A 57671-nucleotide genomic window follows, 5' to 3' on the forward strand; every position below is an offset into this window, starting at 1 on the left:
ACTCCTAGGTCGGTCTCCGTCCATTACCTTTCACACCCCTTTGGTTTTAAATTACCCGAGCCCCCTGAAGGACAAGGTCTCCAACCCACTTATTATACCGTGGAAGCTATCGGGCATCAAGGGATTCCCCGCCACAGCATATGCATTTGTTTTTGGCCCGTGCGGCTGCACTCGGCATGAAAAAATTGTTTGCTCCGGCCGCTTTATTTTTCTTGACTCCAGGCCGATAAACCATAATAATGAAGACAATTGAATAACAACTCTTTTATCAAGAGTAGGTCGAGGGACAAGCCCGATGACACCCGGCAACCGGCAACCTTTGAATTCAAGGGGCGCACGGTGCTAATTCTTGCAGGAACGGCAAACGTTTCTGACAGATGAGAGAGGCATGCGAAACGATCAGTTACCAACGGCCTTTCTCTATACGGAGAAGGTCTTTTTTATTCTTTTTGGTCAACAGATAATAACAGATAATCACAAGGAGGGGCCGAACGTGCCGATTAAAATTCCGGATCACTTGCCGGCAAAAGAAATACTGAATCAGGAAAACATCTTCGTGATGGACGAAACGAGGGCGTACCACCAGGATATCCGCCCGCTCAAAATTGCGGTGCTGAACCTGATGCCAACCAAAGAAACGACCGAAACCCAGCTGCTCCGGCTGATCGGCAACACGCCCCTTCAGGTCGAAGCCGTTCTGGTTCAGCCCAAAACGCATCAGTCCAAAAATACGTCCGCCGAGCACCTCAAAGCGTTTTACAAAACGTTTGAAGACATTCGGCACCAGCAGTTCGACGGCATGATCATTACCGGTGCTCCGGTCGAAACGCTGCCCTTCGAGGAAGTGAACTACTGGGACGAGCTGACTGAAATCATGAGCTGGGCAAAGGAACGCGTCACCTCGACCATGTATATTTGTTGGGCGGCGCAGGCAGGCTTGTACCATCACTATGGCGTTCCGAAGTACCCGGTCCCGGAAAAAATCTTCGGCGTGTACCCGCACACGGTGGAAAAACGCAACGTCAAGCTGCTTCGGGGCTTCGACGATCTGTTTTACGTTCCGCAGTCGCGGCATACCGAAGTCCGGCGGGAAGATATCCTGCAGGTGCCGCAGCTGGAGATACTCTCCTCCTCGGAGGAGGCCGGCGTCTATCTGGTCGCCTCGCGGGACGGCCGCCAGGTCTTCGTAACCGGCCATTCGGAATACGATCCGCTGACGCTGAAATGGGAATACGACCGGGATGTCCAGCGCGGGCTCGACATTGCCATTCCGAAAAACTATTACCCCGGCGACGACCCGACCCGCGAGCCGCTGACCCTTTGGAGGGGCCACGCCAACCTGCTGTTCTGCAACTGGCTGAACTACTACGTTTACCAGGAAACGCCGTACGACTGGAGCATCTAACCCATAGCCGAGAGGAGACCCCACATGAAAATCGAAAGCCGCTTGGCCCAGATCGGTTCCGTCCAGGAGCCGGTAACGGGAGCAATCAATTTCCCCATTTACCACTCCACCGCTTTTCGCCATCCCCGTCTCGGGGAAAGCACCGGCTTCGATTACATCCGCACCAAAAGCCCGACCCGCTCCGTTCTGGAAGAGGCCGCGGCGGAGCTGGAGAGGGGAGACGCCGGATTTGCCTGCAGCTCGGGCATGGCGGCGCTGCAAACGGTCTTCGCCTTGTTTCAGCAGGGCGATCACCTGCTGGTTTCCCTCGATCTCTACGGCGGAACCTTCCGGCTGCTGGAGCAGATCATGACGCGCTTCGGCGTGACTTCCTCCTATGTGGATACCAACGATCTGGACGCGCTGGAGGCGCACCGCAAGCCGAACACGCGAGGAGTTCTGATCGAAACGCCGACCAACCCGCTCATGATGGTCACCGATCTGGAAAAAGTAAATGCGTGGGCGAAACGGCACGGGCTGATCACGATTGTGGACAATACCCTGCTCACACCGTTTTTTCAACGGCCGCTGGAACTGGGGTGCGACATCGTCGTGCACAGCGCGACCAAGTACCTTGGCGGCCACAACGACGTGCTGGCCGGACTGATCGTGACCCGGGGCAAAGAGCTGTCGGAGCGCATCGCCTTTTTGCACAATTCAATCGGAGCCGTGCTGGGTCCGCAGGATTGTTGGCTGCTGATGCGCGGAATGAAGACGCTCGCCCTGCGAATGGAGCGCCATCAGGACAATGCGCTCGCCGTCGCCCGCTTCTTAAGCGGTCATCCCGCCGTCGACCAGGTATTCCACCCGGGCCTGTCCGAGCACCCGGGCTATGAGATTCAGCGTAAACAGGCGTCGGGCAATACCGGGATCTTTTCGTTCAAGGTGAAAAAGGCCGCTTATGTGGAGCCCATCCTGCGCCATATCAAGCTGATCGCTTTTGCCGAGAGCCTGGGCGGCGTGGAGTCGCTGATGACGTATCCGGCGGTGCAGACGCATGCCGACATTCCGGAGGAAATCCGCCGCCAGGTGGGCGTGGACGACCGGCTGTTAAGATTCTCGGTCGGCATTGAGCACGCGGACGATCTGATCGCCGATCTGGACGGGGCGCTGGAAGCGGCAAGGCAGGAAAAGGGGGAGTAAAACGGAGATGACAAAGCCGTACGATTTTGACAAGGTGATCGACCGGCGCGGGACCGCGTCTTACAAATGGGATCAATCGGAGGTTTTGTTCGGCCGGGAGGATATCATGCCGCTATGGGTAGCGGATATGGATTTTGAGCCGCCCCGGGAAGTCGTTCAGGCGGTAAAGGAACGGGCCGATCTCGGCATGTACGGCTATACGGTGCGGCCGGAGTCCTACTATGAAGCCATTATCGGCTGGCTTTCCCGCCGGCATGGCTGGCAGGTGCAAAAGGACTGGATCACGTCCAGTCCCGGCGTCGTTCCGGCGCTGAGCGTATCCGTGCTTGCCCTGACGGAGCCGGGAGACCGGATCATTTTGCAGTCTCCCGTCTACTATCCCTTCTATGATGTGATCCGCTCGAACGGGCGGGAGATCGTAGACAACCCGCTTCTCGTGAAGGAGGGCCGGTTCGAGATCGATTTCGACCTGCTGGAGCGGCAGGCGGCGGACGGAGCCCGGATGCTGCTGCTCTGCACGCCGCACAACCCGGGCGGCCGGGTCTGGACCCGCGGCGAGCTGGAGCGGATCGCGGACATCTGCGTCCGTCACAACGTGCTGGTGATCGCCGATGAAATCCACCACGACCTCGTGTACCCGGGGCACAAGCACATCCCGTTCGCCTCGCTTTCGGAGGCGGCTGCGGGCCTCACGGTTACCTGCATCGCCCCGAGCAAAACGTTCAACCTGGCCGGCCTTCAGGCGGCCGTCGCGATTATCCCGAATCCGCAGCTCCGCGCCAAATACAACCGGCTGCTGCGGACGCTGTCGATTCACATGGAAAGCTTTTTCGGCCTGACCTCCGTGGAAAGCAGCTACAACCACGGCGACGACTGGCTGGATCAGCTGATGGTTTATCTGGAGGGCAACCGGGACGCGCTGATCGCCTACCTGAAGGAGCACCTGCCCGAGGCCGTGCCGATGAAGCCCGAAGCCACCTATCTGGTGTGGGTGGACTGCCGGGCGATTTCGGAATCGCCGCAGGTACTGAAAGACCTGATGTTCCAAAAAGCCGGCGTCGCTTTCAGCGAAGGCTCCGTTTTCGGCCAGCAGGGCGCCGGGTTCCTGCGGATCAACATCGCCTGCCCGCGCGCGTTCCTGATGGAAGCGCTGGAGCGGTTTGTCCGCGCCGTCAAGGAAACAGACGCCGGGTAACCGGCGGAGGTCCGCGGGATGAGGAGCGGAGCGGCTTGTCCTTGTCCGCTTCGCGTCGTCACACGCTTCACCGTCTGCAAGCCGCCGCCTCCATGCGGCGGCTTTTTGCTTCGGTCGACTCGACGGCCCCGCATATGCTACCATAATAGAAAATATGGAAAGCCGGTAGAGCAAGCCGCCCGGCTGCAAGGAGGACATAGAGCATTGCGCACGATCGACGCCATTTTGGAGAAAGCGCTTGCCGGAGGCAGGCTGAACACCGAGGAGGGCGTGGCTCTTTTCGAATCCGATGAAATCGAGAAAATGGGCGCCGCCGCCGACCGGATCATGCGCAAATGGCATCCGGAGCCGGTCGCGACCTTCGTAATCGGCCGCAACATCAATTATACGAACATTTGCGATACCTACTGCCGGTTTTGCGCGTTCTACCGGCCGCCGGGCTCCAAGGAAGGTTATGTGCTGCCCGACGAAACGATTTTCCGCAAAATCCAGGAAACCCTCGACGTTGGCGGAACGGAAATTTTAATGCAGGGCGGGACCAACCCCGAGCTTCCCTTTTCCTACTACACCGACCTGCTGCGGGAGATCAAACGGCGGTTCCCGGGCATTACCATGCACTCCTTTTCGCCGGCGGAAATCATGAAGATGCAGGAAGTATCGAACGGGCTGTCCCTGGAGGAAGTGGTGCGCGAGCTGCACTGCGCCGGTCTTGATTCGCTTCCCGGCGGCGGCGCGGAAATTCTCGACGACCGGACGCGGAGCAAGATCAGCCGCAAAAAGGGCTCGTGGAAAGACTGGATGAACGTGATGGAAACGGCGCATCGCGTCGGCATGACGACAACCGGCACCATGGTCATCGGCTTTGGGGAGTCGTTCGAGGAGCGTGCGCTTCATTTGGAGCGCATCCGCGACGCCCAGGACCGGACGAAGGCGGCGGGACTGCCGAGCCGCGGCTTCCTGGCCTTCATACCGTGGACCTTCCAGCCGGACAACACGAACATGAGCAAAACGGAGAAAGCGACGCCTGAGGAATACCTGAAGACGCTGGCGGTCAGCCGCCTTTTTCTGGACAACATCCCGAACTTCCAGGCGTCCTGGGTTACGATGGGCCCCGAAATCGGCAAACTTACGCTTTCTTACGGGTGCAACGACTTCGGAAGCACCATGATCGAGGAAAACGTCGTTTCCGCGGCGGGAACGACGCACAAGGTCAACATCGGCCAAACGCTGGAGCTGATTCGTCAGGCGGGCAAAACGCCCGCGCAGCGGGATACCCAGTACCGCATTCTGCGCACCTTCGACGGAGAAACGGCTGTGGACAAGGACTTTATCATGCAAAATTAGTGCCAAATACTTGATTGTATATCCCCTTTCGGCCCGCCATATACTCTAACTGTACCGATATGGCACGGAACGGCGAGGGGGGGAAGCACACGATGGACCACTACACCATCGCAATGATGAACACTTCCGGAACGAAAGCGGCAAAGCTGCGGGAGAAGCTGGACCGGCAATTGTCCGGTCTGTCCTGCGGCGTCAAGCTGGAAGAAAAGGTATATGCGCGCCACCAGGTCATTCGCTGTCTGAACCCCGGACAGGAAAAATGGAGCGCGGCCGAGCGCAAAAAGCTCCGGCGCGAGGTGAGCCGGGCCATTGCCTGGTATATTCTGGAGGACGAAGAGGAAACCGTTCTCCGCGGCATTTTCACCCGCTGCTATTCGTATTCCGCCGAAGCCGATCTCGACAAGCTGCTCTCGTTTACCCGCCAGACGCCGGAAGAGCCGGAAACGCCGGCAAAGGAAAAAGTCCATGCGATCCGCCGCTTTCGCGGCATGGCGGAGGAAATCGAAGCCTGTTTGCAGAGCGAAAGCATGGTGAACCTGGACGGCCTGCTCGCCTTCCGGTTGTCCGGCTACCGCCGGGATATGAAGCGGACCGCCGATTATGCGGTGGACGAGTTTTTGATGGATAAGCAGTATCAGGAGTTTATCGCCCTGCTGAAATATTTTGTTTATATCCAGAAGTCCAAAACCGCCTCCGTGCATCTGCTGCACAAAGAGGGGACGGAATTTTTGCTCCTGGACGAAAAGCTGGACCCGATTGATCCGGCTTCGGCGGACGGCGGCGAAATGACGATGGAAACGCTGGAGAAGGAACTGAATTTCGAGGATCTTATTGTCAGCACGCTCATAACGGTCGCGCCGGCGCGGATTTATATCCACACCCGGAGCCCCGAGCTGCCGGTCCTGCAAACGATCCGGCAGATTTTCGAGGAGCGCGTGCTATTTTGCGACTGCACGATGTGCCAGCTTTTTGGCGAGAAACGGCTGCAGGATCACATATTGACCTGAAGCCGCCGCCGCCCCGAAGTAGCGCCCCGCTTGACTGGCGGCGGCGTTTTTTCTTATAATATGGGAGAAATCTGCATGAACCAGCCGAAGCGATGACCAAAGACATGAATTCGTCCGGATGCGGCCCAGCGAGAGGAGAACGGTGCAAGCTCCTTCCGAGAAACGGCGGATTTACCCCTTTGCAGCTGCGATAAGGAACTTTCGGGCCAAACGGCCGGAAACAGTATTTACCGCCGGGTCATTCCCGATATCGAATGCCGAAGGACCGGATTCCGCTTGTAGGGCGCCGGTCGAATAAGGGTGGAACCACGAGCTTAAAACGCACTCGTCCCTTGGGACCGTGCGTTTTTTATTTTTCCTTTTTTGAACCTGGGAGGAGAGTTTACATGTTGATCAAAGCGACATTGCCGGACGGATCGGTGCGCGAATACGAAGCGGGCGTTACGCTTGACCGCATCGCCGAATCGATCAGCCCGGGCCTGAAGAAAAACGCCGTCGCCGCCAAAGTGAACGGCAAAACGGCCGATCTGCCGACGGAGCTGCAGGAAGACGCGGCGGTAGAAATCCTGACGCTGGACAGCCAAGAGGGCTTGGAAATTATGCGGCACAGCACCGCTCACCTGCTGGCGCAGGCGATCAAGCGCATTTACGGAGCGGGCAAGGTTCACCTGGGCGTGGGACCCGTTATTGAAGACGGGTTTTATTACGACATCGACCTCGATACTCCGATTTCCTCCGAGGATCTCGGAGCCATTGAAAAGGAAATGGAAAAGATCGTCAAGGAAAACCTGCCGATCACCCGGCGCGAGGTGACGCGGGAGCAGGCAATCCGCATTTTCGATCAGCTGGGCGATCCGCTCAAGCTGGAGCTGATCAACGATTTGCCGGAGGATTCAATCATCAGCATTTACGATCAGGGCGAATTCTTCGATCTGTGCCGGGGGCCGCACGTGCCGTCCACGGGCCGGATCAAGGCGTTCAAGCTGCTGAGCGTGGCCGGAGCTTACTGGCGCGGCGACGCCAAGAACAAAATGCTCCAGCGCATTTACGGCACCGCCTTCGTCAAAAAAGCGGAGCTGGACGAATACCTGTTCCTGCTGGAGGAAGCCAAGAAGCGCGACCACCGGAAGCTGGGCAAAGAGCTCAAAATCTTTACCTTCTCCAAGGAAGTCGGCCAGGGGCTGCCGATTTGGCTGCCAGCCGGCGCCAAGCTGCGCCGGACGATGGAGCGTTACATTGTCGACCTGGAAGAGCGGCTGGGCTACGACCACGTTTACACGCCGGTGCTGGCAAACGTTGAGTTGTACAAGACCTCGGGCCACTGGGAGCACTACCAGGAGGACATGTTCCCGCCGATGCAGCTTGACAATGAAGAGCTGGTGCTCCGCCCGATGAACTGCCCGCACCACATGATGGTGTACAAGAGCGACATGCGCAGCTACCGCGACCTGCCGCTGCGCGTAGCCGAGCTGGGCACGATGCACCGTTATGAAATGTCGGGCGCCTTGACCGGTCTGCACCGCGTCCGCGCGATGACGCTGAACGACGCCCATATTTTCTGCCGGCCGGATCAGATCAAGGAAGAGTTCGCCCGCGTCGTCAACCTGATCAAGCGCGTGTACGAGGACTTTGGCATTACGGATTACCGGTTCCGTCTTTCCTACCGGGACCCCAACGACACCGAAAAGTATTTCCCCAACGACGAGATGTGGGAAATGTCGCAGCGCATGCTGAAGGAAGTCGTCGAGGAGCTCGGACTCCCTTATTACGAAGCGGAAGGCGAAGCGGCATTCTACGGCCCGAAGCTGGACGTGCAGATCCGCACGGCGCTGAAGAAGGAAGAGACCTTGTCGACCGCGCAGCTCGACTTCCTGCTGCCGGAGCGCTTCGAGCTGGAGTATGTCGGCGACGACGGCCAGAAGCACCGCCCGGTTGTCATTCACCGGGGGATAATCAGCACGGCCGAGCGCATGACCGCGTTCCTGCTGGAGAACTTCGCCGGCGCGCTGCCGACCTGGCTGGCTCCGGTTCAGGCGCGCGTCATTCCGGTAACGACGGCGGTGGAAGGGTACGTCAAGGAAGTGACCGAGAAGCTGCTCGACGCCGGCATCCGCGCCGAATACGACGGGCGCAACGAAAAGCTCGGCTATAAAATCCGCGAAGCCCAGATGGAAAAAATCCCGTATATGCTCGTCGTCGGGGAAAAAGAAGCCGCCGAAAGCAGCTTCTCCGTCCGCAAACGGGGCGAAGGGGACCTGGGCGCCAAGAGCGTGGACGAAACCGTCGCGCTTATCCTGGCGGACATTGAGCGCAAAGGAAGAAGTACGCAAGCGAAGGATGCTTAGGAATAAGCCTTTTTAAAAAAGACTTTTTGAGAAGGCCCGGACGCCGTTTTCCGGGCCTTTTTGCGTCCGGCTGCATAAAACGGCGGAAAACCCGCATGCTAGGGAGGAAGGAAATCCGAACAGACGCCGATCATTCGTTTGGCGAAAGGGTGAAGATCAGCGATGATAGCCGGATTTACAAAACCGGTACGGCGGGCGGCCGCCATCGGCTTTCTTGTCGCGGGGCTGGCTGCCGCTGCGGGGCTGGAGGAGACGGGAGCGGCGGAATCGGCGAGGAACCGCAAGCCGGACGCCGCCGCAGCCGTCAAGTCTACCGGTTCCGCCCCCGCTGCGGGGTCCGTCCGGGAAAAGTCCGGCCCGGCCGCAAAGCCTGCCGCGGCCGTTACGGAGAGCAAGACCGGCGCGGCGTTTGCTTTTCTGGAGCCGCGCCATTTCGAGGCGGTTGAAGTTATGGCGACCGGGTATTACGCCGGCCCCGAGTCCACCGGCAAACGTCCCGGCCACCCGGAATACGGCCTTACCTTTTCGGGGGTCAAGGTACGGAAGGGACTGTTCTCGACCGTGGCGGCGGACCCGCGGGTTTTTCCGATCGGAACCATTTTGTATATTCCGGGTTACGGTTTCGGCGTTGTCGCCGACACGGGCAGCGCCATCAAAGGCAAAAAAATCGACCTTTATTTCGAAACGAAGCAGCAGGTATACGAGCTTTGGGGCAAGAAAAAGGTGCGGGTGTCCGTTCTCCGGCGAGGAGAGGGAACCGTGACCGAAGCAATGCTTGACGCTTTGAATGAGGGCGCGGTTACGGGGCAGGCAGAATAGGAACACGGGAAACCGGGGGATGGCCTCCGGTTTTTTTGCGTGCCCGTCCTTTTTTTGGGGTAAAAAACACTATAATGATAAGAGCCGATGCCATGCGGCCGCCCTGCGGCTCAGGAGCTGAATTTGCAGCTTTGACGGGGCATTTTGAACAATTTAGCTATTCTTTAGCTTCGTTTAAGGTTCGGTTAAGCTAGAATGGTGATAATGGTTTTGTAGAGGTTCCCAATACAATGAACGAAAGAACTCATAGACATCTTCAAGGAGGAACGATTGGTATGGAAGACAACAGACGCGATTACGGAGAAAACGGTATGAACGGCATGAACCGCGAAGCCGGCGAAGAGAAGGAACGTTCCGGTGCTTGGGAAAAGCGGGAAGAAAGCGAATCCTACTATTATTCGTACGGGCCTTATAAGTCCCCGTCCGCAGGAGCCGGCCGGATGGAGGAGGAAGCGCGTGAAAGCGTCGAAGTGACGCCGCCCAAACCGGTACGGCCGCTGGAGCCGCCGGTTGTGCCGGCCCGGACCCAGCCGGCGGCCGGACAGTGGACGGCCGGCAAACCGCCCAAGCGCTCGCGGGTTCGCGGAACGTTCGCCACCATTCTGGCGACGGCGGTTGTGGTCGGCGGCCTGATGTTCGGCGCCGACCGGTACAACCTGTTTACGCCGGAGCAGCAGGCGGCGACGGCGAATACATCTGCCGCAGCCACGACAACAACGGCGCCGAAGGAAAGCGGCCAGAACGTCGCGCTGGACGTTGCCCGGCCGGACAACATTTCCACGATCGTGCAGAACTCCAGCCCGGCGGTCGTCAAGATCGAAACCTTTGTGACCCCGCAGCAGTCGCAGCGGAGCCAGTCCTCGCTGTTCGACGACCCGTTCTTCCGCCAATTCTTCGGCGACGATTACCAGGGCGGCACCCAGCAGCAGCCGCAAAGCAGCGAGCCGGAGCCGGCCGGCATGGGCTCGGGCTTCATTTTCGAGAAATCCGGCTACATCCTGACGAACGAGCACGTAGTCGCCGACTCGGACGAGATCAAGGTCTACATCGAAGGGCATGACGAGCCGTATACGGCGGAGCTGCTCGGCAACAGCGAGGAGCTGGACCTGGCGGTCCTGAAGATCGAGGGCGATTCCGATTTTCCGACGCTTCCGCTCGCGGCCAATCTCGACAACCTGAACGTCGGCGACTGGGTGGTTGCCATCGGGAACCCGTACGGCATGGACCATACCGTAACCGTCGGCGTGCTGAGCGCCAAAGAACGCTCCATCCAGATCCAGGACGGAAGCACGGTCCGCAATTATTCGCATCTGCTGCAAACGGACGCTTCCATTAATCCCGGCAACTCCGGCGGTCCGCTGCTGAATCTGAACGGGGAAGTCATCGGCATCAACACGGCCGTTAACTCGCAGGCGCAGGGCATCGGCTACGTCGTCCCGATCACGACGATTAACGAAGTGGTCGACAAGCTGAAAAACAATGTGGAAATTCCGAAGGAGCCGGTACCGTTTGTCGGCGTCACGCTTGGGGCCATCGACGAGCAGCTGAAGCAGGACCTCGGCCTCTCCAGCACTGAAGGCGCCGTCGTCAGCGAAGTGGCGGTCCGCACTCCGGCCTTCAAGGCGGGCGTCAAGGTCTATGACGTGATCACCGGCGTAGACGGAAAGGCGGTCAAGAGCAGCGAAGCGCTGGTGACCCGGATCCAGGAATACAAAGTCGGCGACAAAGTGACCCTGAACATTATCCGCGACGGCAAGAAAATGGATATTCCAGTGACAATCGGAGACCGAAACACCTATCAGCAGAGCCAGAGCACGAACGAGTAATCCCTGGCGCACGGCTTCGGCTGACATCAAGGGGCAGACCGGCGGACCCGTCCGCGGTCTGCCCTTTTCGTGAGGCGAACGCCTTCCGAATTTGGTACAATAGAAGGTAAAGTGAGGGATCGGAATGCGGGAACAAATCCTGGTCATCGACGACGACGAAAAAATTACCTCCATGCTGCGGCGCGGTCTCGCTTTCGAAGGGTATTCCGTGACAACGGCGAACGACGGGCTGGAGGGCTTGAAGCGGGTTATGGAAACCGATCCGCAGTTAATCATCCTGGACGTGATGATGCCCAAAGTGGACGGCTGGGAGGTTTGCCGGCGCATCCGCGAGAGCGGCAGCGCCACTCCAGTCCTTATGCTGACAGCCAAAGACGAGGTGTCCGACCGGGTCAAGGGCCTGGATATGGGAGCCGACGATTATTTGATCAAACCGTTCGCCCTGGAGGAGCTGCTGGCCCGGGTGCGCGTGCTGCTGCGCCGCCGCAGCGATACGCCGGCGCCGAAGGGCAACAAGCTGGAATATGCCGACCTGCTGCTCGATCCGGACGCCCGGGAGGTGTTCCGGGGCGGCTTCCGCGTGGAGCTGACGACGAAGGAGTTTGATCTTTTGCAGCTTTTTATGCAGAACCCCAACCGGGTGCTGTCCCGGGATCTGATCATGGAGAAAATCTGGGGCTTCGATTACAGCGGGGAATCCAACGTGCTGGAGGTCTACATCGCCCTTCTCCGGCAGAAGACGGAGGAGCACGGCCACAAGCGGATCATTCAGACCGTCCGGGGCGCCGGTTATGTGTTGAGGGGAGACGTCTAGCATGACCATCCGCATGCGGCTGACGCTTTGGTATACTTCCTTGCTTGCGGCGCTTCTCTTTTTGTTCGGCGTTTCCCTGTACACCTTTCTTTCCATTACCTTGTACGACAATCAGGACAAGCAGATGGCCCAGCTTGCGGAGGAGGTCAACAGCGGCGTCCGCTGGACCTGGTATCCGCTGACCAACACCTTCGAGCCGACGCCGCTGCCGCAGGTTTCGCCGGTGTACGCGCTTTATTTTATTCAGGTTATCAGCCAGGATGAAACGGTTTCGCCTGTCGGCAACATGCAGGGCCTCCTCCTGCCGAGGACGGAGGGCATGCTGCGGGAAACGTCGCGTGGCAGCATTTATATCCAAAACGTGACGATCGGGTCCACCGCCATTCGGATGTACAACCGGCCCGTCTTTCAGAAAATCGGGCAAAATCAGCAGCCGGTCTTTGCCGGCGTGATCCAGATCGCCGTGCGCGTGGACGATACGCTGCTGCTTTTGCGCCGGGTCGCGCAGGTGCTGATTATTTTCGCCTTGTTCGTCATCGCCGCCGCGGCGACGACCGGCTGGTATCTGGCGCGCAAGGCGCTCCAGCCGATCGAGCAGGTGACGCGGGAGGCCGCTCTCGTGCAGGGCGGCAACGACCTTGGCCGGCGTATCGATTACGACGGCCCGCCGGACGAAATCGGCCAGCTGACCAGCACGATCAACGGCATGCTGGCCCGGATCGAGTTCATCTACCGCGAGCTGGAGGAATCCAACCGGATGCAGCGGCGGTTCGTTTCCGACGCCTCTCACGAGCTGCGCACTCCCCTGACGACCATCCGGGGGAATGTCGAGCTGCTCGAAAAGGTATGGCACAGCCGGGACGGGGCGGACAGCCCGATCAGCGAAGAGGAGAAGCGGACGTTTTCGCTGGAGGCGATCGAGGATATCGCCGGGGAAGCCAGCCGGATGAGCCATCTGGTCAACGATTTGCTGGCGCTTGCGCGTGCCGATGCCGGGATTACCATGCACAAGGAGCAGACCGATTTTCACGCGCTTGTCGAGGATGTTTGCCGCAAGGCCACGCATCTTCCCCGCGCAGCCGAATGGAAAGTGGGCGACCTGTCGGTGCTCGCCGGCTCCTACGTGTATGGGAACGCGGATTACTTGCGGCAGATGCTGTTCATCTTTATCGAGAACGCGTTCAAATACACGCCGAAAGGCGAGGTAGTGCTCGAAGGCATGCAGACGCCCGGCCAGGTCGGCATTGCGATCCGCGACACGGGCATCGGCATGGCGAGGGAGCAGGTGCCGCATATTTTTGAGCGCTTCTACCGGGCGGACGAATCGCGCGGCAAGACCTCCGGTACGGGGCTTGGCCTGTCCATCGCCAAATGGATCATCGACGAGCACGAAGGCTCCATCGAGGTGACGACGCGGCTGGGCGAAGGGAGCGAGTTCCGCATCTGGCTTCCGGCCACGGAGGTCGTGAAGGAGGAAGCGGAGCCGGAGCATTTGTAGACCGCCGGCCCAGCCGTTATACTGAAGAGGCCGGAAAAGCTTGCAATAATACGGCAGGGGAGAGTGCGACCAACGTGGAAGTTGTGAAAATATCGCCGCGCGGTTACTGCTACGGGGTGGTGGACGCCATGGCGCTGGCCATGAGCGCCGCCCGCAACCTGGATTTGCCGCGCCCGATTCATATATTGGGCATGATTGTGCATAATGCGCACGTCACCGAGTTTTTCGAGGAAGAGGGCATTATTACGCTCGACGGCGCGAACCGGCTGGAGATTCTGGAGGGGATCGACAAGGGCACCGTGATTTTCACGGCGCACGGCGTCTCCCCCGAGGTGCGCCGGCGGGCTGCGGAGAAGGGGCTTACGGTGGTGGACGCGACCTGCCCGGATGTTACCCGGACCCATGACCTGATCCGCGACAAGACGGCGGAAGGCTACGAAATCATTTACATCGGCAAGAAGGGGCATCCCGAGCCGGAAGGCGCCGCCGGCATCGCGCCCGGCCGCGTGCATCTGATCGAAAAGCCGGAGGAGATCGATCTTTTGGCGGTGGAGGCGGAGCGCATCGTCATCACCAACCAGACCACCATGAGCCAATGGGACATCAAGGACATCATGAACCGGCTGCTGGCGCGTTATCCGCATGCGGAAATCCACAATGAAATCTGCCTCGCTACCCAGCTGCGGCAGGAGGCGGTGGCGGAGCAGGCGAAGGAAGCGGATCTGGTGCTGGTGGTAGGCGACCCCCGAAGCAACAACTCCAACCGACTGGCCCAGGTGTCCGAAGAAATCTCGGGCGTCCGCGCTTACCGGATTGCGGACATCACCGAGTTAAACCGGGACTGGCTGGCGCCGGCGCGCAAGGTGGCGGTCACCTCGGGGGCGTCGACCCCGACGCCGATCACCAAAGAAGTGATCGCCTATTTGGAAAAATACGATCCGCAAGACCAATCGACATGGGAAATCGTCCGAACCATTAACAAGAAAAAGCTGATTCCGGCTCCGAAGGCCAAAGCTTAAGGCCGGGTCATGCAGCGTTCGGGAATTTTGAATAGGGAAGCTCCGCCGAGGCGGGCTTCTTTTTTTTGCGCTTCACCGGCGCGATAAATGCCATTGACAAAATGGGCGGCTGCCTGTTATGATCACTTTAACGATTAAAAGCGTATAAGCGTTGAAGCGGGAAAATATCGAACCATTAATCCAGTAAACGGGGGAACCGAAATGATCGTCATTACGTCCAATCAAGTGCCGGAGGACCGCATCGCCGAAATCGTGCGTTTCATCGAGAAGCATGACGCAAGGGTGCATTTGTCGCGGGGGGAAGACCATACCGTCATCGGCATCATCGGCAAAATCGACCCGTCGATGGCTGAGCAGCTCCGCCAAATGAACGGGGTCCAGCAGGTCGTCAAAATTTCGAAGTCGTATAAGCTCGCCAGCCGGGATTTTCACCCGCAGGACACGGTCATCGACATCAAGGGAGTGCGCATCGGGGGAGCGGACTTGGTGGTGATGGGCGGCCCCTGCGCGGTGGAATCGCCCCGGCAGATCGACGAGATCGCCCGCCTGGTGAAGCAGGCCGGCGGACAGGTGCTGCGCGGCGGCGCGTTCAAGCCGCGCACCGGCCCCTACAGCTTCCAGGGCGTAGGCGTCGAGGGGCTGGAGATGATGGCGGAAGCGGGCCGGAAGCACGGGCTGCTGACGATTACCGAGGTAATGACACCCGAGTACGTGGACGTATGCGCCAAATACGCCGATATTCTTCAGATCGGCACGCGGAACATGCAAAACTTCGATCTTCTGCGCAAGCTCGGCACCATCCAAACGCCGGTGCTGCTCAAACGCGGCTTCAGCGCCACCTACGACGAGCTGCTGAACGCGGCCGAATATATTCTTGCGGGCGGCAATCCCAATGTCATGCTTTGCGAGCGGGGCATCCGCACGTTTGAAACCTATACCCGCAACACGCTTGATCTGGCCGCAATCCCGGTTTTGCAGCAGCTCAGCCACCTGCCGGTCATTTCCGATCCGAGCCACGGCACCGGACGCCGGGAGCTGGTCGAGCCGATGGCGAAGGCTTCGGTTGCGGCCGGCGCCAACGGATTGATTATCGAGATGCATACCGACCCGGACAACTCGATGACCGGCGACGGGGTTCAGTCGCTGTTCCCGGATCAGTTCGCCGCGCTGCTGTCCGATCTGGAGAAGCTCGCTCCGCTGGTGGGCAAGCGGTTTGAAACGCAAAAACAGCCGGTGCCGGCAGGGTCTTGGGCGCTTTAAGAAACAGGCTAATCAAACCTTTTTATAACCGGGCAAGCGAAGGGCGTTCATCGCCTTCGCTTGTTGGCGTTATGTCTGCGGGTTTCTTCAAAAACCCGCACCGCTGCAAGGAAAATACCGGTTTATTCTTGAACGCCAGGTGTCATCATACCTTACATAGTCGTAAAAAATAGCTGACATAAGTATTGACGGCATAAATCGATGGATTTATAATTATCGCAAGATTGAGCAAGAAACTTGAACAATAGTCGCTATAGAGACGATGAATGTTCGGAATTTGGGAGGTTATAAGATGTCGGCAGCTAAAGTATTGGAGCTAGTCAAGGAGAAGAACATTGAATGGATCGACTTCCGTTTCGTTGATCTGTCCGGTAAAGCACACCACGTCACTCTGCCCGCCGCGGAAGTTGACGAAGACACGTTCAAGAACGGGGTGGCGTTCGACGGTTCCTCGATCCCGGGCTTCCGGGGCATCGAAGAGTCCGACATGGTCATGATGCCGGATACCGAATCCACGTTTGTGGACCCCTTCACCGCTCATCCGACTCTGAATATCATGTGCAACATCTTCACGCCGGACGGCGAGCGCTATGACCGCGACCCGCGCAGCATCGCACAGAAGGCGGAGGAGTACCTGCAAAAGTCCGGAATCGGCACCACCGCCAACTTTGCTCCCGAATCGGAATTCTTCATTTTCGACGACGTTCGTTTCGAAACCGGAATGAACAAGAGCTTTTTCGAGGTTGATTCCGAAGAAGCGCTTTGGAACACCGGACGCAAGGAAGAGAACGGAAACCTGGGCTTCAAAATCAAGCAAAAAGGCGGCTATGTCCCGGTTGCTCCGACGGATACCCAGCAGGACATCCGCAGCGAAATGTGCCGGCTTCTGATCGAATCGGGCCTGCGCATCGAGCGCCATCACCACGAAGTGGCGACGGCCGGCCAAGCGGAAATCAACTTCCGTTTCGACACGCTGACCAAAACTGCCGACAACCTCCTGAAATACAAATACATCGTGCAAAACACGGCAAGACAATGGGGCAAAATCGCCACCTTCATGCCGAAACCGCTCTTTGGCGACAACGGCAGCGGGATGCACGTTCACCAAAGTATCTTCAACGGCGACACGCCGCTGTTCTATGAAGAAGGCGCTTATGCCAACCTGAGCGAAACCGCCCTTTACTACATCGGCGGCATCCTGCACCACGCTCCGGCGCTGATCGCCTTGACGAACCCGAGCACCAACTCGTTCAAGCGTCTGGTTCCCGGCTACGAAGCTCCGGTTAACCTGGTCTTCTCCAAAGGCAACCGTTCCGCAGCCGTCCGGATTCCGGTCGCTGCCGTAACGCCGAAAGGCTGCCGGATCGAATTCCGGACCCCGGATACCACGTCCAACCCGTACCTGGCGTTCTCCGCCATGCTGCTGGCCGGTCTGGACGGCATCAAGAACAAGATCGACCCACGCGCCAAGGGCTACGGTCCGCTCGACAAGAACATCTACGAGCTGCCGGAAGAAGAGCTCAAGCAAATCCGCAGCGTGCCGGGCTCCCTGGACGAAGCGCTCGACAATCTCGAGAAGGACCACAAGTTCCTGACCGAAGGCGGCGTGTTCTCCGAGGATTTCATCGCCAACTACATCGAGTTCAAACGCGCAGAAGCGAAAGCCGTTGCCATCCGCATTCATCCGTACGAATACAACCTGTACTTCGACGTATAAGAACTTATCTCCTTATCATGCAAGAGGGTATCCCAAAAGGCGACTTTTGGGATACCCTCAGTAGTTATAACGCCAAACACGGGCTCCGGCTCGATCCTGAGCTTCACAGCCCACGCTAACCTTCTTCGCTTGCGAAGTTTTTTCTGGCCTCGTTAGCCTTCGCAAACCTTGTAACGCTCGGAGTTAACCGGCTAAATAACCCGAGCTTGTTTCTGAGTGAAGCATATCATGAATTTCCCCATCGGAAGAAATAAAATACTTTTTTTCGTTAACCTCGACAATTCGCACGACGTTAAACATTGAAGTTAGTTCACGACACGCCGTCCAAAAAAGCCCATCGGTTTCACGAATTATATCATTTGTTATTCCTAATTTACTTTCCAATAATCTTTTTAAATCTTCTTTTGTAGGAGGTAATGGCAAAACATCCGCATAGATAATCCCAGTTAATGAATTAAGAATTGTTCCCGATTCACTGGAAATGTATGCTGCCCACGCCCTTGAATTATTTATTTTTATTGGTGCAATGTAATATTCAGAATCAGAATTCAAAAATCGAACGGTAATAGGTTTTGACGTTACGCTATCTTCCTCAATGGGCTCAGCGAGTCCTAACCCATAGGTCTGAATATCTTCTAAGATGATGTTAATAACATCACCTCGCGAAATTATACCCCCACCACCTACGGGAGTATGTTTTATCTTAATGTTGTTTACCAGATCTCCGCTACCTTCTCCAACAACTACATATTTTCCCTTCCACAATTGATCATTACTTACGTTACTTCGAGTAAAATATTTATTTAGGAACCATTCATTTATAGGTTTAAATTCAATACTGGAAGTACCTCTGCCAGGATCAGCTACCCATATTCCTGAAATTTCTCCGTTTTCTTTATCCTCACCGGGAAAAAAAGCTTGAATACCTGCAACGGTCACCCAATGGGCTCCTCCCCAAACCAAAATTGTCGGAGCGTGTTGGTAATACGCAATGTTCCTTGCAATTTTACTTAGGGCATTGGTGATATCATCAAAACTGAGGTCGTTGACCTGAAATTTTGATGAAATGACATCGATCGAATTTAAATAAACTCCAACAGCTTCTGGATCGGTATACCAAACTTCAGTTGATTGCGGGGCAAGTAAAGGACGACAGGCAGTCCAAATCTCTGCCTGCGCCCGTTCTACACCATAAGCTGCTAAGATCATTTGAATACAAGCTGGCGCACAATATTTCCTCGGATCTTCTTGTGTAACGCGCTTAATGTTAAGCATTATTGGTGTGGCTGTCATTAAAAGCCCTCTTTTACTAAATGGTTAAAAAAATTAGGCGCCAGTGCCGCAAATAAAGCATTCTTTTCCGCCACCAAGGGGCGCAGCATCCTTGTTTTCAATCACACGTTTTAGATTAACTATTGCTAACTGGTCGTCTGTTAAGTCTGAGGATTTAAGAGTTTCCCATTTTATAGCTTCTTTAAATAAATCATTCAAAGTTACCGAGGCAGTATCTAAGCTAATTCGTTCTGACATTTTTATCACCTTTCTGTCAATTGATTTTTTTTGTATATTCTCCAGTCAGTAATCTGTGTTTCTCAATTGCATGCAACAACCTTATATTTTCCAACGGCTTGTCTTTAAATGTTGGCAGGTGTTGGAGTATTCGTAAAACCGCAGTTTCCTGATACGCTTGATAAAAATCACTTTGTTGTAACCTCCCGTAGGGTGAATTCATCATATCCGCTACACAAATATCTCCGACTACACCTCTATACCAAGGTACTGTTGCACCATGGCTTGATAAAGCATTCCATTCATGTTCAATTTGGAAATTCCTTTTTTTGTTTGTTAGAACATTAACGTCTGTTTTGTGGTCCCCATAGCTGAGTTCTTTACTCTCAGAAAATGTATAACAAGCGGTCAGTTCTCCAGACGGGAATACGGTAGTAAGATGTGATGCTGTACATGCATGCGTATAAGGTCGAGCAATTTCTTTCACAATCGCATAAATAAATCTATAGAGGTTATTGTCATACATCCAACTGCCGGGGTCTTCCCAATTAACGAAGTTATTACGAATAGTCCGCATAATTTCGTCGACCGCATTTACTACTTGTCTCTTTACTTCACTGATTGTTAAAGGACTATTGTTACTATTCCCAACGGCATCTCCAAGAGCTTCAACGAATTGTACTTTTACTAAAGGGCTAATTGTGTTTAAGTATCTTATTGTATCTAAATACGAAAATTTATTTTGTAAATGCCTTTCATCGAATACTGCTACAGCAGCAAAAGGAAAGTCTTGTTCGCGTAATGTGTTGCAATACAACATCACAGCCTCGAAACTACCGGTTCCGTCCTTACGAATACGCACTGCATTGTGAATTTTAGCAGGTCCATCAATGCTGACGGAAACACTTACTCTAAACTTTTTCCACAATCCAACTTGTTCTTTGGCGTTCGTTGTACCGTTTGTAGCAAGTGCGAAATGTACATTTTTCCCAAGGATTTTCGTTACGTGATTACATACGTCTTCGATTAGATCCATACGTAGAGTAGGTTCTCCTCCAAAAAACTTAATGAAATCGATGTTAGGCTCCATTTCAAAAAGTGAATCAATCCTGGATAAAACTTCACTTGATTTCATGTTTCTAATTGGTAATCCAAAAGTCCCCTGCTTTGCAAGGCAGTAATTACATCCGAGATTACAATTTTGGGTTATCACTAATGCAATTCCAGGGGTATGCTTTCTTTGTAGGGAGTCTATTCCCCGTGTTGCCACTTCATTATTGAAATCTGCCTCTACTCCAGGAACCTCAGATACATCAGTAAGTATGTATACGTCATCTTCAACTTTCTTTAATGACGTTTCATTTTGATTAAGACGATACATACGACTAAGCAATGGGACAAACGCGAATGGTTTGCCGGCAATATCCGTTGATATTAGAAGTTGGCGATTGTGATTCACCGTACAAGCTTCCCTTCTCATACACTAATTACCTCTGTTTTTGTTCATGTTTATTAATGCCCTATAGGTCTGGCAAATATACACACCATATTACTGGTTGAATCATACAATCCTTGTCTATTTAAACGAATGCTTAAGCATGTACTTCAGGTGATAACTTGGGACTGTATTAGAATTTTTGAATCCTATAGTTAACGTATGGGCCCGTCTTTCTTTGCAAAAAAAACGCGGTCCGAAGACCGCAAAGGGATAGGAGGAGAAAAAAAGGTCGGGAAGAAGGCGGCGGCTACAGCAAAGACCCGAGCCGAAACCGCCGTTTGCCGGACCGTTCCTGCGGATTCGGGGCGCTCGCAGCCGTTTTGGTCTGCAGCTCGGTGAATACCTGCGAGAGCGAGTCCAGGCTGCAGGCCAGCTCGCTGACGGAGCGGCGGAGCTCCTCGATTTCCCTGCGGTGCTCCAGCACCTGGAGGTGAACGACGTCTCCCGCCTTGCGGGACAGCTTGCGCTCCATTTCGTTCAGCCGCTGCTTAATGTCGTCCCACGGGACGGCGGCGGGCACGGCGGAAAAGGCTGCGGCGGCCGGCGAGCCGAGACGGGGAGAAGGGGGTGCGGCCGGCTCCTCAAACAGCTCCGCCTCATGAACGGTAGTCCTTCCGTTCTCTGCGCACAGCGAAGCTTCTGTTACGCGAGGCAAATCATCCGTCATGTAAGCAGGCTTTGCGACCCCGGTGCCAATACCAGCGGAAAAAGGAGAGCTGTCGGCGGAGGTACGGACCGGCAGTGCCCCGCCTGTCAAAAGGCCGGTCCGCTCCGGAGGAACGGGCGCGGCGCCGGCTGCGAAGGGGCGGGCATGCTCACCGGAAACGGGCTCGGCACCGGAGGGGAAAAGGCCGGCCTGGTCAGTGGCACTTGATGGGTCTCCCGCCGTCTCCTTGACCGCTTCTGCCTCGCGGGAGGCTGGGCCTCCGGTCACGGCGCGCTGCGCGGCGTCCGGCATCTCCCGGAACGTCTTCAGCTCGCCGACCTGCTCGGGGGTAAAGACGTAATGGCCGGAGGCGTCCTTTTCAAACCGGTCGGGATGGGCCGAGGCGAGGCGTTTGATCGTGGTGACGCTGACGCCCAGCACCTTTGCCGCTTCTCTGCTTTTTAAATAATTCATTGGGATCACCCGCTTTGCATTTGGTTTGCTTTTTAACTTCTATTCCAAATATGGGTTATCCTGCAAGGGTGACAAAGGTAGTCAGCGTTCGTCAAACAAAGTGGTTATTTTTCAATTTCATCGGTTTGCCGCCTCTCGGAACTCATTTCTGAGCCAGAGCAAACCGCTCCACAAGCTCGTACATCGGCGCTTGTCCAAGCCGGGTCCGGTATAGCACCGCTTCATCAGCCTCCCATTCGGCAGGAAGCTGCCACCGGTCAGCGCGTTCCTTTTCGAGGATCGGACGCGGATCGAAGGTCCCTCTGTACTGCCGGGCGAGCGTCACATGCGGCCGGTAGGGCCGCTTTTCCGTCGGATAGCCGAGCGGGGCCGTCGCTTCCTCCACCTTGCGCTGCAGCCCGGCGAGCGAGCCGGTGTCGCCCGCTACGTCCGTCCAGAGAATCCGGGGCGCATCCGCAGCCCCGAAGCTCCCGAGCCCTTGAAGGGCGAGGCCAAAGGGAGCGCAGCCGGAGACGGCCTCCTGCAGGCGCCGGGCGACCGCTAGCGTATCCGCTTCGGGAACCGAACCGAAAAATTTTAGCGTGATGTGATAATCCTCCGGGTGGGTCCACTTGCGAAAGGCCAGCCCGGAGGTGCGGAGCGCCTCGCAGCGTTCGTGCACCGCATGTTTGAGCTCCGCCGGAACCGGGATGGCGGCAAACAGATGGGGGGCCGAAGCATTCATAACATTTTCCTCCTCGATAAATTTTTTTATATCCTTGTCCGGGGAGATTCGGCTATAATCAATAGAAACCAATTAAAGCGTGAAAGCCCCAAAGGGTTTGGCGCGGATGGCGAAAGGTGAGGAGAAAATGAGCAAGCGGGCGTACAATTTCAATGCGGGACCGGCAGCGCTTCCGTTGGAGGTTCTGCAGAAGGCCCAGGAAGAACTGGTCGACTATCAGGGGATCGGAATGTCCATCATGGAAGTATCCCACCGCAGCAAGGAATACGAGCAAGTGAATACGGAAACCCAGGACCTGCTGAAGGAGCTGCTGTCCATCCCGGACGGCTACAAAGTATTATTCCTTCAAGGCGGAGCCAGCACTCAGTTTTCCATGGTGCCGATGAATCTGCTTTCCGCCGGCAAAGTGGGCGCCTACGTACATACCGGCAGCTGGGCGGAAAAAGCCATCAAGGAAGCCCAATTGATCGGGGAAACGGCAATCGCCGCCCAGTCCAAGGAAGGGCTGCTGAACATCCCGGATCTTTCCGAAATCAACATTCCCGACAACGCCGCTTACCTTCATATTACCTCCAACGAAACGATTGCCGGAACCCAGTATGCCGAATTTCCGGATACCGGGGATGTGCCCCTCGTGGCCGACATGTCGAGCGACATTCTCAGCCATGCGTTTGACGTATCGAAGTTTTCGCTTCTCTATGCCGGCGCGCAAAAGAACCTCGGGCCTTCCGGGGTAACGGTCGTCATCATTAAAGAAGAGCTGGCGGAGGCGTCACCCAAAAGCTTGCCCACCATGCTCCGTTACAGCACCCATGTGAAAAATGATTCATTGTACAACACCCCGCCGGTTTTTGGCGTCTATATGGTCGGGCTGGTGCTGAAATGGATCAAGGGGCTCGGCGGGCTGGCGGCGGTCGAGAAGCTGAACCGGGAGAAAACCGATCTCATCTACAACACGATCGATAACAGCGGCGGGTTCTATCAGGCCTTGGCCGAAAAGAAGAGCCGTTCCATCATGAACATTACCTGGAAGCTGACCGATGAAGAGCTGGAGAAGCAGTTTATCAAGGAATTCCAGGCGGCCGGGTTCATCGGCCTCAAAGGCCACCGCAGCGTCGGCCATTTGCGCGCCTCCACCTACAACGCCGTGCCCTATGAAGCCTGCAAGGCGCTTGCGGATTTCATGGCCGATTTCCAGAAACGCAACGGGTAAAAAGGATCATCCTTTAGCGGAAAAAGCGGGATGGCAACCGGCATGGCCGGCTGCTCATGCGCGCCTTCCGGGCGCAAAAAAAACCGCCGCTTCGTTCCCGGAGCCTGCTTCTCGCAAGAGAGCGGCCCGGAAACGGCGGCGTTTTTTTATGGGGTCGCTTCCAATTGGGCGATCATAAACAGGAGCGCTTCTTCTTCGTCTTTGCCTTTTGTCCGGATGGTGAGCGGGGTTCCCGCGTGCAGCGGGTTCACCATCATCCCGAAGATGCTCTTCGCATCGATGCTGACGCGGTCCTCGTCCAGCAGCAGCTGGATGTCGGAGTGAAACGCGCCCGCAAGCCGGGACATCTCGCGCATGTCAGCCGAGGTAAACGCTTTGCCTGTCCGTAGCTCGTGTACTCTCATGATTATTGCACTCCACCGCATAAAAGATTTCATGCTGATTGTAGCATGCGGGGAGGGGCCAATGAAAGATGCTGCTCACGCGGCGGCAAAAGAGCCGGGCGGCCGGACACCGCATCGCGAGCTTACTTGGCCCGGGAAGACAGAACGGAAACCGCATCGCGAGCTTACTTGGCCCGGGAAGACAGACCGGCAGCCTGCTCGGAAAGCTTGTAGCCGACGTTGCGGACCGTTACGATGTAATCGGGCTGGCGTGGGTTGTTTTCGATTTTGTCCCGGAGATGGCTGATGTGCACGTCCACAATGCGCGTGTCGCCCAGATAATGATAGTCCCAAACGCCGTGGAGCAGCTGCTGGCGGGACAGCACTTTGCCCCGGTGGCGGCACAGGAACAGCAGCAGCTCGAATTCTTTGGGCGTCAGATCCACGAGCCGTCCGCCGATGCTGGCTTCACGGCTTGCCGGAGAGACACGCAAAGCGCCGATTTCAATGGCTTCCGATACGGAAATCGAGCCGGGCAGCGCATCCGTGCGGCGCAGGATGGCCTGGATGCGGGAGATCAGCTCCTGCGGGCTGAAGGGCTTGGTCATGTAATCGTCGGCCCCGTTGTCGAGCCCGGCGATTTTCTCGCTCAGATCCTGGAGGGCGGTGAGCATAATGACCGGTACCATGTTATTGACGCTGCGCAGCCGGCGGCACACCTGGATGCCCGACAGCTTCGGAAGCATGAGATCAAGCACGATGAGATCCGGACGGAATTCCGGCAGCGCTTCAAACACCGCCTCTCCGTCATGAACGCAGCGGACGTCGTAACCGGCCAATTTCAGGTTAAAGTCGAGAAGCATGGCGATCGCCGGCTCATCGTCCACCACCAAAATTTTCTTTTTGTTCACGGGTGCATCTCCTCTCCGGATTCTGTTTCCATTATGATGGGCGCAGGTAATCGGAAGATTAACGAAAAATAAACGCCGTGTTAAATTTGTTACTTTGTGAGAATCATGTATAATAGAAAAGATGAGAGGTGTACCCAAATGGCTTTTCACATTGTCTTGGTGGAGCCTGAAATTCCCGCAAATACGGGGAATATCTCCCGGACCTGCGCGGCGACGGGGACGTTTCTTCATTTGGTGCGGCCTCTGGGCTTTTCCACCGATGACAAAGTCCTGAAGCGCGCCGGACTGGATTATTGGCCGTCCGTCAAGCTGGAGTATCATGATTCATTTGAGGAAGTCGAACGCAAGTACCCGGAAGGACGCTTCTTTTTCGCCACCACCAAGGCGGACAAGACGTACACCGATTTTTCATTCCGGGATGGGGATTTTTTTGTGTTCGGCAAAGAAACGCAGGGGTTGCCCCCTGCCATTCTGGCGGCCCACCGGGACCGCTGCATCCGTCTTCCGATGGGAGAAGGGATCCGTTCGCTGAATTTGTCCAATTCGGCGGCAATCGTCTTGTACGAAGGCCTCCGGCAAACCGGATTCGCCGGTTTGCGGTGAACGGTGCGGCAGCGCGCCTAGCGGCGCGGGTGCGGCCAACCAACTAACATGGAAAGAGTGAGGGGAAAGGTATGAAACCGGCTGGAATTGTTCGGAAAGTGGATCAACTGGGCAGAATCGTGTTGCCCAAATCGCTGCGCAAACGGTATCAAATGAATGAAGGGGACCCTATCGAGATTTTGGTCCAGGGCGACCAGATCCTGCTCGAGCGCTACCGTCCGCGGTGCGTCTTCTGCGGCTCGATGGAAGAGGTGTCCGAATACAAGGAGCGCCACATTTGCGGAGAATGCAAGCGGGATATCAACCGTTTGAAAAAAGAATAGAGCCACCCGAAAATGGGGCGTATCGGGCCGGACAAACCGGCGGCGGACGCCTCTTTTTTGTTTGGCTGCGGAAATGGCCAAAAAGAAACCGCAAACCGGTTCCGATGTGATAGAATGTGGGCGTACCGACTGACCTATTCGAACCTCAAGAAGGAGTGCGCTTCCACAACATGCAAATGATCCGTCACATCCGGCAGAGGCTGGGGACGCGGGGCGGCTCGATTCCCCCTGAACGCAGGCTTTCAAAAGACGCCGTGGCGTCGCTGCTGATTCATTTTCTTTTCCAGTTTGGCGCTTCCATGTCCGGTGTGTTCCTGAACCTTTACTTGTGGCGGCTGACGGAGGACCTGACGTTAAACGGCCTATACAACATCCTGAACTTCTCCGTTTCCCCGTTCGCTTTTGCGCTTGGCGGCTGGATCGCCAAGAAGAAGGACCCGCTTGTCGTTTACCGGGCGGGCATCGCATTGACGGCAGCTTTTTATATGGTGGTGCTGCTGGTTCAGGAAGGCCTGGTTCATTCCTACATGTGGTTTGCCGTGTTTGCCGGCATCGGCGGCGGCTTTTATTGGGTTGGCTATATCGTGCTGATGTATGACGTGTCCACCGAGAAAAACCGGATCCGGTACGTGGCGTTCAACACCGTGTTTTTTACGGCGGCCGGCTTGCTCGGTCCCGCGCTGGCAGGCTTTGTTATCGCAAGAAGCGAGCAGCTGGCGGGGTATCTGATGGTGTTTGCCGCGTCGTTCGTCCTGCTCCTCGGGGCTGCGCTCGGAAGCCTCAAAATCAAGGCGGTCCAGTCAAGAAGCAAGCGCTACTTTCTGCATTTCGGCCCGCTGCTGATGCTGCGCGACCGGGAATGGCTGCGTGCTCTGGCGGGCTATTTCGCGATGGGGCTTTTTCAGGGAATCATGCTCTTCCTGCCGAACATCCTGCTGTTTCGGGCGCTTCCGCGCGAGGACCTCGTCGGGTATCTGGGCGCCATGTTTTCCGCCGTTTCCATCATCATGGCGATGGCGCTGTCCAAATTCGCGCGCGAGGAAAAGCGGACCCTCTACCTGGCCGTCGCGGCGGCCGGCTACCTCGGCGGCGCTTTGCTCCTGCAGATCGAGTACGCCCTTGTGACGGTCATCGGCTTTCTGGTGATGAACGCGCTGTTTAACCCGCTGCAGGGCAACACGATGACCTCCTACTATTTTGGGGTCACGTCGCGGCTTCCGCTCAAAGGCCAGCTCCGCATTGAAGCGGTCGTGTTTCGCGAGAGCTTTTTGAACGCGGGACGCGTCCTGTCCATCACCTCCCTGATTCTGTTCAGCGGGGACATGGATACCGGCCGGCTGACCCTCGTGCTGCTGCTTGCGGCGTCGACCCAGCTTGCTTTGATCTGGCTGCCGAAGAAGCATTCCGCCTCCTAGCAGGGGCGGCTCTCGTTTCGCTCGCCCTCTCCTCCCTTCCATCCTTAGGCTGCGCTTCAACCGGGAACGCAGTGGTTAAGGGTATAGAAACCTGAAAAGGAGGGCGCAACCGTGTATGACTGCATTATCGTCGGCGGCGGCATCGCCGGTCTTCAAGCGGCGGTCCAGCTCGGCCGGTATTCCGTTCATGACGTTCTGGTTATCGACGCGGGCAAAGGCCGTTCGTCGCTCTGCCGGAATTACCATAACCTGCTCGGCTTTCCGGACGGCGTTTCCGGGGCCGAGCTTCGCCGGGCCGGCCGGCTGCATGCGGAGCGTTACGGCATCCGTTTTGCGGAGGACGAAGTGGTGGAAGCGGCGAAGGAAATGAAGGGGCATGGATTTGAATTTACGCTTACCGGGGCTTCGGGCCGGGTCTATGAGGCCCGTACGCTTTTGCTGGCCACCGGGCTGTCCGACCGTTTTCCCGAGCTGCCCAATCTGGTCTCCTGCATGGGCCAGTCGGTTTACGTTTGCCCCGACTGCGACGGCTACGAGATTCAAAACCGCAGAACCTTCGTGCTCGGGTCGGGCGAGGCGGGCGCACGGATGGCGCTGCTGCTCTCGGAGCGGACTACCGATCTCGTCTACATCAATCATGAGCGGAAGGAAGTGCCCTCCGGTCTGCGTGAGCGGCTGGACGGACTTTCGATCGAATACGTGGAGGAAGAAGCCGTCTGCCTGCATACGGACGGAGACGGCACTGTTCACGGCGTGGAACTGGCGGACGGGCGGATGGTGGAAGCCGAGCGCGGGTTTCTGGCGTTCGGCGGCAACGAGGTGGAATCCGAGCTTGCCCGCCAGCTGGGCGTGGAGCGGCTGGAAAACAAACATATCGCAGCCGACCCCCGGTCCAAGATGACCAACGTTGCCGGCGTTTGGGTAGCGGGCGATCTCGGGGCGCACGCCGAACAGGCCGCGATCGCCATGGGCGAAGGCGTCCAGGCGGCCATCTGGATTCACAAGATTCTGAACGGCTTCCGGCACGGGATGTAGGCCGCCTCCCCGCTGCTCTCAAAACGAGACGATCCTCAAGTCGTTTTTGGCTTGCGGGTTATCCTCGTTTTTTTGTTCGTTTTTTTGCCGATGCCTGTAGCCAAAGTGACGGCTTGCCCGGGCGTCACGCTTGCGGCGGAAATCGTCTCCAGCGGCCCGCGCCGGTCCAGAATGGCGGCGAGCGTTTCCCCATAGTCCGCGAGCGCCTGCCGGCCTGCCGGCGTCAGCTCGTAAACGCCTCGCGACTGGCGGCGGAACCACAGGTAATAGTTGTGCTGCAGCATGGCGGTCACTTTGTCGTTGCCCGTCTTCTCCCGCAGCAGCTTGGTCGAAAGCGGTCCCTCCAGGCTCAGGCAGTGGGCGCAGAGCAGCGCCTTTTCCCGGTACGAGGTCATCAGCTTGACCTTGCTGCTGCCGCCGATGTTGTAGTCCCCGCTCCGTTCGCGGAACTCGCGCACGAGCCGGACGGTGTGCCGCTGGCGGCGCGGTTGCTCGTAAGGCCCCGGATCGCACAGTGCCTCCACGACCGGCGGCTTTGTTTTGTAGAACCGCACGACCAAAAGCCCGAGCCCGAGCATCCGGCACAGCCGCTGCAGCTCGCTCCAGCGCAGCCCGTAAGGCGCTTTGCCCTTGCGGTTTTGCTCGACCGCGAGGTACACCCGGCCGGAGCGCCGAAGCCGCTCGATCCCCTGCACCAGCAAGGGCAGGTTAAACGTCTTTTTCAGCTCGACCAGCACCGGCTCTTCCTCTCCGCGCACGGCGACCAGGTCGCAGCGCAGAACTTCCCCTTTTACTTCGTATCCCAACCGTTCGAAAAACGCTTTAACCGGCGCATACAGCTCGGTTTCGCTTTGAATCGGCATTCCCCACGACTCCTTGCAAATGGCCTTTTTACTAGAGCCATTATAGCATATCCGCGCGGAAATTCGCGTACAAGCGTTCGCTTGCCTCACGTCCCGAACCACGGCCCGGGCGGAACCTCCGATTCTTTTTACTCTATTCTATGAAGCCTTGTAAAGAAACATTCCAGCAAGTAGGCAAATTTCGGGCAACTTCAATTCTTCGTCCGCATACTTATTAATACGGTGCATTTTGCGATGCAGGGAGAGGAGGCCACCCGATTATGGATATCTTTGAACGGATAGCGGCTCACCGGGAAGAAAACGAGCGGTTGACATGGAAAGGGACGTTTGCGGAGTACATCGGCAAAGTTCGGGAGCAGCCGGAGCTGGCGATGAGCGCCCACACCCGCGTATACCGGATGATCGCTTCCGAAGGCGTGGAGAACGTAAACGGCCAGCTCAAATATAAATTTTTCGAGAACGAAATTTACGGGCTGGACCGGCCGCTCGAAAAGCTGGTGGAGGAATACTTCCATTCGGCGGCCCGGCGGCTGGACGTACGCAAGCGGATCCTGCTGCTGATGGGACCGGTCAGCGGAGGCAAATCGACGCTGGTTACGATGCTGAAACGGGGGCTGGAGCGGTTTTCGCGGACCGACGAAGGCGCGGTATACGCGATCGAAGGCTGCCCGATGCACGAGGACCCGCTGCATTTGATTCCGCTGGAGCTGCGGCCGGATATCGAAAAGGAGCTCGGCGTGCGCATCGAGGGAACGCTTTGCCCGCACTGCCAGCTCAGGCTGAGAACCGAATTCGACGGCCGGATCGAGAACGTGCCGGTCGAACGGGTGCTGATCTCGGAAACGGCCCGCGTCGGCATCGGGACCTTTAGTCCGTCCGACCCGAAATCCCAGGACATCGCCGATCTCACCGGGAGCATCGACTTTTCCACCATTACGGAGTTCGGCTCGGAATCCGACCCCCGCGCCTACCGGTTCGACGGGGAATTAAACAAGGCGAACCGCGGGATGATGGAATTCCAGGAAATGCTGAAATGCGACGAGAAATTTTTGTGGAACCTCCTCTCGCTGACGCAGGAAGGCAACTTCAAGGCCGGGCGTTTCGCCCTCATCTCGGCGGATGAGCTGATCGTCGCCCATACCAACGAAACGGAGTACCGGTCGTTCATCGCGAACAAGAAAAACGAGGCGCTCCAGTCGCGGATGATCGTTATTTCCATTCCGTACAACCTGAAGGTGTCCGAGGAAGAGAAGATATACACGAAGCTGATTGGCCAGAGCGACATGAACCACATTCATATCGCTCCGCACGCCCTCAAGACGGCGGCGATTTTTTCGATCCTGACCCGGCTGAAGGACTCGCGCAAGCAGGGAATGGACCCGGTGAAAAAAATGCGGATGTACGACGGAGAGACCATCGAGGGCTTTAAGGAAGCCGACCTGAAGGAGATGCAAAACGAGTACCTTGACGAAGGCATGAACGGCATCGATCCCCGGTACGTCATCAACCGGATATCCAGCGCCCTCATCAAACCCGATGTGCACTGCGTGAACGCCCTGGATGTGCTCCGCGCGCTGAAGGACGGCCTCGACCAGCATCCTTCGATTACCAAGGATGAGCGCGAGCGTTACCTGAATTTCATTTCAACCGCTCGCAAGGAGTTCGACGAATTGGCCAAAAAGGAAGTGCAGAAGGCGTTCGTCTATTCGTTCGAGGAATCCGCCAAAACGCTGTTTGAGAACTACCTGGACAACATTGAGGCCTACTGCAACTGGGGCAAAATCAAGGACCCGCTGACGGGCGAGGCCGTCGATCCCGACGAGCGGCTGATGCGTTCCATCGAAGAACAGATCGGGGTATCCGAAAACGCCAAAAAAGCGTTCCGTGAGGAAATCCTCATCCGGATGTCGTCTTATTCCCGCAAAGGCAAAAAGTTCGATTACAGCTCGCACGAACGCCTGCGCGAGGCGGTGGAGAAAAAGCTGTTCGCCGACCTCAAGGATGTCGTCAAAATCACGACATCGACCAAGACGCCGGACGAACGGCAGCTGAAGCGGATCAACGAGGTAACCGCGCGGCTGATCGAGGGGCACGGCTACTGCCCCGTTTGCGCCAACGAGCTGCTTCGCTATGTGGGCAGCCTGCTGAACCGGTAAGCTTACCGGGGGTTAACAGAAAGTTATGCGCCATTCCTGGCCGTTCAGCAGACCTCGCCCGCATGTCTTCAGGCGGCAAAAAAACAACCGGACCGGAAACGTTTTTCATTCCCGGGTCCGGTTGTTTTTTTGTAAGGGGAGACCATTTGGTTACGACGGAATCACGAATTTGTAGCCGGCGCCCCATATGGTTTTGATGTAGCGGTGCTCGGGGTCGAGCTTCGAGCGGATGTTTTTGAGATGCACCGTGACGGTGCTGACTTCGCCCAGGTCGTCCATGCCCCAGATCGCGTTGTAAATCTGTTCCCGGCTCAATACGCGGTTGCGGTTTTCCATCAGGTAAGCGAGAATCTGGAATTCCTTGGTGGACAGATCGATTCGGCTTCCGTTTTTGTTCACTTCGTACGTTTCCCGGTTGATCGCAAGCTCCCCGCATTGCAGGATCAAGCCGCGTTCCGGCGTTCGGGCCGACCGGCGCTCTTCGCGCCGGATATGAGATTTGATTCGGACCACCAGCTCGTCCACATGAAAAGGCTTTGTAATGTAATCATCCGCGCCCAGCTCCAGGCCGACGATCTTGTCCATCGACCGGTCTTTGGCGCTCAGGAACAGGATCGGAACGGCTACTTGATTGCGAATTTTGCTGATGATGGACAGGCCGTTCTCATCTGGCAGGACGATATCCAACAGGACAATCGACAGATCGGGCTCTTCATTCAAGACGCGAAGCGCGTCGGTACCGCTTGCAACGGTGATAACGCGCATGCCTTCCCTTTCCAGCACGTTCTTCAGCAACAAAAGAATATCGGGATCGTCGTCTACGATCAATGCGGTATGTCCCTGCATAATGCTTCCCCCGGAAATTTGTGTCTGGACAAATTATACCATACTCAATTTATAAATCTTCATTTTTGTTTCATTTCGATTACATAAAGATTATGGAAAATGAAAAACGAAAAACAGCCGAAATAATTCGAAAGGGGCATTTACATGAACTGGAAAGGGGACCTAGAGCGCATGCTGGAGGACAAAAGACGGCATGACCAGTACCTTCCGATCGGAATCGGGGAGGACTTAATTGCCATTGCCATCGGTTATGTTCACGAAATCGTCCGTTCTCCGGAAATTCCGGTACCGGATAACGGGGATCGTCCCTCTTACAAGTTTTGCGGAAAAATGATTCCGGTTCTCCGCATGCGCGAGCTCTTCCGGCTGCCGCGGCAGGAAGCGGCCGACCGGTCCCAGCTGCTCCTGCTGAAGCTGGGAGAGCATAAGGCGGCCCTTCTGGTCGACCGTGTTTTTCCCGTCGTGGCGTTTACGGATTTGTACCCTCCGCGCTATAACGAGGACCGGCAGGCCTTTTCCGACATCGGGTTCTGCGAATGGGGACAAGTGTCGGTGCTGCGGCCGGAATGGGTTGCGGACCGGTACAAAACGCTGGCGAATGAGGCCGGAATGGCGGATAATTGAGGGAGCATGTGCAAGGGGGGAGCGGATTGTTGACCATTCTTGTAGCGGAGGACGCGGCGGATAACCGGATGCTTCTGCAATTCTATTTAAAAGACTACCCTTGCCGGACCGACTTTTGCATGGATGGAGCGGAAGCGGTAAGCAAGTTTTCCGAACAAGCCTATGATCTGATTCTGATGGACATGCAGATGCCGGTGATGGACGGCTACGAGGCGGCTCGCGAAATCCGCCGGCTGGAGCTTCAGAACGGCTGGACTCGGGTGCCGGTGATCGCGTTGACCGCTTATACAGGAGAGGAACAGCGTAAAAAATGTCTGGACGCAGGCTGCGACGACTGTCTGCCGAAGCCGATTGGCAGGGAAATGCTGAGGACGGCGCTGGACCGGTACGGTCTGGGCGCTCCGCTATCGCCGTCCGGCGGGGCGGACGCCGCCGGCGAATTGGCGGACGGATACCGGGAACGCAACCGGGCGGAGCTGCTGCTGTTTCGCGAATGGACCGCCGGAGAAGGCTGGGCGCGGGCCGAGCGGCTCGGCCACCGGCTGAAGGGAAGCGGGGCCGCTTACGGGATGCCGGAGGCCGGCCGGCTCGGAGAAGCGCTTGAGCAGGCCGCCAGGAATGGGGATGAGAAAGCGGTTAAACGCCTGCTGGCGGAGCTCGCCGCGGTGTTCGCCTAAAGCGCCTCCGCCGAACCGCCGCGGCATTTCATCCAGGCTTCGGCCCGCTGCCGGGAGAGCTCATAGCTTTCCTGTATCTCCGAAACTGCGGAAGCGGCAAGCGTTTCCTTCGCATCCAGCAGCCGCTCCGTTTCGGCGAGCAGCCGGGCGGTGCCGGCAAAGCCGAAATTGCCGCAGCTTCCTTTCCAATCATGGCAGAGCCGGCGCATGCCGGTCCAATCCGCAATGGCCGCCCGGTCCAGCAGCCCGGCGAGCCTTTGATCGCTTTGCTCGAGGAAGCTGCGGAGCAGCTCGCACACGGCGGCAGCGTCGCCGCCATGGAGCCACGATTCCCAGAGCCGCACATCAACCGGGTCGTTTTCCGAAAACTCCTCCCCGGTTTGCGGACGGGCGGTCCTGGGCTCGGACAGGCTGAGCCAGCGCTTCAGCGTTTCCTGCAGGGCGGGGAGCATAACCGGTTTGCTGATATAATCGTCCATCCCGGCTGCGAGACACTTGTCCTGGTCTTCCTTGAGCGCATTGGCGGTCAATGCGATGATGACCGGCTGACGGCAAAGGGACAAGCCGCGTATCCGCCGGGTCGCCTCCAGGCCGTCCATCACAGGCATCTGCACGTCCATCAAAACCAGATCGTAGCTTTCACGAGCCACCGCGAGACACGCTTCTTCGCCATTCTCCGCTGCGGACGCGCTCAGGCCGCTTTGGGCGAGAAAGCGCTGCATCAGCCTCAAATTCGCTTTGTTGTCTTCCACAATCAAGATTCGTTTGCTTTCGTTCATTAGCGTTCGTCCTCCCCGACGCAAGACAGGATCGCTTCTATTATAACGTAACGCCGGCTTTGGGAAAGGGGGGCCCGGAGTACGGCCCGTAATGAGGAACCTAATATGACAGATTTGGATATCACGATGGCGGAGCTGTCCGGCCTTCGGATGCCGATGCTGCGGCTTCGCTTTGAAGAGATCGCGCTTGCCGGATTAATGGAAGAGTGCCTGCGCGCCGTCGAGCCCCTGGCCGAGGAGAAGAAGCTGACCGTCCGCCATTGCATGCCCGCCGACTGGCAGCGTACTTGCATTTGGGCGGACCCGCATTATTTGAAGCTGGTTCTATTGAATTTGCTTACCAATGCCGTTATCTTTAATAAAAGATATGGGAGCATCGGCGTGAAGTATGCCGTCACCCGCAACCGGCTGCTTTTGCATATTACGGACACCGGAACGGGCATGCCCCGCGAAAAGCTGAAGCGTCTCTTTACGGGCCTGGACGAGAAGGGGGACCGGGACAGACGAGCGGAACGGCGAACCGACGCCTCACCCCGAACGGACCCGAACCGCCTGTGCTGCAGCATGCGGCTTTTGGAAAGCATGGGGGGCGGCATTACCGCTCACAGCGTCCTGAACGTGGGAACCCGGTTTACCATTCGTTTTATTTGCTGAAGACGGCCTTCAAACTCACTGAACCGGGATGTGGAACCCTGCATGACGATTCTTGACGGCAACAATCTGGTCGCGCTTCTGATCGATATGTGCATTTGCATCACGGTGCTGGTTCTTTTTGTGGTCTACAACCAGCGGCTGTTCGATTTTCAAGCCAATCGTCCGTTGCTGAAAGCCGGTGTCGGCGTTTTGATCGGGATACTGGCCGTATGCATAGTGCTGGCTTCCTTCCGGATTTCCGCGAACATCGAAATGGACATGCGGTTTCTCTGCCTGATGATGGCGGGGGTTATAGGAGGAGCGCCCGGTATTTTGGCTGCGGCCGGAACAGCTGCGGTTGGCCGGGCGTTGTTTTTCGATTATGGACCGCTGGTCAACACGCTGGACTTTGTGGTTACGCTGGCGCTGGGCGTCTTGTGCGCTTATTTGCTGCACCGCGCCAAGGGAAATCCGCTTCGCCAGTGGATCATCCTCAATGTGATCGGCGGGGTGGTCACGTCTTCCTTGATGGCCCTTGCCTACTTCGACGGCGGGATTTCCTTAACCATCCTTCTTTTGGTCCTGCTCATTATCGTGATTGCCACCGTCTATTCCTGCCTGCTGATCCGTCATCTCCTTGCGGCCAGGCTCCTTTATGACCGGCTGGTCGATACCTCCCATCAGTACAGGACGGTCATCAACAACTTGCGGGAGGTATTGTTTCAGACGGACAAAGCCGGCAACTGGCGGTTCCTGAATCCGGCCTGGACGAGGATCACCGGCTATTATCCGGAGGAAAGCCTGGGGATGGATTTTATCGACTTTATTCATCCCGAAGACAAGCGGATGGTCATGGCGGCGATCCTTCCGTTTTTGGAGCATAAGGACTCGATCCGCTTTGAAGCCCGGATTGTCACCCGGCAGGGCGACACGCGCTGGGTGGAGGTCTATGCGAAGGCGATGCTCGACGAACGCGGAGAAATCAGCGGAGCCACCGGGACAATCAACGACGTTACGGAACGCAAGCTGCTTCATGAGTCGCTATTGGAGGAAAAACGGAAGGCTCTCGCCGCGAGCAGCGCCAAATCGGAGTTTCTCTCGGTCATGAGCCATGAACTGAGAACCCCGATGAATGCGATTCTCGGGTATGCGCAGCTGATAAAAACGGAGCTGGACCAGAAGCCCGGGCTGGAGCAGATGGCGGAAGACTCGGAGGAAATCATCCAGGCCGGCAACCACTTGCTGGCGCTGATTAACGAAGTGCTGGACCTGTCGCGGATCGAGTCGGGCCGGCTTATGCTGGCTCTGGAGCCGATCAAGCCGGTGGACATTTTGACGGAGTGCTTCGCGGCCATGCAGCCGCTGATCCGGCAGCGGGGCCTTACCGTAAGGTGCCGGATCGGGGATTACAAGGATTTGAGGGTTCAGGCCGATCCGCTTCGACTGAGGCAGGTGCTCTTTAACCTGGTTTCCAATTCGGTAAAATACAACGTGCCCGAAGGAACGATAACCGTTACCGGGGAACGCGCCGCCGCGGACCGCTTCCGGATTACGGTGGCCGATACCGGGATCGGGATTCCGCCCGATCAGCTGGAGCGGATTTTCGAATCCTTTTACCGGTTGGCGCAAAACGCCCACGTGGAAGGCAGCGGGATCGGGCTAACGGTGACGAAGCAGCTGGTAGAGCTGATGGGCGGAACCATCGGGGTGGAAAGCGAGCAGGGGAAAGGCAGCCGGTTTTTTATCGAGCTTTTGATTGCGGAAGACAGGACGGCCTGATTTTATTTTATAGAAAACCATGAAGAACCGGTTCTCCCTGCCCGAGAGCCGGTTCTTTTACTTCTTCATGAAGATGACAGGCCGTGTCATTAAGTTGACAAATATTATAAAAAGACTTTATGATATCGGTATTATGAAGTTAACAAACCTGACATGTATCGGCGGTGTTCAAGGAAATGACAAGCAAACGGGAGAGGATCGTATGGATGTCATGGTGGTGGGCGCGGGGTATATCGGAAAGCTTCACGTCCAGGCCTGGGAAGCCCGCGGCGACCGGGTAACGGCGGTCGTCGATCCGCATCTTTCCGCGCCGGAGCGGGAAGCCTTTCGCGCCCGGGCCGTTGAGGTTTTCGGGACAATCGACGAGGCCTGCCAAGCGTTACCGGGCCTGAAGGCGGTCAGCGTTTGCACGTATCCGGGGCAGCACGCCGAGGCGCTAGCCATGGCGCTCAAACGAAAACTGCCGGTATTGATGGAACGGCCGGTCTGCGTCAGCCGGGAAGATTACGAAACCATGCTCGCCCAAACGGCGGCCGTCCGCGGGAAGGTCATGGTCGGCCTGGCGCAGCGATTTTTTCCCGAGGTCAAACAGGCGGCGGCCTGGGTGCGGGAAGGGCGGATCGGCCGGCCGGTGGCCGTTTCCGACACGCTTATTCTGAGTGGAAAAGGTCTTGCGCCCTGGTACAAAGGGCTTTCCGCTTCGGGAGCCGGCGTGCTGATCGGCAATGGAGTCAACCTGCTGGACCGGATGCAGTTTGTGCTCGGCAGCGGGCTGGCAAAGCTGGACCACTACCGGCTGGTGGACAATGGCGGCGGCCTGGACCGGGCGGCTTATCTGTCCGGCAAGATGGAATCGGACGCGTCGTTTTCCCTTCAGCTGGAATGGAACGAAACCGCGCCCAAACAGGAGATGGTCATCTACGGAACGGACGGCCGCATCGAGCTGCGCACCTGGGATTGTGCCGTCTTGCATACGAGCGACGGCTCGAGCCGGACGTTTCATTCCCATGCGACCGGCACGACGATGGAAGAGCGGATTCTGCAGGGGCTGTGCCTGGAAATCGAAGCTTTTGCCAAAGGACTGGCGTCCGCATTTCCGCCGGGGCTTACCCTTCGGGAGCATCGCCGGACGATGGAAGTGATCTGGCAGTGCTACGGCTCCCGGCTGGACCGGGCGAAGCCGAGAGCCCGCGAGGCTTGAACTGCGGTCGGTCGACTAATTGCATCGGACGATCGTCAACGAAAAAGGAACCTCTCGCCCGGCCGGAGCCGGCTGCGGGAGGTTTCTCTTGTTGTTCCGTCGGCGGGGCGGCTATACGCCGGAATAAGCTTGAAACCCGCCGTCTACCGGAACCGTAATGCCGGTGACAAAGCCGGACATCGAATCGTCCAGCAGCCAGTTGACCGTGCCCAGCAGATCCTCCGGTTTGCCGAAGCGGCGCATCGGGGTGTGGGCGATAATTTTTTGCGAGCGTTCGCTTGGCGAGCCGTCTTCGCGCAGCAGCAGGGTGCGGTTTTGGTCCGTCAGGAAAAAGCCCGGTGCAATCGCGTTCACCCGGATGCCCGCTTCCGCCAGATGCACGGCCAGCCATTCCGTCAGGTTGTTGATGCCCGCTTTGGCCGCGCTGTAGGCCGGTACCTTGGTCATCGGAGAGAAGGCGCTCATGGAGGAGACGTTGAGCACGGCGGCTCCTTCGCGGCCCAGCATTTGCCGCGCGAACGCCTGCGTCGGGACCAGCGTTCCGGTGAGGTTCAGGTCGGAGACGTGCCGAAACCCGGCCAGGCTCAGGTCGAAGAAGGTGCGCACCCCCGGCTGGTCCAGGTCCTCCGGCCGGAAGCCTTCGTTTGTGGTGTTCGCGTCCGGGTGGTTGCCTCCGGCTCCGTTGATCAGCCGGTCGCAGCCGCCGTAGCGGGCCGCCACCTCCGCCGCTGCTTCCCGGACGCTTTCCGCATCGGTTACGTCGCAGGGCAGCGCGATGGCCTCGCCGCCGCTCTCGCGGATCGCCTCGGCCACCTTCCGGCCTTTTTCTTCCGTCCGGTTTAATACCGCGATCCGGCAGCCCTGCCGGGCAAGCTCCATGGCCATGGCGCTGCACAGCACGCCGGCTCCTCCCGTGATGACGAGGGTTTTGCCTCGGAGCGACGGATGGAGGGAATAGCCGTTTCTCATGACGGCAATCCTTCTTTCTCCAGCCGGGCTCCGGCATATTCCGCGCCGCGCCGGTCCCGCTGCCGGTACGCATCCCAAAGTCCCCACAGGTACATGATGCCGAGCGCCCGGTCGTACAAGCCGTAGCCGGGACGGCATACTTCGTCCCAGATGTGCCGGCCGTGGTCCGGCCGGCAAAAGCCTTCGTAGCCGCTCTCGTAATAAGCCTCGACGATTCCGGCGATGTCCACCGTTCCGTCCTGCGTACGGTGCGAGGTTTCGATAAAATCCCCATTGTCGTATACCTTCACATTGCGGATATGGGCGAACGGAATGCGGCCGATGTGCTCGCGGATAATTGCGGCGATGTCGTTCGCCGGGTTGGCCCCGAGCGAACCGCTGCAAAGCGTAAGACCGTTATAAGGGCTGTCGTACAGGCCGAGAAACCGCCGGATGTTGGACGCGTTTGTGATGATGCGCGGCAGACCGAACACGGGCCAGGGCGGATCGTCCGGATGAATGGCCATGCGGATGCCGTGCTCGGCCGCGACCGGAATGACCTCGTTTAAGAAATACCGGAGGTTTTCCCACAGCCGCTCCTCGTCGACACTGCGGTAGGCTTCAAAAAGAAGCGCGAGGTGCTGGAGCCGCTCGGGCTCCCAGCCGGGCATCGTCAGCGTGGAATCCCGGTTAATGCGGCCGACCAGCTCGAACGGATCGATGTCCCGGATCTTCGCATTTTCGTAAAACAGCGCCGTTGATCCGTCCTCCATCCGCCGGAACAGGTCGGTGCGCAGCCAGTCAAAGACGGGCATGAAGTTGTAGCAAATCACTTCGACCCCCACGCGGGCCAGCTTTTCGATCGTTTTTTTGTAGTTCGCGATGTAGAGGTCCCGGCTCGGGAGGCCGAGCTTGATGTCCTCGTGCACGTTGACGCTTTCCACGACCTTGAGGTGCAGCCCGGCCTGATCGGCGGCCCGCTTGACCTCAAGAATTTTGTCCATCGGCCATTCTTCCCCCGCAGGCACGTCGTGAAGGGCCCAAACAATGCCCTCGACCCCGGGTATTTGCCGGATTTGGGCAAGCGATACGGTATCGTTGCCTTCCCCAAACCAGCGGAATACCATCTTCATGCAAATCCCTCCCTTATGGCCTTCATTTGAAAAAGGCCGGATATTGCTCGCGAAGCCGGGGCAAATCCGCGGAAGCGAGCTCCATGTGCTCCAGCATCAGCCGGTCGCCCTGCTGCGGATCGCCTTCCCCGATTGCCTTCGCCAAAGCGGAATGCTGCTCAAACAAATCGCCCCAGCGCCGGCCGCTGGTCAACCGGAGCATGCGGCTCCGGTTCAGGTGGACCTTGACCTGCTGGACCGTCTCCCAGGTAAAACGCTTTCCGCAGCCTTCGAACAAAATCCGGTGAAAGTCTTCGTCCAGCCCGAACATGGACTTGGAATCGTCCGTTTCGACCGCGTGCCGCTGGAGCGCGAGATTCCGCTCCAGAGCGGAGGAGCTTTCCGCGGAAAACGACGAGCAGGCCAAGCGCATAACCGCGCGCTCCAATTGCTCGCGGATGAACCTCGCTTCCTCCACAAGCGATGCGTCGATAAGCGAAACGACGGTGCCGCGCTGGGGGTAAATGTCGAGCAAGCCCTCCTGGGCAAGCCGGAGAAAGCTCTCCCGCACCGGCGTCCGGCTGACGCCCAAACGCTGCGAAACCTCATTCTCGGAAAGGACCGTTCCCGGTGCAAGCGCCAGGGAAAGAATTTGCTCGCGCAGCGTCCGGTAAGCCGCCTCTTTGGCGGAAACCGCCGGTTGGCGATGCGCGGACATACAAACCGCCTCCTTTCGCTTCCGTTATTTACTGCCATACTACCATACAAGTTGGAGGCTGGAAACTCCTTTCTATTTTCCCTTCAAAGGCGCGTGCGGCAAAAAGAATCTGTTTCAGGCAAAGCTTCCCGTAGACTGCGAATCACTGAATTTTATTGAGGGGACAATCGCTTGCGCCTGATGAAGGCCGTTTCGCGGCAGGGTTTGGTTCGGATTTTGCCTGCATATGGCAGGCACGTTTTGGTTGACCGTATGCATATCCCGGCGAATAAGTTCGAAAAAGCAACAAATGATCGCCTCACCGGCTGCCTTTTAGCCCATAGCTGCAAAAAAGCAACTAATGAAGAGGTAATTAACAGTAAATGGAGAAAACTGAATCAATAAGTGTATGGATGTGTTTATTTCGGGTAAACCGGCTTTTTTGCTCAAACTAGTTGCTTCTTTACACCTAATTCTCACCGGGGGAGGGAGTAGAGTCGCATTCATGTTCCTCCTTGTTCACGTCTTTGTCTTCGGGTTTCATGCGAGTGATCGCTTAATCTGCCTTTGTCCGCCGGTAAGTCGGTCTACTCAGAAGTATGAGAGGCGGACGGAACGAATGAGACCCCGCAGCAGGAAATACAGCTCTTCAGGCATGAAAGAGGCTGCCCCCGTCGCGTCTGGGGACAGCCTTTTCGGAGCGGCTTCGGCCGGAGCGGGCTCTGGCGCAGCAACGCCGCGCCGCCCGCTCCGGCTTATTTAAAGTCAATGCCGTACCGCTCCAGGAATGGCCTCATGTCGCCTTCCAGCTCCATTGCCTGCCATTCGCTGCCGGGACGAGCGACATACAGCCGGTGCATGCCGGAAGCGCGCTCCAGCAGCAAAAGGGCTTCGCCGGCCGGCTCTGCGAGTCCGCCGGCTTTCGCCCCCGGCGCGGCCAGGGGGACCCGGATCGCGATGCCTGTCAGCGGTGCGGGAACAGCGGCGTCCGGCGCATTTGACGCGCGGGCGAGCCAGCCCGCGGCCTCGCGGCGGAGGTCCGGCTGGAGGGGGATGAGCCGGACTACGCGGCCTTCGGCTACAGCGAACACCTCCGCCGCATCCCTACGCGCCGCTTGGGCCGTGTACCGCCGAAGCGGGCCGGACAGCGCGGCGGCGCTGCGGACGGCAGGTGGGCCGGTAGCGGCTGGACTTGCGCAAAGCCGCCAGGCGCTCCCGGCGGCGCTGTGGAAGGCGGGGACGCGAGAGGCGGCGGGGCTTGCGGGAAGCCGCCAGGCGCTACCGGCGACATGGACATGAGCAGCCGGGAAGTGCTGCCCGATCGCGCCTTCCTTATATCCCCATATCGCCGAAGGGAAGGCGGCTGCAACGAGGAGAAACGGAAAAATCCGGTGCACGGTTTTCGCCTCCTGCTCGCCCGGACCGAAGGGGCCGCCTGGAATGGCGGCACAGCTTGCTCACGGGCAGATTGAAGGCCGGCCAAAACGGGTAATGCCTACCGTCGGCTGCGTTCGCGGCATTTTTATGCGTTTGCGGGGGCTCCCTTGTTTTGGCGGCTTTCTTTTTGCAGTATGGCCCGGGTTCCAGGAGTTCATCCTTAATTACCGCCGCTGGCGCCCGCCCCTGCCCCCTAGACGTTCCGGTTGACGGACGCCCAACAGGCCCGCTTCCGGCCGTTTACGGCTTCGACGCGGGAACCGCCTGTCCGAAGTATTCCTCCAGCGTCACGTCCTGCTCAAACACTTCGGCCGCAATCTCCGTGCCGATGTAACGGACGTGCCAGGGTTCATACATATAACCGGTGACGGCTTCTCCGTCGGAAGGATAACGGACGATAAAGCCGTATTCCCAGGCGTGGGCGGCCAGCCACTTGCCCTCCTTCGTTTCGCCGAAGGACTGGGTCAGCTGGAAGCCGGCGCTTTCGCTCGACACGTCCATCGCCAATCCGGTCTGATGCTCGCTTGTGCCGGGTTTGGCGCTGTAGCGGTTGGCCGCCGCTACGCCGTCCCGTTTTACATAATTGTTGTACAAGGTTTTTTGCGTTTGGTAGGAGCGGAAGCCGGATACCGCGTAAAGCCGGATGCCGTCTTTGTCCGCGCCTGCAAAAAGCTTCTCCAGCGCGGCCGCCGCTTCTTTGCGCATCAGCCGTTTCTCCAGTTTTTCCGTGAAAGGAAACCGGACGTCCGGCTCCACCAGATCGTCCGGGCGGTAGTCGGCGGGCAGCGCGCGCGTTTTGTTCACCAGCACCGCGAGCGCGGACGGCTCGGCAATAACGGCGACGGCGGCCGGAGACGGAGACGGCTTCGGAGCGGCCGCCGGCGTGGCGCTTGGGCTCGCCGCCGGCTTGCGCGAAGGCGAAGGCGCCGGTTTGGCGGACGGCGAGGCAGCCGGCTTGGCGGTTGGCTCCGCCGAAGCCGCGCCGCCGGGTGCTACAGCCGTCGGGGCCGCAGCGGAAGCCGCCGGGGTCGGCGCGGGCGGAGCGGCGCTGTCCGCCGGAGCCGGAGAGGGGACGGCGGAAACGGCCGCGCCCGGGGCGGTTGGCCATGCGGAATCCGCGGCGGGCGAAGTCGTGCCGTTTGCGGAATCGCCGCCGTCCGCTCCCGTGCAGCCGGCGGCAAGCAGGGCGAGCGTCAGAATCATAGAAGTAGACAAAGGATAGCGGATCTTTCGCGCCATGAAAACGCACCTCCATTTGTCCTTCATTATAGCACAGGCCGTACGGCGCGCGGCTTTGCCCGGGAAAAGGAAATCGGAGGAAATTGACCGGAATCGCCTACTACCTTTTCCCTCGCAGATTTGGCATAATGGACAAAGGATGAAAAGGAAGAGGAAGGAGAAGACTTCGTTGTTAAAAAAAGCATGGGCACTTTTATTGCTGGCCGTTCTGCTCGGAGCCTCGCCTGTCTCCGCAGCCGGACTCAACCTGGTGCAAAACGGAGGGTTCGAGGAAAACGGAGCGGGTCAGCCGACCGCGTGGAGTGCGGACACGTGGCACAGTGGCGAAGACTTCTCGCGCATGACGGTTCAACAGGACTTTACATACGCCGGACAAAGCGCGGCGATGATCGAAAACATACAACCCAACGACGCCAAATTCGTTCAGAAAATCACAGTCCAGCCCGACACGCTGTACCGTTTATCGGCCTATATCCGGGTGGAAGGGGCCGACCCGCAGTTCACGGGCGGCAACATCTCCGTGCTCGGGGTTTCGGAAACCTCGGCGGATTTCAAGGACACCTCCGGCGCCTGGCAGCAAGTGGAGCTGTACGGCAAAACGGGCAAAAGCCAGAAGGAGCTGCAGGTGGCGGTCCGCCTCGGAGGCTACGGCTCCCTTACCACGGGCAAGGCGTACTTTGACGAGGTGACGTTCGAGAAGGTCGATGCGGCGCCGGAAGGAGTCAGCGCCATCGCCTTTGCACCGCCCAATGCCGACATTCCGGACGCGGTTTCCTCGCTCGGGCTTGCGGCCATGTCGCTTTTGTTCGGCCTGCTGTATTTCTTTGTTTACCAGCGCTGGCTTCGTCCGGCCGCCGGAGGGGACAAGCGGAAATTCGCCCTCTGGTTCTTCGCGGCCGCCGGGGCGGCGCTTGTGCTGCGGCTGGTGCTGGCCGTTAAAAACCCGGGCTATCCGTCCGATATCGCCACGTTCAAGGCATGGGCCTTCAAGGCGGCGGACGGCGGCCTCGCCAATTTCTACGACGGGCAGTTTGCCGATTACCCGCCCGGCTATATTTACATTCTCTGGTTTCTCGGGAAGCTTCAAGCGGCCCTGCAGCTTCCGTGGGACAGCCGCGGAGCGCTGCTGCTGATCAAGCTTCCGGCGCTTGCCGCGGACCTGGCCATCGGCTGGCTGCTGTTCAAGGCCGGTTCCAAACGGCTTGGCGCCGCCGCCGGCTTCGGCCTCAGCCTGCTCTTCCTGTTCAATCCGGCCGTGCTGGTGAACTCCGCAGGCTGGGGGCAGATCGATTCCGTCTTTACCCTGGTTCTGCTGGCCGCGCTGTTGCTGCTGGCCTCCGGCCGTTACGAGCGTTCGGCCGTTCTGTTTGCGCTGGCGATTCTCGTCAAGCCGCAGGCGCTCATTTTTACGCCGGTGTTCCTGTATCCCGTGATCCGCGAGAAAGCCTGGAAACGGCTCGGCTTGTCCCTCGCTTCGGCGCTCGGCGTGTTTGTACTGCTGATTCTGCCTTTTTCCGTTCATAAGCTGCAGAGCGACCCGTTCTGGATCATCGACCTGTACGGCGGGACGCTCAGCCAATATGCGTACGCTACGCTGAACGCCTTTAACGTATACGCCCTTATCGGCCAAAACTTCGATCCGGCGGACGGCGGAATCGGCGGGCTGTCCTTCCTGACGATCGGTTATGCGTTTATCGTCCTGACCGTCGCTTTGTCCGCCTGGTACTACTTCCGGCGGAAGAAAACCGACGGGGGCGCGAAAATTTTCTATATCGCCTTCCTGCTGCTGTTCGCCGTCTTTATGCTGTCGGCCAAAATGCACGAGCGGTACCTGTTCCCCGCCCTGGGCCTGCTTCTGCTGGCCTTCCTGTTCCTGCGGGAACGGAGGATGATCCATCTGTTCGCGGGGATCAGCGTCGTTCATTACTTCAACGTTCACTATGTCCTGAAGAGCGCGGCGATCAACCAGCCGCACATCGCGGACTTTGACGGCATTTTGCTGGCGGTATCGTTTGCCCATCTGCTTTTGTTCGGCTGGGCGGTCAAGATCGGTTACGATCTGTTTATCCGGGAGCGGGCCGTTCCCGTCGAGCCGTACACCGAATATACGGCGCTTCCGGCCGATCCGGGCGGGGAAGGGTTGCTTCATGACCCGGCAAGCGGAGCGAAAATGAGCCGCTTCACCCGCAAAGACTGGATCTGGATGGGCGCCCTGACCGCCGTTTATGCGGCCGTCGCCTTTTACAACCTGGGGTCGTTCCACTCGCCCGTCACGGTGTGGGAGCCGAGCTCGAACGCCAGCGTAACGGTCGACCTGGGCGAAAGCCGGCAGCTGGAGCGGATCAACACCTTCGGTGAAATCGGCACGGGCAAATTCAAGCTGGAATTTGCCGACACGCCGGACGCCTGGCGCGACCCCGTGACGGTCGAAAACACGTACACCAAGGTGTTCTACTGGAACCGGCAGCCGCTTGCGGTGGCCGCCCGCTACGTGCGCATTTCCGTGGAGAGCCCCGGCTTCTCCCTGGCCGAGATGGCGATTTACCAGAAGGGGAGCGAAACGCCCGTTACCATCGCAGCCCTGACGGACAACGAGGCGCAGAGCCCGTCCCGGCGCGGCACGGCCGCCTATCTGTTCGACGAACAGAACGACGCCGTTTACAATCCGAGCTATATGAACCAAACGTATTTTGACGAGATTTATCATGCGCGGACCGCTTACGAGCATCTGCATATGATGACGCCTTACGAAACGACACACCCGCCGCTCGGCAAGCTGATCATGTCCGTCGGCATCTGGCTGTTCGGCATGAACCCGTTCGGCTGGCGGATCATGGGCACTCTGATCGGCATCCTGATGATTCCGCTGACTTACGTTTTCGCCAAGCGGCTGTTCGGGCGGTCCGAATACGCCTTTCTGGCGGCGTTTCTGATGGCGGTCGACTTCATGCATTTTGCCCAAACCCGGATTGCCACCATCGATTCCTACGGTGTCTTTTTCATCATGCTGATGTATTATTATATGTACCGCTACTATAGCATGAATTTCTACAATGAACCGCTCCGCAAAACGCTGAAGCCGCTGTTCCTGTCGGGTCTGTTCTTCGGTATCGGTGCGGCAAGCAAGTGGATCGTCATTTACGGAGGAGCGGGGCTTGCGCTCATCTTCTTCCTGTCGCTGTTCGAACGGTACCGCCAGTGGCGGGCGGCCGGAAAGCTGCTCCGCTTGCCGGAAACGTTCTCCGATGCGGAGCTGACGGCCCGGCTGAAGCGGGTGCGCGAGCTCTTCGTCCGAAACGCGGCCAAAACGGTGGCCTGGTGCACGCTTTTCTTCGTGGTGATCCCGATCGTCATCTATGCCTTGTCCTTCTTCCCGATTATGGCGGTGGACGGCCAGGAGAAATCGGTGCATCAGCTGGTCGAGTACCAGGAAAACATGTACAACTATCACAGCAAGCTGAAGGCGACGCACGGGTTCGGCTCGCCCTGGTATGAGTGGCCCTTCATGGTCCGGCCGATCTGGTTCTACAGCGGCAAGGAGGCGGTGGCCGCCGATCAGGTGTCAAGCATCTGGTCCTTCGGAAACCCGGCTGTGTGGTGGGTCGGACTGGCGGCCTTTGTCGCATCGCTGATCATGCTGAAAAAGTTCAAGCACCGGGGCATGTTCGTGGTGGCCGTGGCCTTCTTTTCGCAGTATCTGCCCTGGATGCTGGTCACGCGGCTCACTTTCATTTATCATTACTTTGCGATGGTTCCGTTCCTGATTTTCGCCATCGTCTATGCGGCCAAACACTTGATGGAACGGAACCCGTCCTGGAAATGGGGCGTCAAAGCATACGCCGGGGTTTCGCTGCTCCTGTTCCTGCTCTTCTATCCCGTGCTCTCCGGCTTCGTTGTGCCGAAGTGGTACGTCGATACGTTCCTGCAGTGGTTCGGCACCTGGTATTTCTATACCGGATGACGCAGCGCCCGCCGCTTTAACTTGGAAAGGGGTTTACCATGTCGGATCGCGTTAGATATTCCATCATTGTCCCAATGTATAACGAGCAGGAGGTTATCGCCGAAACCTACCGCCGGCTGAGCGAGGTCATGAACCGGCAGCCGGAGCCGTTCGAGCTGGTGTTCGTCAACGACGGCAGCCGCGACATGACGGCCAAGATCGTGCGGGAGCTGGGCGAAGCCGACCGCAACGTGAGGCTGATCGACTTTTCCCGCAATTTCGGCCATCAGGTTGCGATCAGCGCCGGAATGGACTACGCCCAAGGTGACGCGGTGGTCGTCATCGACGCCGATCTTCAGGATCCGCCCGAGGTCATCCTCGACATGATCCGCAAGTGGAAGCAGGGCTACGATGTCGTGTACGGCAAACGGCTAAAGCGCAAAGGGGAAACGGCGTTCAAGAAGCTGACCGCCAAAATGTTCTACCGCACGCTCCGCAGCATGACCAACGTGGACATCCCGGTCGATACCGGCGACTTCCGCCTGATCGACCGCAAGGTGTGCGACGTCATGCGCGGCCTGACGGAAAAGAACCGGTACGTCCGCGGGCTGGTCAGCTGGGTCGGCTTCCGCCAGACCTCGGTCGAGTATGTGCGCGAGGAACGGTTTGCGGGGGAGACGAAATACCCGCTCAAGAAGATGCTGCGGTTTGCGCTGGACGGCATTACCTCCTTCTCGTACAAGCCGCTGAAGATCGCAACCTATTTGGGCACCGTGGTGTCCCTGTTCAGCTTCATTTACTTGATCGTGGTCATCTTTCAGCGACTGTTTACGAACACGACGGAGACCGGCTGGGCTTCGACAATGGCGATCCTGCTGTTTTTCAACGGGCTTATGTTGATGATGATGGGCGTGATCGGCGAATACATCGGGCGCATTTACGACGAAACGAAAGGGCGTCCGCTGTACATTGTCCGCGAGGCGCTCGGTTTTGAAGCGCCGGGGCAGGGAAGCTCCGGCACCTCCTCCGCAATCGCCGCACCGCCGGTCCGCGGAGCGGTGGAGGAAGAAGCCGCCGTTCTGGACGAGGCAGGCTTTTCCGTACGGGAGGAGCTTGCGCAAGAAGAGGACGAGCCTGCGCGCTACGTGCCGAATCCGGAGGAGGAACGGCGCGCGCGGATGATGTCGCTGGTCGGCAAGCTGCCGCAAAATCGGATGAGCAGCTTCGGATCGGACATTCCCCGCCAGGAGGCCGCACCGGCCGCAGAGTCGAGGGGCGGGGCTCCGTTTCATTCCGGCCGCGAGTACGCGGACGAGGACGGGACGGAAAGGCCGGAATCGTAATGCTTCGTAGCCTTCTCACCAAGTACCAACGGTTCATCCGCTTTAACCTTGTAGGCATTCTCAACACCATCGTGGACTTCGGCCTGTTCGCCATTCTGTTCGCGGCAGGCATGCAGGAAATTCCGGCCCAGTGCATCTCTTATGTCGCCGGTGTAGCAAACAGCTACTTCTTTAACCGCAAGTGGACGTTTGCTTTGCCGGATGGGGCCGGGACCGCCAAGCCCAAAACCGATATCCCGGAAATGATCCGGTTTCTGGTTGTCAATCTGGTAACGCTCCTCTTGTCGGTTCTCGTGCTCCATCTTCTTGCCGAACGCATGGACATGCATGGGCTTTTGGCCAAAGCGGCGGCGACGCTGCTCACCACGCTGGTCAATTTTATCGGCAGCCGGTTCTGGGTGTTCCGGACGAAGACGGATTCCACGCCGGAATGAGCGGTGGGTTAATCGATTCGCATAGCCGAAAACGAAAGAAGACAAACGCCGTTCCCGCGTGGAACGGCGTTTTGCTTTCCGGACAAAATTTTTTTGCATGGCACTGCAACCTTTATTTTCCGGAGACCGTTATTATAGTGCAAGGTACTTGGAGATCATAACCAATTGTATCGGAGAGTGAAAAACAATGAGGGCTATGAAAATGGCAGGAGCTCTGAGCCTCTCGGCTGCGCTTCTGGTGACGGGAGCGGCCTCGGCGATGGCGGCGAATACGAGCAAGGGAACGGCGGATGCGGCATATCCGCAAGCAAGCCCAAGCTTCGCTCCGGGGCAAACCGGCACGTCTGCCTCGGAAGCGGAGCCGAATGCGGTCAAGGCAAAGGTTACAAAGGAAAAGGCGCAAAGCATCGCCAAGTCGCTGATCGACATTCCGGCCGACTACAAGCTGAAATCGGTGCGGTACGAGACCCAGGGCTGGTCCACGGACAACGGCTTCTGGCAGCTGAACTATGAGAAAACCGCTAAAGACGATTCGGATTTCGGGTATCTCAACGTGGCGGTCGACGCCCAGACGGGCAAGCTGGTGAGCTTTAACCAGTACGAGAACAACAACGACCAAAAGCCGGCTTTTCCGCCGAAGGTCGACCTTGCAGAAGCCAGGAAGCTGGCCGACGCCCTGCTCAAAAAATTCAATCCCGGCGAAGCTTCCTCCGTCAAGTATAACGACGGCTTCGATAAAAATTTCCTTCCCCCGCTGAGCGGAGAAGTCCAGTATTCGCTGCGGTATGACCGGGTGGTCAATGGAATTCCGTACCCGACCGACGGCATTTCCTTCGACATTAACGGCGAAGGCAAGCTGGTGAGCTACCAGTATACATGGCATGACAGCAAAACCTTTGCTTCGGCCACGCCGGGCATCAAACCGGCCGACGCCCTTGCCGCTTATCAAAAAGAATTTACCCCTTACCTGCAATATTACGTAATCAACCGTCCGGGCGAAAAAGCAAAGGTCTTTCTGACCTATTCGCTCGATGCCAGCCCTCTGGACGCGGCGACAGGCAAGGCGATTTACCCCTTCTATAACAGCGATTTGGCCAAAATGAAGCCTCTAACAGACAAACCGCTTGCGGCCAAGCCAGCGGCAAACCAGGACCTGACGGACGATGAAGCGGTAGCCGTCGCCAAAAAGGTGCTGGCGCTTCCGTCCGGCGCCAAGCTGCAAAACGTTTCGTTTACGGAAGTAAACGACGAGAAAACCAGCGGCGAGCGTTCCCGATGGGACATCACCTGGCAGGTCGGCAAACCGGGCGACAAGAATTACGTCTCGTATCAGGCTGCCGTAAATGCGAAAACAGGCGAAGTGACCACCTTTAACAAATACTTCGAAACCATCTTCACGAGCTTGTCCGACGCGGAGAAGAAAAAACGCATTTCTCAGGAGAAAGCCAAGCAGAACGTGGAAGCGTTCCTGAAAAAGGTTCTTCCTTCCTACAGCAACCAGCTGGCGGTTGTGCCGACTCCCGCTTCGATGCTGCGGGAAATCGAGGAGTCCGGAAACCGGACGCTTTCCTTCGACGTCAAACGGATGATTGACGGCATTCTTACCAATCAGGACTCGGTGAACGTAACGATTGATCTTCTTACCGGCGACGTGGTTGGCTTCTACAGCTACCTGGTGGATATTGATTATCCGTCCACCCCGCCCAAAACGATTCCGGCCGCGAAGGCGCAGGAGCTCCTGCTTCAACCGTATACGCTGCAGCTTCAGTATTACGAACAGGATGCGGCTGTAAACAACAAGGATGACAAGTCCGAAAAGCAGGCGAAGCTGGTTTACGTGCCGGTCCGCAGCTATTATTTTGACGGTTTTCTGGATGCCGAGACAGGCACTTGGCGGAAGAGCGCTACCGGGGAAGAAACGGTTCCAGGCAAAGTGAAGGCGACGGATATCGTCGGCCATCCGGCGCAGCGCGAGCTGCAGCTTATGGTCGATTATGAAGCGCTGACCGTCAAAGACGGCAAAGTGAACCCGGAACAAACCGTTACCCGCGGCGAATTTGTCAAAATGCTCGTCATTGCGATTAACGGCGGAAACTACCTGCCGTACTATGGGCCGGAACGGGCCAATACGTTCAAGGATGTCGCGAACGGCAGCTCTCTCTTCGGATATGTCGAGAATGCGGTGGACGCAGGCATTCTGGACCGTTCCTCGGGCACCCTGAACCCGGATGCCAAAGTGACCCGGGAGGAAATGGCGCAGCTGCTGGTGCGCGCCCTCGGCTATGACAAATTGGCGGGCAAAACCGATTTGTTCAAGCTGGACGTTCAGGACGCCGATCAAGTGAAGCTGAAAGGCCAAGCGGCGATTGTTCTCTCGCTCGGCATCATGGACAAAACGGACGGCAAATTCAACCCGGCCGGCGAAGTCAGCCGCGCGCAGGCGGCTGTGGCATTCTTCCGCTTTCTGGAAGTCCGTCCGCAGATGTATTCCGGCCCGATCCGGTAAGAAGCCGGAGAAAACCGGGGGAATCCGGAAACACCCCGGAGGAACCCGGGAGAATCCGTGGACCAAATCCGGTCCCGGCACAAAAGACCCGAAGCGCTTCGCTTTTGAAGCGTTTCGGGTCCTTTTGCATTTAATAGACCAGAGGCTGATAAGGCGTTGGTTCAGGTATCGTCTCCGGTCCGCAGCTCGGGAACGGATGGACGTCCTGAATACGCGCGAACGGATACTGCTTGGTGGCGAATTGATTCCGGTACAGGTATTCCAGCACGTACAGCCGGTCGTCCCGGATGCCGCACAAAATGCCCGATGTTCCGGTACCGTCGGCAAACGAAATTCCAACGGGCTGCCGGAGCAAATAATAAATTCTTTGCTGCCAGGGCATGGGCCCTCACCTCCGGTTCAGCTTATGCGGCGCGGACCGGACCGGTTCGTATCGGGCGGGCGGCAATATTGCCGCCTGCACCGATCTGGGCTAAAATAGGCGGAACGACAACCAATCGATTTCGGAGCGAGACGGGGGAGAGGAGCGGGCCATGCAGCTGCTTGCCATGATCACCATGCTGATCGATCACATCGGCGCTTTGTTTTATCCGGACCAGACCGCATTCCGCTGGATCGGCCGGCTCGCCATGCCGCTTTATGCGTACGGTATTGCAGCCGGGTTCACACGAACCAAAAACCTGCCGGCTTATTTGCTGCGGCTTGGCATTATTTTCGCGGCGGCGCAGCTGCCTTATGCCATCGCATTTCACACGAGCCAGATCAACATAGTCGGTACGTTTCTGGCCTGCCTTGGCGTTCTTTGGCTGATGGAGCGATCGACAGCCGCAAGCGGGAAGGTGCTGATTGCTGCGGCCGCCGTTCCGGTGCTGGAGTGGATTCCGTTCGAGTACGGGAGTTATGCGCTTCTGCTAATTCTGGTTTACCGCTACAGCCGTCAGGAGTGGATGCTGCTGCTGCATGTTCTGTTGAATCTGGTTTTTCTCTTCTATAAAGGCTGGGTGCTCGCCATGGCCAGCGCCGTTTCCACCGCGATCGTAACCTTGTATCCCGGTTTTGCGGGCAGAACCGGAGCCCGCCGGGTTCCCCGCTGGCTTTGGCTTGGCTTTTATCCGGCGCATCTTCTGCTTTTGGTTATTGTTCGGGACGTGCTGCTTCCCTTGTTGGCCTAAGTATCCTTTCGAACCCGGTTCGTCAGGAGCAGCATGAGAAACGAAATCGCCATGGTGGCGCCGGTCCAATACCAGGCCAGCGTCATCTTGCCTTGATCGACCGCCAGATAGATGGCCGTCGGAATGGTTTGGGTTTCGCCCGGAATGTTGCCCGCCACCATCAGCGTCGCGCCGAACTCGCCGAGCCCCCTGGCAAAGCCGAGCACGTAAGCGGCCAGCAGGGAACGCCACGCGAGCGGAAGCGAAACATGGCGGAGGACTTGCCATTCGGAGGCGCCGAGCGAGCGGGCCGCGTCCTCCAGATCCTTTTCCACGCCCGCGAAGCCGGTTTTCAAGGTCTGGTAGGCCAGCGGAAAGGAAACGACGACGGCAGCCAGCACGGCCGCTTCCCAGGTGAACATAAGCGAGCGGTCAAACAAGGCTTCGACAAACTGCCCGAGCCAGGTTCTCCGGCCGATCAGAACGAGCAGAATAAATCCGACTACCGTCGGCGGGAGGACAAGCGGCAGCATAAACACGGTTTCCAGAAGCGTTTTCCCCCGGAAGCGTTTCTTGGCCAGCAGCCAGGCCAGCAAAACCCCGATCGCAAACACAATGACACTGGACACAAACGAAACCTTCAGGGAAAGCCGGATGGGGGAAAGAAAATCGTCAAAGCCGAGAGGGAGCGGCCTCATTTCGCTGCGGCGCTAAACCCGTGTTTGGCAAAGACAGCGAGCGCTTCCGGGGACTTCAGATAGTCATAGAAAGCTTCGGCCTCCGACCGCTGTTCGGTAGCAGCTACGATCCCTATCGGGTAAGTGATCGCTTTGTGGCTGGCCGGATCGGCCGTGAAGGCGATGCGGACTTTGATCGAGCCCAGGGCGTCCGTTTTGTAAACGAAGCCGGCTTCCGTATTTCCGGTTTCCACATAGTTCAGGACTTGCTTGACGTCTTTTGTGAGCACCAGTTTGGCTTGCAGGGTATCCCAGAGCCCGGCGTAGACCAGGGCTTCTTTGGCGTAGCTCCCGGCCGGAACGGACTCGGGCGTGCCGATAGCAATTTTTTGGACCTCGGCATTGGCCAAATCCCGAACGGTCTTCACGTCGGGAGCGCCGGATGCGGGAATCACAAGCACAAGCTCGTTCGCCAGAAGATCGGCCGCCGTGTCCGGATCGATCAGCTTCTTTTCCTTTAACGCGTCCATCTGCTTTTTGCCTGCCGATACAAACAAATCGGCGGGCGCGCCCTGCTCGATCTGCTGCTGCAGGGTGCCGGAGGCTCCGAAATTGAAGGCAAGCTTGATCCCCGGATGCGCCGTCTCGTAAAGCGGCTGGATTTCATTCAGGCTTTCCGTTAAGCTGGCCGCTGCCGAAATCGCAAGCTTGACCGTCCCAACGGGTGAAGGCACAGCCGTTGAGGCGGCTGCGGCCGGTGCGGTGGGCGATGCCGCCACGGTCTCTTGAGGCGTGTTCGGAGCGGAAGGAGAAGCGCCTTGTCCCGCGGAATCATCCTGTCCGCAACCGGTTAAAACAAACGTTATGGCCAGCCATCCTGCAAGAAGAACACCGATTTTCTTTTTTATCAATGTAATTCCCCTCCCGAACTAACATTGTTTTTGTTTGGTTTTGTTTGATTTGATTATAATTAGATATAAATGGCAAGTAAATTACCCAAACGTGAACAAATGATGTAATTTTATGGTGATATAACTTACAAAACATGTAAAGAATTTGTTAGGTCTTCCTGACCGGTTGCCCGTCATTCATGTAAAACCCCTGTTTTTCCAGAAAGCACAGGCTTGCCTGCACACAAACGGCCGTCGTCTCCGGGGAGGAAACGACGGCCGTTTGACGTATGACGGGATGGAGGATTTGGGTTTGTATTCCAGATTGGCAAACGGTATGATGAGGGGAGCAACGGTTCGCACGGAGGGAATATTATGACGGGACCGGTCTCCTATACGGCGGAGGAAATCGCCAGGCTGCTGCGGGTTTCCAAGCTGACGGTTTACGATTTGATCAAGAAGGGCGAGCTTCCGGCGTATCGGGTCGGCAAGCAGATGCGGGTCGATTCTACCGATCTGGATGCATATAAAACGAAAGCCCGCATGGGCGGAGCCGCCGAGACGATTTTCCCGGCCGTGCCCGCTCATTTGTCTGCGATCCCTTCACCTGCCGCCGGGGCTCCCCAAGGGCTTCCGCTAACAGGCACGCGCCACCTGGTCATCACCGGACAGGATTCGGTGCTCGATATTCTCGCCAAACATATTGAGCGGCAGACCCGTTCGGTCCGTCCGCTTCGTTCGTTTGTCGGGAGTCTGGACAGCCTGATCTCCATGTACCAAGGGGAATCAGATATCGTCAGCACGCATTTGTATGACGGAGATACGGGGGAATACAACCTGCCTTACATCCGGCGGATTCTGATCGGGCTGCCGTATGTTGTGATCAATCTTGTCTCGCGTACGGCGGGCTTATACGTGGCCCCGGGCAATCCGCTCGGCCTCAGGGACTGGGCGGATCTGGCAAAGCCCGGGGTGACCGTGGTCGGCCGGGAACGGGGTTCTGGAGCGCGGGTGCTGATGGACGAGCAGCTGCGCGTACGCGGCATATCGGCAAACCGCCTCGCCCTCTACCCCAAGGAGGAGTCCAGCCATATGGGCGTAGCGGGCAAAGTGGCCGCCGGTCTCGCGGATGCCGGGATAGGAACCGAACGCGCCGCTTTGGCCATGGAGGTGGATTTCATTCCGCTCATCAAGGAGCGCTACGATCTGGTGATGCTGAAGAAACCGGAAAACGGGGAATGGATGACGGGCGTTCGGCAGATTCTCGCCTCTGAAGAATTCCGGGCCGATTTAAAAACGATGGGGGGCTACGATCTGTCCCTCACCGGAAGCGTGTTATGGGAAACGGAATGACCCGCGGCCTTCCCGTTGGTTTCTATCCGCGTCCGGCTTTTGCGCCGTTATCGGCTCAAAGGCCGGGCGCTTTTTTGCGGCCGGAAGCAAACGGCGGGGAGCCGCATCAGGCCCGCACGCCGCTTACAGCAAAGCGCTCCGCACCGGCGATGACTTTGCGGAAGGAGCGCTTCTTCGCCCGAGCTTGGAGAATGCGGGTTGCGGTCAGCCGAGCAGGCGATGGTAGAGGCTTTTGGCTTCCGCGATGTCCTTTGTGCCGTGTACCAGCACGCGGCCGTCCTTGAAAAGCACTAAGCGCCGCTCGCCGAGTGTACAGGACAGCAGGTACGGATTGCGCTCAATCACGCCGCCCTGCTTCGCCAATTGGGCCGCAAGAAGCTCCAGGTCCCGTTCCGCCGGCTTGGCCGGGCGGATTTGAACGGTATCCCGTCCGCACAGGATGGCGGTTTTGGTCTGATTGGCCGCAGACAGGTTCGGATAAGCCGGATGGCTGCCGCAGGACGGGCAATCCGCTTTCTTCATGGCGGAAATGTCGATTTCGGCGTGCTGGTTTTTCCACAGGTCGAACGACAGCAGGGTTCCGCGCAGCGCTTCCCGGCGGCCGGTCAGCAGCTTCAGTGCTTCGGCGGACTGATACGCGACGACCATCTGCGCCGCCGGCGCAATGATGCCGACCGTATCGCAGGTGCCGCCCTCGACAATTCCCGAATCCAGCATGCAGCCGAGGCAGGGCGTCTCCCCGGGCAGCACCGTAAACGTCAGGCCGTAGCTGCCGACACAGGCGCCGTAAATCCACGGGATTTTATATTTTTGGGCGACATCATTCAGGATGAGCCGGGTATCGAAATTGTCCGTGGCGTCCAGAATCAGGTCCATGCCCTTGGCCAACCGCAGCAGCTCGTCCGAGGTGGCGTCCGCCACCAGCGCCTCCACTTCGACGCCGGAATTGACGGCGTTCAGCCGGGCCTTGGCGGCGATTGCCTTCGGCAGCCGGTTTCGCGCGTCCTCTTCGCTGTAAAGCGACTGCCGCTGCAGGTTGCTTTCCTCCACGTAATCCCGGTCTACCACCGTAAGCTTGCCCACACCGGCGCGGACAAGCGTTTCCGCCAGCGCCGACCCGAGCGCCCCCGCTCCGATCAGCAGCACCCGCTTTTGGGCAAGCTGCTCCTGGCCCCCCGGGCCGATGCCTGCGAATAACATTTGCCGCGAATAGCGCTCCCGGTTCATGACCATCCTCCTTTTCACAATGCTGTTATTGTACCGCGAAAGGAAACGTCCTGTCTTTAGGTCAGGCGGGAAAGTTGGCAATTGTTCAATAGTTTCCGTTTCCGGCAAAAAACGGCCGGACTGCCGATTGACGGGCGGGAAAAGGCGCAGGTAAAATGAGGGAAATTCGGAACAGTCGCGGCGCTTGCCGGAGGGAGGAACGGACATGGAAAAGATACAAGGCGGCCGGACCCAGCCGGCGGATGCGGGTCGGTATTACCGCCAATTGCCTTTGCTTGGGGAAGAGGGACAAGCCCGTTTGAAGGAAGCTACGGTGTTCGTGGCCGGAATCGGCGGACTCGGCGGGACGGCGGCGCTTTATCTCGCGGCTGCGGGCGTGGGGCGACTGATTTTGGCGCACGAAGGCGTTATCGCCCTGCCCGATCTGAACCGGCAAATTCTGATGAGCGACGACAAAGTGGGCGGAGAGCGGGCCGCGGCCGGAACCGAAAGCCTGAAACGGCTCAACCCGGAGGTCCGGATTGACGCCTATGCCGAGCGAATCCGGTATGAGCGCGCGCTGGAATGGGCCAAAGAAGCGGACATCGTGATCGATGCCCGGTATGATTTTCCGGAGCGCTATGAGTTAAACCGGGCCTGTCAAGACGCCGGCAAGCCGATGGTGGAAGCCGCAATGTACGGGTTTGAAATTTCGCTTACCACCATCGTGCCCGGACGCACGCCCTGCTTGCGCTGCTTGTATCCCGAGGCCGACCGGGCGTGGGAGCCGTTGGGTTTTCCCGTGCTTGGAGCGGTGTCCGGCATGGCGGGCTGCATGGCGGCGCTGGAGGCGGTCAAATGGATTACCGGCATCGGGAAGCCGCAGGTCGGCGTCCTGACGCGTATCGATACGCTGACGTTTGAACCGTACTCCGTCTCGCTGGACGGCGTGCCGCGTTGTCCCGCTTGTCAAACGGCTGCGGGCAAGACCGGCAGCCGCCCGCACGGAGCGCCT

The 57671-nt window shown here is 57.8% G+C and carries 51 protein-coding genes, 1 pseudogene and 1 riboswitch (2 of these 53 cut by a window edge); of the genes and pseudogenes, 32 read left to right on the forward strand and 20 right to left on the reverse strand.

The window, feature by feature from the left end:
- Nucleotides 1-262: 262 nt before the first annotated feature.
- A riboswitch (SAM riboswitch) is annotated at nt 263-384 on the forward strand.
- Nucleotides 385-493: 109 nt separating this feature from the next.
- The 13 genes from metA (at nt 494) to glnA (ending at nt 17431) form a co-directional block, all read left to right on the forward strand.
- The gene (gene metA, locus AC6I6H_RS07125) at nt 494-1405 is read left to right on the forward strand and encodes a homoserine O-acetyltransferase MetA (RefSeq protein WP_497953048.1); all 912 of its coding nucleotides are present in this window, start codon (nt 494-496) and stop codon (nt 1403-1405) included.
- A 24-nt stretch (nt 1406-1429) separates the two neighbouring features.
- Nucleotides 1430-2587 (forward strand): aminotransferase class I/II-fold pyridoxal phosphate-dependent enzyme, encoded by a 1158-nt coding sequence (locus AC6I6H_RS07130; RefSeq protein ID WP_497953049.1) that lies wholly within the window; start codon nt 1430-1432, stop codon nt 2585-2587.
- A 7-nt stretch (nt 2588-2594) separates the two neighbouring features.
- The gene (locus tag AC6I6H_RS07135; protein WP_497953050.1) at nt 2595-3782 is read left to right on the forward strand and encodes a MalY/PatB family protein; all 1188 of its coding nucleotides are present in this window, start codon (nt 2595-2597) and stop codon (nt 3780-3782) included.
- Between the two features lie 204 nt (nt 3783-3986).
- Complete coding sequence (gene mqnC / locus AC6I6H_RS07140; RefSeq protein WP_497953051.1) at nt 3987-5126, forward strand: cyclic dehypoxanthinyl futalosine synthase; 1140 nt, start codon at nt 3987-3989, stop codon at nt 5124-5126.
- A gap of 92 nt (nt 5127-5218) precedes the next feature.
- A complete protein-coding gene (gene ytxC, locus AC6I6H_RS07145; protein WP_497953052.1) occupies nt 5219-6133 on the forward strand; it encodes a sporulation protein YtxC in 915 nt (304 codons plus the stop codon).
- Nucleotides 6134-6519: 386 nt separating this feature from the next.
- Nucleotides 6520-8478, forward strand: coding sequence for a threonine--tRNA ligase (gene thrS / locus AC6I6H_RS07150; protein WP_497953053.1), 1959 nt, complete (start codon nt 6520-6522; stop codon nt 8476-8478).
- Between the two features lie 162 nt (nt 8479-8640).
- Entirely contained in the window at nt 8641-9297 is a 657-nt protein-coding gene (locus AC6I6H_RS07155; protein ID WP_497953054.1) for a 3D domain-containing protein, read from the forward strand.
- 275 nt (nt 9298-9572) lie between these two features.
- Nucleotides 9573-11123, forward strand: a complete 1551-nt coding sequence (locus AC6I6H_RS07160; protein WP_497953055.1) for a S1C family serine protease — start codon at nt 9573-9575, stop codon at nt 11121-11123.
- 124 nt (nt 11124-11247) lie between these two features.
- Nucleotides 11248-11937, forward strand: a complete 690-nt coding sequence (locus AC6I6H_RS07165; protein ID WP_497953056.1) for a response regulator transcription factor — start codon at nt 11248-11250, stop codon at nt 11935-11937.
- A 1-nt stretch (nt 11938) separates the two neighbouring features.
- A complete protein-coding gene (locus AC6I6H_RS07170) occupies nt 11939-13435 on the forward strand; it encodes a sensor histidine kinase (protein WP_497953057.1) in 1497 nt (498 codons plus the stop codon).
- 74 nt (nt 13436-13509) lie between these two features.
- Nucleotides 13510-14454, forward strand: a complete 945-nt coding sequence (locus tag AC6I6H_RS07175; RefSeq protein WP_497953058.1) for a 4-hydroxy-3-methylbut-2-enyl diphosphate reductase — start codon at nt 13510-13512, stop codon at nt 14452-14454.
- 201 nt (nt 14455-14655) lie between these two features.
- Nucleotides 14656-15714 carry a 3-deoxy-7-phosphoheptulonate synthase gene (aroF, locus tag AC6I6H_RS07180; protein WP_497953059.1) on the forward strand — a complete coding sequence of 353 codons (1059 nt, stop codon included), beginning with the start codon at nt 14656-14658 and terminating at the stop codon, nt 15712-15714.
- A gap of 292 nt (nt 15715-16006) precedes the next feature.
- Nucleotides 16007-17431 carry a type I glutamate--ammonia ligase gene (gene glnA / locus AC6I6H_RS07185; protein WP_497953060.1) on the forward strand — a complete coding sequence of 475 codons (1425 nt, stop codon included), beginning with the start codon at nt 16007-16009 and terminating at the stop codon, nt 17429-17431.
- A gap of 183 nt (nt 17432-17614) precedes the next feature.
- Here the strand turns inward: glnA and AC6I6H_RS07190 are convergent, their stop codons facing one another.
- From AC6I6H_RS07190 to thpR, 5 genes are all read right to left on the reverse strand, one after another.
- Nucleotides 17615-18724 (reverse strand): C39 family peptidase, encoded by a 1110-nt coding sequence (locus AC6I6H_RS07190; RefSeq protein ID WP_497953061.1) that lies wholly within the window; start codon nt 18722-18724, stop codon nt 17615-17617.
- Nucleotides 18725-18757: 33 nt separating this feature from the next.
- A complete protein-coding gene (locus AC6I6H_RS07195; RefSeq protein WP_497953062.1) occupies nt 18758-18961 on the reverse strand; it encodes a hypothetical protein in 204 nt (67 codons plus the stop codon).
- A gap of 16 nt (nt 18962-18977) precedes the next feature.
- Entirely contained in the window at nt 18978-20399 is a 1422-nt protein-coding gene (locus AC6I6H_RS07200; protein WP_497953063.1) for a radical SAM protein, read from the reverse strand.
- Between the two features lie 286 nt (nt 20400-20685).
- Entirely contained in the window at nt 20686-21558 is an 873-nt protein-coding gene (locus AC6I6H_RS07205) for a hypothetical protein (RefSeq protein WP_497953064.1), read from the reverse strand.
- Nucleotides 21559-21700: 142 nt separating this feature from the next.
- A complete protein-coding gene (gene thpR / locus AC6I6H_RS07210; protein WP_497953065.1) occupies nt 21701-22282 on the reverse strand; it encodes an RNA 2',3'-cyclic phosphodiesterase in 582 nt (193 codons plus the stop codon).
- Nucleotides 22283-22409: 127 nt separating this feature from the next.
- On the opposite strand from thpR, the gene serC reads away from it, so the two are divergent.
- Nucleotides 22410-23495 carry a 3-phosphoserine/phosphohydroxythreonine transaminase gene (gene serC / locus AC6I6H_RS07215; protein WP_497953066.1) on the forward strand — a complete coding sequence of 362 codons (1086 nt, stop codon included), beginning with the start codon at nt 22410-22412 and terminating at the stop codon, nt 23493-23495.
- Nucleotides 23496-23641: 146 nt separating this feature from the next.
- Here serC and AC6I6H_RS07220 read toward each other — a convergent pair whose 3' ends face one another.
- Nucleotides 23642-23899, reverse strand: coding sequence for an HPr family phosphocarrier protein (locus AC6I6H_RS07220; protein ID WP_497953067.1), 258 nt, complete (start codon nt 23897-23899; stop codon nt 23642-23644).
- 164 nt (nt 23900-24063) lie between these two features.
- Nucleotides 24064-24789, reverse strand: coding sequence for a winged helix-turn-helix domain-containing protein (locus tag AC6I6H_RS07225; RefSeq protein ID WP_497953068.1), 726 nt, complete (start codon nt 24787-24789; stop codon nt 24064-24066).
- Nucleotides 24790-24927: 138 nt separating this feature from the next.
- Here AC6I6H_RS07225 and trmL point away from each other — a divergent pair, with 138 nt between their 5' ends.
- From trmL to AC6I6H_RS07245, 4 genes are all read left to right on the forward strand, one after another.
- Complete coding sequence (gene trmL / locus AC6I6H_RS07230; RefSeq protein WP_497953069.1) at nt 24928-25392, forward strand: tRNA (uridine(34)/cytosine(34)/5-carboxymethylaminomethyluridine(34)-2'-O)-methyltransferase TrmL; 465 nt, start codon at nt 24928-24930, stop codon at nt 25390-25392.
- A 71-nt stretch (nt 25393-25463) separates the two neighbouring features.
- Nucleotides 25464-25715: an AbrB/MazE/SpoVT family DNA-binding domain-containing protein gene (locus tag AC6I6H_RS07235; RefSeq protein ID WP_497953070.1), complete on the forward strand. Its 252-nt coding sequence runs from the start codon at nt 25464-25466 to the stop codon at nt 25713-25715.
- Nucleotides 25716-25885: 170 nt separating this feature from the next.
- Nucleotides 25886-27130 (forward strand): MFS transporter, encoded by a 1245-nt coding sequence (locus tag AC6I6H_RS07240; RefSeq protein ID WP_497953071.1) that lies wholly within the window; start codon nt 25886-25888, stop codon nt 27128-27130.
- Between the two features lie 111 nt (nt 27131-27241).
- Nucleotides 27242-28165: an NAD(P)/FAD-dependent oxidoreductase gene (locus tag AC6I6H_RS07245; protein WP_497953072.1), complete on the forward strand. Its 924-nt coding sequence runs from the start codon at nt 27242-27244 to the stop codon at nt 28163-28165.
- 35 nt (nt 28166-28200) lie between these two features.
- Here the strand turns inward: AC6I6H_RS07245 and AC6I6H_RS07250 are convergent, their stop codons facing one another.
- Nucleotides 28201-29028, reverse strand: a complete 828-nt coding sequence (locus AC6I6H_RS07250) for a DUF2161 domain-containing phosphodiesterase (protein ID WP_497953073.1) — start codon at nt 29026-29028, stop codon at nt 28201-28203.
- 260 nt (nt 29029-29288) lie between these two features.
- Between AC6I6H_RS07250 and AC6I6H_RS07255 the strand changes: the two genes are divergently transcribed.
- A complete protein-coding gene (locus AC6I6H_RS07255) occupies nt 29289-31184 on the forward strand; it encodes a PrkA family serine protein kinase (RefSeq protein ID WP_497953074.1) in 1896 nt (631 codons plus the stop codon).
- Between the two features lie 150 nt (nt 31185-31334).
- Here the strand turns inward: AC6I6H_RS07255 and AC6I6H_RS07260 are convergent, their stop codons facing one another.
- Nucleotides 31335-32030, reverse strand: coding sequence for a response regulator transcription factor (locus AC6I6H_RS07260; protein ID WP_497953075.1), 696 nt, complete (start codon nt 32028-32030; stop codon nt 31335-31337).
- Nucleotides 32031-32174: 144 nt separating this feature from the next.
- On the opposite strand from AC6I6H_RS07260, the gene AC6I6H_RS07265 reads away from it, so the two are divergent.
- Together AC6I6H_RS07265 and AC6I6H_RS07270 are read left to right on the forward strand one after the other, a co-directional pair.
- Complete coding sequence (locus tag AC6I6H_RS07265; protein ID WP_497953076.1) at nt 32175-32654, forward strand: chemotaxis protein CheW; 480 nt, start codon at nt 32175-32177, stop codon at nt 32652-32654.
- Between the two features lie 26 nt (nt 32655-32680).
- Nucleotides 32681-33331 (forward strand): response regulator, encoded by a 651-nt coding sequence (locus AC6I6H_RS07270; protein WP_497953077.1) that lies wholly within the window; start codon nt 32681-32683, stop codon nt 33329-33331.
- Here AC6I6H_RS07270 and AC6I6H_RS07275 read toward each other — a convergent pair.
- Nucleotides 33328-34110, reverse strand: coding sequence for a response regulator (locus tag AC6I6H_RS07275; protein WP_497953078.1), 783 nt, complete (start codon nt 34108-34110; stop codon nt 33328-33330). The two genes, AC6I6H_RS07270 and AC6I6H_RS07275, sit on opposite strands and share 4 nt — an antisense overlap.
- 105 nt (nt 34111-34215) lie before the next feature.
- On the opposite strand from AC6I6H_RS07275, the gene AC6I6H_RS07280 reads away from it, so the two are divergent.
- From AC6I6H_RS07280 to AC6I6H_RS07290, 3 genes are all read left to right on the forward strand, one after another.
- Nucleotides 34216-34764 (forward strand): sensor histidine kinase, encoded by a 549-nt coding sequence (locus tag AC6I6H_RS07280; protein WP_497953079.1) that lies wholly within the window; start codon nt 34216-34218, stop codon nt 34762-34764.
- Between the two features lie 42 nt (nt 34765-34806).
- Complete coding sequence (locus AC6I6H_RS07285) at nt 34807-36522, forward strand: sensor histidine kinase (RefSeq protein ID WP_497953080.1); 1716 nt, start codon at nt 34807-34809, stop codon at nt 36520-36522.
- A 202-nt stretch (nt 36523-36724) separates the two neighbouring features.
- The gene (locus AC6I6H_RS07290; RefSeq protein WP_497953081.1) at nt 36725-37723 is read left to right on the forward strand and encodes a Gfo/Idh/MocA family protein; all 999 of its coding nucleotides are present in this window, start codon (nt 36725-36727) and stop codon (nt 37721-37723) included.
- Between the two features lie 111 nt (nt 37724-37834).
- On the opposite strand, the gene AC6I6H_RS07295 is transcribed toward AC6I6H_RS07290, so the two are convergent.
- Genes AC6I6H_RS07295 through AC6I6H_RS07305 form a run of 3 tightly spaced genes read right to left on the reverse strand, consistent with a single transcriptional unit; the run spans nt 37835 to nt 40501 of the window.
- Nucleotides 37835-38692, reverse strand: a complete 858-nt coding sequence (locus tag AC6I6H_RS07295; protein WP_497953082.1) for an SDR family oxidoreductase — start codon at nt 38690-38692, stop codon at nt 37835-37837.
- Nucleotides 38689-39804 carry a mannonate dehydratase gene (uxuA, locus tag AC6I6H_RS07300; protein ID WP_497953083.1) on the reverse strand — a complete coding sequence of 372 codons (1116 nt, stop codon included), beginning with the start codon at nt 39802-39804 and terminating at the stop codon, nt 38689-38691. The genes AC6I6H_RS07295 and uxuA overlap by 4 nt, the downstream gene beginning before the upstream one ends.
- A 22-nt stretch (nt 39805-39826) precedes the next feature.
- Nucleotides 39827-40501, reverse strand: a complete 675-nt coding sequence (locus AC6I6H_RS07305) for a GntR family transcriptional regulator (protein WP_497953084.1) — start codon at nt 40499-40501, stop codon at nt 39827-39829.
- 171 nt (nt 40502-40672) lie between these two features.
- Here AC6I6H_RS07305 and AC6I6H_RS07310 point away from each other — a divergent pair, with 171 nt between their 5' ends.
- Nucleotides 40673-40885 carry a hypothetical protein gene (locus tag AC6I6H_RS07310; RefSeq protein ID WP_497953085.1) on the forward strand — a complete coding sequence of 71 codons (213 nt, stop codon included), beginning with the start codon at nt 40673-40675 and terminating at the stop codon, nt 40883-40885.
- 350 nt (nt 40886-41235) lie between these two features.
- Here AC6I6H_RS07310 and AC6I6H_RS07315 read toward each other — a convergent pair whose 3' ends face one another.
- Both AC6I6H_RS07315 and AC6I6H_RS07320 read right to left on the reverse strand, forming a co-directional pair.
- The gene (locus tag AC6I6H_RS07315; RefSeq protein ID WP_497953086.1) at nt 41236-41877 is read right to left on the reverse strand and encodes a hypothetical protein; all 642 of its coding nucleotides are present in this window, start codon (nt 41875-41877) and stop codon (nt 41236-41238) included.
- A 280-nt stretch (nt 41878-42157) separates the two neighbouring features.
- A complete protein-coding gene (locus AC6I6H_RS07320; protein WP_497953087.1) occupies nt 42158-43156 on the reverse strand; it encodes a M15 family metallopeptidase in 999 nt (332 codons plus the stop codon).
- 169 nt (nt 43157-43325) lie between these two features.
- Here AC6I6H_RS07320 and AC6I6H_RS07325 point away from each other — a divergent pair, with 169 nt between their 5' ends.
- The 4 genes and pseudogenes from AC6I6H_RS07325 (at nt 43326) to AC6I6H_RS07340 (ending at nt 51379) form a co-directional block, all read left to right on the forward strand.
- The gene (locus tag AC6I6H_RS07325; RefSeq protein ID WP_497953088.1) at nt 43326-47117 is read left to right on the forward strand and encodes a phospholipid carrier-dependent glycosyltransferase; all 3792 of its coding nucleotides are present in this window, start codon (nt 43326-43328) and stop codon (nt 47115-47117) included.
- Nucleotides 47118-47155: 38 nt separating this feature from the next.
- A pseudogene (locus AC6I6H_RS07330) lies at nt 47156-48091 on the forward strand (glycosyltransferase family 2 protein); the annotation flags it as partial.
- Nucleotides 48092-48438: 347 nt separating this feature from the next.
- Entirely contained in the window at nt 48439-48873 is a 435-nt protein-coding gene (locus tag AC6I6H_RS07335) for a GtrA family protein (RefSeq protein ID WP_497953089.1), read from the forward strand.
- 202 nt (nt 48874-49075) lie between these two features.
- The gene (locus AC6I6H_RS07340) at nt 49076-51379 is read left to right on the forward strand and encodes an S-layer homology domain-containing protein (protein ID WP_497953090.1); all 2304 of its coding nucleotides are present in this window, start codon (nt 49076-49078) and stop codon (nt 51377-51379) included.
- 130 nt (nt 51380-51509) lie between these two features.
- On the opposite strand, the gene AC6I6H_RS07345 is transcribed toward AC6I6H_RS07340, so the two are convergent.
- Nucleotides 51510-51761, reverse strand: coding sequence for a hypothetical protein (locus tag AC6I6H_RS07345; RefSeq protein WP_497953091.1), 252 nt, complete (start codon nt 51759-51761; stop codon nt 51510-51512).
- A 151-nt stretch (nt 51762-51912) separates the two neighbouring features.
- Here AC6I6H_RS07345 and AC6I6H_RS07350 point away from each other — a divergent pair, with 151 nt between their 5' ends.
- Nucleotides 51913-52551, forward strand: coding sequence for a TraX family protein (locus AC6I6H_RS07350; protein ID WP_497953092.1), 639 nt, complete (start codon nt 51913-51915; stop codon nt 52549-52551).
- Here AC6I6H_RS07350 and modB read toward each other — a convergent pair.
- Complete coding sequence (gene modB / locus AC6I6H_RS07355; protein WP_497953093.1) at nt 52548-53228, reverse strand: molybdate ABC transporter permease subunit; 681 nt, start codon at nt 53226-53228, stop codon at nt 52548-52550. The two genes, AC6I6H_RS07350 and modB, sit on opposite strands and share 4 nt — an antisense overlap.
- Nucleotides 53225-54115 carry a molybdate ABC transporter substrate-binding protein gene (modA, locus tag AC6I6H_RS07360; protein WP_497953111.1) on the reverse strand — a complete coding sequence of 297 codons (891 nt, stop codon included), beginning with the start codon at nt 54113-54115 and terminating at the stop codon, nt 53225-53227. Before modA ends, modB begins: the two co-directional genes overlap by 4 nt.
- Before the next feature lie 357 nt (nt 54116-54472).
- Between modA and AC6I6H_RS07365 the strand changes: the two genes are divergently transcribed.
- Nucleotides 54473-55450, forward strand: a complete 978-nt coding sequence (locus AC6I6H_RS07365; protein ID WP_497953094.1) for a substrate-binding domain-containing protein — start codon at nt 54473-54475, stop codon at nt 55448-55450.
- A gap of 204 nt (nt 55451-55654) precedes the next feature.
- Here AC6I6H_RS07365 and AC6I6H_RS07370 read toward each other — a convergent pair whose 3' ends face one another.
- Nucleotides 55655-56677, reverse strand: coding sequence for a thiazole biosynthesis adenylyltransferase ThiF (locus tag AC6I6H_RS07370; protein ID WP_497953095.1), 1023 nt, complete (start codon nt 56675-56677; stop codon nt 55655-55657).
- Between the two features lie 205 nt (nt 56678-56882).
- Between AC6I6H_RS07370 and AC6I6H_RS07375 the strand changes: the two genes are divergently transcribed.
- Nucleotides 56883-57671: the 5' portion of a HesA/MoeB/ThiF family protein gene (locus tag AC6I6H_RS07375; protein ID WP_497953096.1), read on the forward strand. It continues 3 nt past the right edge of the window; the window shows 789 of its 792 coding nt (coding positions 1-789); its start codon is at nt 56883-56885; the stop codon falls past the right edge of the window.
- On the reverse strand, nt 57671 holds a 1-nt sliver of the coding sequence (locus AC6I6H_RS07380; protein WP_497953097.1) for a MoaD/ThiS family protein. Its footprint extends 248 nt past the window's final position; just 1 of its 249 coding nucleotides falls inside the window; its start codon lies off the right edge, out of view; its stop codon straddles the right edge of the window (only 1 of its three bases is visible, at nt 57671). The two genes, AC6I6H_RS07375 and AC6I6H_RS07380, sit on opposite strands and share 4 nt — an antisense overlap.

The sequence above is a fragment of the Gorillibacterium sp. sgz306347 genome (assembly GCF_059735245.1).

Excerpts from the sequence above, each read along its gene's own strand:
- AC6I6H_RS07130 (WP_497953049.1), top strand. The coding sequence starts at position 1,430 with ATGAAAATCGAAAGCCGCTTGGCCCAGATCGGTTCCGTCCAGGAGCCG.
- AC6I6H_RS07135 (WP_497953050.1), top strand. The coding sequence starts at position 2,595 with ATGACAAAGCCGTACGATTTTGACAAGGTGATCGACCGGCGCGGGACC.
- ytxC (WP_497953052.1), top strand. The coding sequence starts at position 5,219 with ATGGACCACTACACCATCGCAATGATGAACACTTCCGGAACGAAAGCG.
- thrS (WP_497953053.1), top strand. The coding sequence starts at position 6,520 with ATGTTGATCAAAGCGACATTGCCGGACGGATCGGTGCGCGAATACGAA.
- AC6I6H_RS07155 (WP_497953054.1), top strand. The coding sequence starts at position 8,641 with ATGATAGCCGGATTTACAAAACCGGTACGGCGGGCGGCCGCCATCGGC.
- AC6I6H_RS07160 (WP_497953055.1), top strand. The coding sequence starts at position 9,573 with ATGGAAGACAACAGACGCGATTACGGAGAAAACGGTATGAACGGCATG.
- AC6I6H_RS07165 (WP_497953056.1), top strand. The coding sequence starts at position 11,248 with ATGCGGGAACAAATCCTGGTCATCGACGACGACGAAAAAATTACCTCC.
- AC6I6H_RS07170 (WP_497953057.1), top strand. The coding sequence starts at position 11,939 with ATGACCATCCGCATGCGGCTGACGCTTTGGTATACTTCCTTGCTTGCG.
- aroF (WP_497953059.1), top strand. The coding sequence starts at position 14,656 with ATGATCGTCATTACGTCCAATCAAGTGCCGGAGGACCGCATCGCCGAA.
- glnA (WP_497953060.1), top strand. The coding sequence starts at position 16,007 with ATGTCGGCAGCTAAAGTATTGGAGCTAGTCAAGGAGAAGAACATTGAA.
- AC6I6H_RS07190 (WP_497953061.1), bottom strand. The coding sequence starts at position 18,724 with ATGACAGCCACACCAATAATGCTTAACATTAAGCGCGTTACACAAGAA.
- AC6I6H_RS07195 (WP_497953062.1), bottom strand. The coding sequence starts at position 18,961 with ATGTCAGAACGAATTAGCTTAGATACTGCCTCGGTAACTTTGAATGAT.
- AC6I6H_RS07205 (WP_497953064.1), bottom strand. The coding sequence starts at position 21,558 with ATGAATTATTTAAAAAGCAGAGAAGCGGCAAAGGTGCTGGGCGTCAGC.
- thpR (WP_497953065.1), bottom strand. The coding sequence starts at position 22,282 with ATGAATGCTTCGGCCCCCCATCTGTTTGCCGCCATCCCGGTTCCGGCG.
- serC (WP_497953066.1), top strand. The coding sequence starts at position 22,410 with ATGAGCAAGCGGGCGTACAATTTCAATGCGGGACCGGCAGCGCTTCCG.
- AC6I6H_RS07220 (WP_497953067.1), bottom strand. The coding sequence starts at position 23,899 with ATGAGAGTACACGAGCTACGGACAGGCAAAGCGTTTACCTCGGCTGAC.
- trmL (WP_497953069.1), top strand. The coding sequence starts at position 24,928 with ATGGCTTTTCACATTGTCTTGGTGGAGCCTGAAATTCCCGCAAATACG.
- AC6I6H_RS07235 (WP_497953070.1), top strand. The coding sequence starts at position 25,464 with ATGAAACCGGCTGGAATTGTTCGGAAAGTGGATCAACTGGGCAGAATC.
- AC6I6H_RS07240 (WP_497953071.1), top strand. The coding sequence starts at position 25,886 with ATGCAAATGATCCGTCACATCCGGCAGAGGCTGGGGACGCGGGGCGGC.
- AC6I6H_RS07250 (WP_497953073.1), bottom strand. The coding sequence starts at position 29,028 with ATGCCGATTCAAAGCGAAACCGAGCTGTATGCGCCGGTTAAAGCGTTT.
- AC6I6H_RS07255 (WP_497953074.1), top strand. The coding sequence starts at position 29,289 with ATGGATATCTTTGAACGGATAGCGGCTCACCGGGAAGAAAACGAGCGG.
- AC6I6H_RS07260 (WP_497953075.1), bottom strand. The coding sequence starts at position 32,030 with ATGCAGGGACATACCGCATTGATCGTAGACGACGATCCCGATATTCTT.
- AC6I6H_RS07265 (WP_497953076.1), top strand. The coding sequence starts at position 32,175 with ATGAACTGGAAAGGGGACCTAGAGCGCATGCTGGAGGACAAAAGACGG.
- AC6I6H_RS07275 (WP_497953078.1), bottom strand. The coding sequence starts at position 34,110 with ATGAACGAAAGCAAACGAATCTTGATTGTGGAAGACAACAAAGCGAAT.
- AC6I6H_RS07280 (WP_497953079.1), top strand. The coding sequence starts at position 34,216 with ATGACAGATTTGGATATCACGATGGCGGAGCTGTCCGGCCTTCGGATG.
- AC6I6H_RS07285 (WP_497953080.1), top strand. The coding sequence starts at position 34,807 with ATGACGATTCTTGACGGCAACAATCTGGTCGCGCTTCTGATCGATATG.
- AC6I6H_RS07290 (WP_497953081.1), top strand. The coding sequence starts at position 36,725 with ATGGATGTCATGGTGGTGGGCGCGGGGTATATCGGAAAGCTTCACGTC.
- AC6I6H_RS07295 (WP_497953082.1), bottom strand. The coding sequence starts at position 38,692 with ATGAGAAACGGCTATTCCCTCCATCCGTCGCTCCGAGGCAAAACCCTC.
- uxuA (WP_497953083.1), bottom strand. The coding sequence starts at position 39,804 with ATGAAGATGGTATTCCGCTGGTTTGGGGAAGGCAACGATACCGTATCG.
- AC6I6H_RS07305 (WP_497953084.1), bottom strand. The coding sequence starts at position 40,501 with ATGTCCGCGCATCGCCAACCGGCGGTTTCCGCCAAAGAGGCGGCTTAC.
- AC6I6H_RS07320 (WP_497953087.1), bottom strand. The coding sequence starts at position 43,156 with ATGGCGCGAAAGATCCGCTATCCTTTGTCTACTTCTATGATTCTGACG.
- AC6I6H_RS07335 (WP_497953089.1), top strand. The coding sequence starts at position 48,439 with ATGCTTCGTAGCCTTCTCACCAAGTACCAACGGTTCATCCGCTTTAAC.
- AC6I6H_RS07340 (WP_497953090.1), top strand. The coding sequence starts at position 49,076 with ATGGCAGGAGCTCTGAGCCTCTCGGCTGCGCTTCTGGTGACGGGAGCG.
- AC6I6H_RS07345 (WP_497953091.1), bottom strand. The coding sequence starts at position 51,761 with ATGCCCTGGCAGCAAAGAATTTATTATTTGCTCCGGCAGCCCGTTGGA.
- AC6I6H_RS07350 (WP_497953092.1), top strand. The coding sequence starts at position 51,913 with ATGCAGCTGCTTGCCATGATCACCATGCTGATCGATCACATCGGCGCT.
- modB (WP_497953093.1), bottom strand. The coding sequence starts at position 53,228 with ATGAGGCCGCTCCCTCTCGGCTTTGACGATTTTCTTTCCCCCATCCGG.
- AC6I6H_RS07365 (WP_497953094.1), top strand. The coding sequence starts at position 54,473 with ATGACGGGACCGGTCTCCTATACGGCGGAGGAAATCGCCAGGCTGCTG.
- AC6I6H_RS07370 (WP_497953095.1), bottom strand. The coding sequence starts at position 56,677 with ATGAACCGGGAGCGCTATTCGCGGCAAATGTTATTCGCAGGCATCGGC.